At 62.6% G+C, this 43,975-nt stretch carries 37 protein-coding genes and 5 pseudogenes (1 of these 42 running past the window's edge); 25 read left to right on the forward strand and 17 right to left on the reverse strand.

All coding sequences use genetic code 11. The features are described from left to right. The 4 genes from HWN72_RS22630 to HWN72_RS22645 form a co-directional block, all read left to right on the forward strand. A protein-coding gene (locus tag HWN72_RS22630; protein ID WP_211151482.1) for a TonB-dependent receptor crosses the window boundary here: on the forward strand, positions 1-880 show its end. It extends 1,226 nt beyond the left edge of the window; the window shows 880 of its 2,106 coding nt (coding positions 1,227-2,106); its start codon lies off the left edge, out of view; its stop codon occupies positions 878-880. A gap of 130 nt (positions 881-1,010) precedes the next feature. Continuing rightward, a complete protein-coding gene (locus HWN72_RS22635; RefSeq protein WP_211151483.1) occupies positions 1,011-2,816 on the forward strand; it encodes a gamma-glutamyltransferase family protein in 1,806 nt (601 codons plus the stop codon). 66 nt (positions 2,817-2,882) lie between these two features. Next, on the forward strand, positions 2,883-3,437 hold the full coding sequence (locus tag HWN72_RS22640; protein ID WP_211151484.1) for a TetR/AcrR family transcriptional regulator: 555 nt from the start codon (positions 2,883-2,885) through the stop codon (positions 3,435-3,437). A 35-nt stretch (positions 3,438-3,472) separates the two neighbouring features. Beyond that, a complete protein-coding gene (locus HWN72_RS22645) occupies positions 3,473-4,501 on the forward strand; it encodes an NAD-dependent epimerase/dehydratase family protein (RefSeq protein WP_211151485.1) in 1,029 nt (342 codons plus the stop codon). Here HWN72_RS22645 and HWN72_RS22650 read toward each other — a convergent pair. Beyond that, complete coding sequence (locus tag HWN72_RS22650) at positions 4,489-4,884, reverse strand: MerR family transcriptional regulator (RefSeq protein ID WP_211151486.1); 396 nt, start codon at positions 4,882-4,884, stop codon at positions 4,489-4,491. The two genes, HWN72_RS22645 and HWN72_RS22650, sit on opposite strands and share 13 nt — an antisense overlap. A gap of 69 nt (positions 4,885-4,953) precedes the next feature. On the opposite strand from HWN72_RS22650, the gene HWN72_RS22655 reads away from it, so the two are divergent. Both HWN72_RS22655 and HWN72_RS22660 read left to right on the forward strand, forming a co-directional pair. Further along, positions 4,954-5,934, forward strand: coding sequence for an aldo/keto reductase (locus HWN72_RS22655; protein WP_211151487.1), 981 nt, complete (start codon positions 4,954-4,956; stop codon positions 5,932-5,934). 27 nt (positions 5,935-5,961) lie between these two features. Continuing rightward, a complete protein-coding gene (locus HWN72_RS22660; RefSeq protein ID WP_211151488.1) occupies positions 5,962-6,486 on the forward strand; it encodes a GNAT family N-acetyltransferase in 525 nt (174 codons plus the stop codon). Between the two features lie 208 nt (positions 6,487-6,694). Here the strand turns inward: HWN72_RS22660 and HWN72_RS22665 are convergent. Further along, a pseudogene (locus HWN72_RS22665) lies at positions 6,695-7,826 on the reverse strand (IS30 family transposase). A gap of 300 nt (positions 7,827-8,126) precedes the next feature. Between HWN72_RS22665 and HWN72_RS22670 the strand changes: the two are divergent. After that, positions 8,127-8,393 carry a mechanosensitive ion channel domain-containing protein gene (locus tag HWN72_RS22670; RefSeq protein WP_289357133.1) on the forward strand — a complete coding sequence of 89 codons (267 nt, stop codon included), beginning with the start codon at positions 8,127-8,129 and terminating at the stop codon, positions 8,391-8,393. Between the two features lie 674 nt (positions 8,394-9,067). Here the strand turns inward: HWN72_RS22670 and HWN72_RS22675 are convergent. Further along, positions 9,068-10,006 carry a sugar phosphate isomerase/epimerase gene (locus HWN72_RS22675; RefSeq protein WP_211151489.1) on the reverse strand — a complete coding sequence of 313 codons (939 nt, stop codon included), beginning with the start codon at positions 10,004-10,006 and terminating at the stop codon, positions 9,068-9,070. A 162-nt stretch (positions 10,007-10,168) separates the two neighbouring features. On the opposite strand from HWN72_RS22675, the gene HWN72_RS22680 reads away from it, so the two are divergent. Then, positions 10,169-10,819 carry a TetR/AcrR family transcriptional regulator gene (locus HWN72_RS22680; RefSeq protein ID WP_211151490.1) on the forward strand — a complete coding sequence of 217 codons (651 nt, stop codon included), beginning with the start codon at positions 10,169-10,171 and terminating at the stop codon, positions 10,817-10,819. A gap of 321 nt (positions 10,820-11,140) precedes the next feature. On the opposite strand, the gene HWN72_RS22685 is transcribed toward HWN72_RS22680, so the two are convergent. The 8 genes from HWN72_RS22685 to HWN72_RS31745 all read right to left on the reverse strand — a co-directional run bounded on the left by HWN72_RS22685 (position 11,141) and on the right by HWN72_RS31745 (position 20,859). Beyond that, positions 11,141-11,821, reverse strand: coding sequence for a sugar transferase (locus tag HWN72_RS22685; protein ID WP_248006255.1), 681 nt, complete (start codon positions 11,819-11,821; stop codon positions 11,141-11,143). A gap of 473 nt (positions 11,822-12,294) precedes the next feature. Beyond that, positions 12,295-13,647 carry an HlyD family type I secretion periplasmic adaptor subunit gene (locus HWN72_RS22690; RefSeq protein WP_289357132.1) on the reverse strand — a complete coding sequence of 451 codons (1,353 nt, stop codon included), beginning with the start codon at positions 13,645-13,647 and terminating at the stop codon, positions 12,295-12,297. Positions 13,648-13,651: 4 nt separating this feature from the next. After that, positions 13,652-15,382 (reverse strand): type I secretion system permease/ATPase, encoded by a 1,731-nt coding sequence (locus tag HWN72_RS22695; RefSeq protein ID WP_211151492.1) that lies wholly within the window; start codon positions 15,380-15,382, stop codon positions 13,652-13,654. Between the two features lie 76 nt (positions 15,383-15,458). After that, entirely contained in the window at positions 15,459-16,901 is a 1,443-nt protein-coding gene (locus HWN72_RS22700) for a TolC family outer membrane protein (RefSeq protein ID WP_211151493.1), read from the reverse strand. A 153-nt stretch (positions 16,902-17,054) separates the two neighbouring features. Then, complete coding sequence (locus HWN72_RS22705) at positions 17,055-18,041, reverse strand: cell wall hydrolase (protein ID WP_211151494.1); 987 nt, start codon at positions 18,039-18,041, stop codon at positions 17,055-17,057. Positions 18,042-18,325: 284 nt separating this feature from the next. Next, positions 18,326-19,483 (reverse strand): outer membrane beta-barrel protein, encoded by a 1,158-nt coding sequence (locus HWN72_RS22710; RefSeq protein ID WP_211151495.1) that lies wholly within the window; start codon positions 19,481-19,483, stop codon positions 18,326-18,328. 132 nt (positions 19,484-19,615) lie between these two features. Next, the gene (locus HWN72_RS22715; protein WP_248006257.1) at positions 19,616-20,263 is read right to left on the reverse strand and encodes a polysaccharide biosynthesis/export family protein; all 648 of its coding nucleotides are present in this window, start codon (positions 20,261-20,263) and stop codon (positions 19,616-19,618) included. Positions 20,264-20,418: 155 nt separating this feature from the next. Continuing rightward, positions 20,419-20,859: a hypothetical protein gene (locus HWN72_RS31745; protein WP_008827946.1), complete on the reverse strand. Its 441-nt coding sequence runs from the start codon at positions 20,857-20,859 to the stop codon at positions 20,419-20,421. A 501-nt stretch (positions 20,860-21,360) separates the two neighbouring features. Between HWN72_RS31745 and HWN72_RS22725 the strand changes: the two genes are divergently transcribed. After that, positions 21,361-22,380, forward strand: a complete 1,020-nt coding sequence (locus tag HWN72_RS22725; protein WP_211151496.1) for a polysaccharide pyruvyl transferase family protein — start codon at positions 21,361-21,363, stop codon at positions 22,378-22,380. A 34-nt stretch (positions 22,381-22,414) separates the two neighbouring features. Here HWN72_RS22725 and HWN72_RS22730 read toward each other — a convergent pair whose 3' ends face one another. Next, complete coding sequence (locus HWN72_RS22730; RefSeq protein WP_211151497.1) at positions 22,415-22,576, reverse strand: hypothetical protein; 162 nt, start codon at positions 22,574-22,576, stop codon at positions 22,415-22,417. Positions 22,577-22,714: 138 nt separating this feature from the next. Here HWN72_RS22730 and HWN72_RS22735 point away from each other — a divergent pair, with 138 nt between their 5' ends. The 4 genes from HWN72_RS22735 (at position 22,715) to HWN72_RS22750 (ending at position 29,123) form a co-directional block, all read left to right on the forward strand. Beyond that, a complete protein-coding gene (locus HWN72_RS22735; protein ID WP_211151498.1) occupies positions 22,715-23,854 on the forward strand; it encodes an acyltransferase in 1,140 nt (379 codons plus the stop codon). 102 nt (positions 23,855-23,956) lie between these two features. Next, entirely contained in the window at positions 23,957-26,626 is a 2,670-nt protein-coding gene (locus tag HWN72_RS22740) for a family 16 glycosylhydrolase (RefSeq protein ID WP_211151499.1), read from the forward strand. 122 nt (positions 26,627-26,748) lie between these two features. Further along, positions 26,749-27,807, forward strand: a complete 1,059-nt coding sequence (locus HWN72_RS22745; RefSeq protein WP_211151500.1) for an acyltransferase — start codon at positions 26,749-26,751, stop codon at positions 27,805-27,807. Then, on the forward strand, positions 27,804-29,123 hold the full coding sequence (locus HWN72_RS22750) for an O-antigen ligase (RefSeq protein WP_211151501.1): 1,320 nt from the start codon (positions 27,804-27,806) through the stop codon (positions 29,121-29,123). The genes HWN72_RS22745 and HWN72_RS22750 overlap by 4 nt, the downstream gene beginning before the upstream one ends. Here the strand turns inward: HWN72_RS22750 and HWN72_RS22755 are convergent. Continuing rightward, a complete protein-coding gene (locus tag HWN72_RS22755; RefSeq protein ID WP_211151509.1) occupies positions 29,047-30,387 on the reverse strand; it encodes an MFS transporter in 1,341 nt (446 codons plus the stop codon). The two genes, HWN72_RS22750 and HWN72_RS22755, sit on opposite strands and share 77 nt — an antisense overlap. Positions 30,388-30,589: 202 nt before the next feature. Here HWN72_RS22755 and HWN72_RS22760 point away from each other — a divergent pair. From HWN72_RS22760 to HWN72_RS22805, 11 genes and pseudogenes are all read left to right on the forward strand, one after another. Next, positions 30,590-31,691 (forward strand): annotated as a pseudogene (locus tag HWN72_RS22760) (IS5 family transposase). Between the two features lie 124 nt (positions 31,692-31,815). After that, positions 31,816-32,132: pseudogene (locus tag HWN72_RS22765) on the forward strand (transposase); the annotation flags it as partial. Between the two features lie 268 nt (positions 32,133-32,400). Then, positions 32,401-32,901: a sigma-70 family RNA polymerase sigma factor gene (locus tag HWN72_RS22770; RefSeq protein ID WP_236727521.1), complete on the forward strand. Its 501-nt coding sequence runs from the start codon at positions 32,401-32,403 to the stop codon at positions 32,899-32,901. A gap of 102 nt (positions 32,902-33,003) precedes the next feature. Next, on the forward strand, positions 33,004-33,975 hold the full coding sequence (locus tag HWN72_RS22775; protein ID WP_248006258.1) for a FecR domain-containing protein: 972 nt from the start codon (positions 33,004-33,006) through the stop codon (positions 33,973-33,975). A 113-nt stretch (positions 33,976-34,088) separates the two neighbouring features. Continuing rightward, on the forward strand, positions 34,089-34,787 hold the full coding sequence (locus HWN72_RS31290) for an STN domain-containing protein (protein ID WP_248006259.1): 699 nt from the start codon (positions 34,089-34,091) through the stop codon (positions 34,785-34,787). After that, the gene (locus HWN72_RS22780; protein ID WP_248006260.1) at positions 34,670-37,222 is read left to right on the forward strand and encodes a TonB-dependent receptor domain-containing protein; all 2,553 of its coding nucleotides are present in this window, start codon (positions 34,670-34,672) and stop codon (positions 37,220-37,222) included. Before HWN72_RS31290 ends, HWN72_RS22780 begins: the two co-directional genes overlap by 118 nt. Positions 37,223-37,331: 109 nt before the next feature. Then, the gene (locus tag HWN72_RS22785) at positions 37,332-38,111 is read left to right on the forward strand and encodes a Slam-dependent surface lipoprotein (RefSeq protein ID WP_248006261.1); all 780 of its coding nucleotides are present in this window, start codon (positions 37,332-37,334) and stop codon (positions 38,109-38,111) included. Positions 38,112-38,200: 89 nt separating this feature from the next. Continuing rightward, positions 38,201-39,718: a surface lipoprotein assembly modifier gene (locus HWN72_RS22790; RefSeq protein WP_069709340.1), complete on the forward strand. Its 1,518-nt coding sequence runs from the start codon at positions 38,201-38,203 to the stop codon at positions 39,716-39,718. A 183-nt stretch (positions 39,719-39,901) separates the two neighbouring features. Next, on the forward strand, positions 39,902-40,507 hold the full coding sequence (locus HWN72_RS22795) for a biliverdin-producing heme oxygenase (protein WP_211151503.1): 606 nt from the start codon (positions 39,902-39,904) through the stop codon (positions 40,505-40,507). Then, complete coding sequence (locus HWN72_RS22800; protein ID WP_375154539.1) at positions 40,485-40,913, forward strand: YbaN family protein; 429 nt, start codon at positions 40,485-40,487, stop codon at positions 40,911-40,913. Before HWN72_RS22795 ends, HWN72_RS22800 begins: the two co-directional genes overlap by 23 nt. A 191-nt stretch (positions 40,914-41,104) precedes the next feature. Beyond that, positions 41,105-41,794 carry an energy transducer TonB gene (locus HWN72_RS22805; RefSeq protein ID WP_036531032.1) on the forward strand — a complete coding sequence of 230 codons (690 nt, stop codon included), beginning with the start codon at positions 41,105-41,107 and terminating at the stop codon, positions 41,792-41,794. Positions 41,795-41,849: 55 nt separating this feature from the next. On the opposite strand, the gene HWN72_RS31295 is transcribed toward HWN72_RS22805, so the two are convergent. The 4 genes and pseudogenes from HWN72_RS31295 to HWN72_RS22820 form a co-directional block, all read right to left on the reverse strand. Further along, positions 41,850-42,068, reverse strand: coding sequence for a hypothetical protein (locus HWN72_RS31295; RefSeq protein ID WP_375154540.1), 219 nt, complete (start codon positions 42,066-42,068; stop codon positions 41,850-41,852). A 36-nt stretch (positions 42,069-42,104) separates the two neighbouring features. Beyond that, a pseudogene (locus tag HWN72_RS22810) lies at positions 42,105-42,251 on the reverse strand (transposase); the annotation flags it as partial. Between the two features lie 283 nt (positions 42,252-42,534). Continuing rightward, a pseudogene (locus HWN72_RS32055) lies at positions 42,535-42,840 on the reverse strand (transposase); the annotation flags it as partial. Between the two features lie 69 nt (positions 42,841-42,909). Continuing rightward, on the reverse strand, positions 42,910-43,230 hold the full coding sequence (locus HWN72_RS22820) for a LysR family transcriptional regulator (RefSeq protein ID WP_036531034.1): 321 nt from the start codon (positions 43,228-43,230) through the stop codon (positions 42,910-42,912). Positions 43,231-43,650: 420 nt separating this feature from the next. Between HWN72_RS22820 and HWN72_RS22825 the strand changes: the two genes are divergently transcribed. After that, a partial coding sequence (locus HWN72_RS22825) for a nitroreductase family protein (RefSeq protein WP_248006262.1) occupies positions 43,651-43,975 on the forward strand: 325 nt, incomplete at its 3' end.

The raw sequence follows: 43,975 nt of genomic DNA on the forward strand, positions 1-43,975 counted from the left end.
CTACCGTATCGGCGGCCTCCACATCGGCGCGGGTCTGCGTGTCGCCCGCAGCGCCTTCACCGGCCGGGACTACAACGTGCCGCTCTCGGTGAACGTCAATGACACGACCGTACTGCCCAAGATCACGCTGTCCTACGACCTGGCCCCGGATGTCATGGTCTACGCCAACCTGGCGCAGGGCGTCGAGCCGGGCCGCGTCAACGTCACGACCGGAACGGGCGGTGCCTACAAGTCCGAACGCGCCACCAGCTACGAGGCGGGGATCAAGGGATCGGCGCTCGGGCGCAGCCTGACCTTCGAGCTTGCGGGCTACTACATCGATTACAAGCGCCGCCAGTTCGAAACCCAGTTCGTCAACGACGACGGCGCGATCAGCGAGGAAGTCACCAACATCGGCCGCTCGGTCAGCTACGGTCTCGAGGGCGGGCTGTCCTATCGCCCGCTCCCCGGCCTGACCCTGTCCGCATCCGGCGGCTGGCTCCATTCGCGCTGGAAGGATGCCGATGCGCTCTACAGCTTCGTGCCGGTAGACGGGCTGACAGTGCCCAATGCGCCTTCGGTCACCGCGAACGGCAGCATCGACTACCGGATTCCGGTGTCCGACACCCTCGAACTCGGCCTGCGCGGCGATTACAGCCACATGGGCAAGTTCTACTGGAACATCCTGAACACATCGCGCCAGAAGGCTTACGACATCGTCAACCTGCGGGCCTCGCTCGGCGCGCCCGACGGCCGCTGGGAAGTCGCGGTGCGGGGCGAGAACATCTTCAACGCCAAGTACTACAACGAGTTCACCGCCGACGTGTTCACCGTGGGCGAGGGCTTGGGCGCACCGGGCATGCCCGCCCGCGTCATGGCCTCACTTTCGTTCAAGATGTGAACGGAGCGCCCGAGATGGCCCGGAACTGGCGGGATACCGCGTCCTTCACCCTGTTCCTTGCCTGCCTGACGTCGCGCACGGCAGCCTCCCATATCCCTTCGCCTCAAACGACTTGAACAGGAATACAACGATGTCGCATTTCACCGCACGGCCGGAACTTTGCGGGACTTTCGGCGCGGTCGCGTCCACCCACTGGATTGCCAGCGCGGTCGGCATGCGGATGCTGGAGGCAGGCGGAAATGCCTTCGATGCCGCTGCCGCCGCAGGCTTCACGCTGCAGGTCGTGGAGCCGCACCTCAACGGGCCGGGCGGTGACGTGCCGATCCTCGTCGCGCGGGCGGGCGATCCCGCGCCCACCGCGATCTGCGGGCAGGCGCCATCTCCGGCCGCAGCCGACATCGCGGCCTTCACCGCGCTCGGCCTCGACATGATTCCCGGCACGGGGCTGCTCGCGGCCTGCGTGCCGGGCGCTTTCGGCGCCTGGGTCACGATGCTGCGCGATCATGGGACGATGCGCCTGCGCGACGTGCTGGAGCCGGCGATCCATTATGCCCGCGCCGGTCACCCGATCCTCGCAGGTGCCGTCGCAGCCATCGCATCGGTCGCGCCGCTCTTCCGGGAGGAGTGGCAAAGCTCCGCGTCGCTGTTCCTTCCCGGCGGCGATGTGCCCACCGCGGGTACGCTGTTCGCCAATCCGGCGCTCGCGGATTTCTACGAAGGGCTGCTCGCCCATGCCGAAGCGGCGGGGGGCGATCGGGAAGCCCAGATCGAGGCGGCGCTGGCTTATTGGTATGAAGGCCATGTCGCCGAGACGATCGACGCCTACTGCCGCACGTCCGAGGCGATGGACAGCAGCGGGCGTCGCCACGGCGGCTTGCTGCGCGGCGACGACATGGCCGGATGGCGCCCGCCGATCGAAGCACCGCTGTCCATCGAACACGGCGACCACACCCTGTTCAAGTGCGGCAGTTGGAGCCAGGGTCCGGCGATGCTGCAGGCGCTGCAGATCCTCAAGGGCATAGACATCGCCGCGATGCCGCCGGAATCGCCCGAATACGTCCATACGGTGAGCGAGGCCATCAAGCTCGCCATGGCCGATCGCGACGCCTGGTACGGCGAAGGGCTGGGCGGCGATGTGCTGAACGTCCTGCTGAGCGAGGGCTATGCCGCAGAACGCCGCGCGCTGATCGGGCAGGAGGCGAGCGGGGAACTGCGTCCGGGCGCGCCCGGCGGGGTTCTCCCGCAACTGCCTCCGGTGCGCCGCCGGGGCGAAGCGGGCGCGTCGATCGGCGGCGGCGAACCGACGATGGCGGGGGAGCGCGGAACAGCCATCGATCAACACCAGCGCGGCGATACCTGCCATGTCGACGTGGTGGACCGCTGGGGCAACATGGTCTCGGCGACGCCGTCGGGCGGCTGGCTGCAATCGAGCCCGGCGATACCGGGCCTCGGTTTCGCGCTGGGAACGCGCATGCAGATGTTCTGGCTGGCCGAAGGACTGCCCAGTTCGCTCCGCCCGCGCACCCGTCCGCGCACGACGCTGACGCCGTCGATGGCCTATCGCGACGGCCGACCCTACCTTGCCTTCGGCACGCCGGGCGGCGATCAGCAGGAGCAATGGTCGCTGCTGCTCTGGCTCGCGCACGTGGTCCATGGCCGCCCGCTGCAGGCCGCGATCGAGACCCCCGCCTTCCACACCGACCACATGTTGGCGAGTTTCTGGCCGCGCGAGGCGGACCTTGGCACCCTGACCGTGGAGAGCCGCTTTCCCGAGGCTACGCGCGCCGATCTTGTGCGGCGCGGTCACGCGCTTCAGGTCGGCGGTCCGTGGTCCGAAGGGCGGCTTTCGGCCTGTGCCTTCGATGCGAGAGCAGGGGGATTGCTTCGCGCAGCCGCCAACCCGCGCGGTATGCAGGGCTACGCAATCGCCCGCTGAAAGAAGGTTGACGCCGCGCCGCCGTCTGATTTATATCCATCCGGTCAGATAAAAATGGATGGCAGTGTGGGGCGCAAGAAATCTATCGACCGGGACCGGGTTCTCGATGCCGCCGAGGCTGTGGTCGCCGGTGTCGGCGCCGCGCGCCTGACGCTCGAGGGCGTTGCGCGAGAAGCGGGCATCAGCAAGGGCAGCGTGGTCTATGACTACGGGTCGAAGCAGGCGCTGCTCGAAGCGATGGTCCAGCGTGCCGTGGCGCGCGACAATGCCTTTAACGAGGCTGCGGCGGAATCCTGCGATGCTCCCGATAACCGCACGCTTCACGGGCGCATCGCCGCAGCGGCGCAGCCGTTTCCCGATGCGTTCCGCGCGGCAGCGCTGAACATCTGCGCCGCGCTTGCGCAGGATCAGAACTTGCGCGCGGCGATCCAGGAGAACCAGAGCGCGGTCATCGCCCGCATCCGCGCCGAGGCGGATGGCGCACGCGGCCCGATGCTGGCTTATCTGGCGCTGGAGGGGCTCAAGCTGCTCGAATCCCTCGACTATCATCAATGGTCCGAAGCCGAGCGCGATGCGCTGCTCGGCGATATACGGTGGCTGGCCTCTACGCGCGCCGGCTAACGAACTTCCCTTACACAAGAAAGCGACACCCCATCATGACCGACCGCATCGCGGAGGGAGGCAGCCGTGCCTTTCTTCCTTCTTCAGACGCGCCCATCTTCCTGACGGGCGGCAGCGGCTATCTCGGCCGCAATCTCATCCGTCATTTCGTCTCGGCCGGCGCCCCGGTGGCCGCGCTGGTGCGCTCACCGGAGGCCGCGGACGTGGTTCGCAAACTGGGGGCAAGGCCGGTCGAAGGGCGCCTTGACGATCCGCACCTCCCGCAGGCGATGGCGGGATGCGCTGCTCTGGTCCATGCAGCTGCCCATACCGGCCACGGCCCGGAAACGCCGGACCATGAAGCGGTCAATGTCGAGGGCACGCGCGCCGTCTTTGCAGCCGCGCGCAAGGCCGGTGTCAGGCGCGCCGTTCACGTCAGCACCGAATCCGTCCTTCTCGACGGGCGACCGCTGGTGTGCGTCGATGAAAGCCATCCGTTCCCCAAGCGGTTTCCCGGCGCCTATTCGCGCACCAAGACCCAAGCCGAGCGCATTGCACGCGCCGCGGCGGGCGAGGGGCTTGAGGTTGTGGCCGTGCGGCCCCGGTTCGTCTGGGGGCGGGACGACACGACGGCGCTCCCGATCCTGACGGCCGCAGCCCGTTCCGGCCAGATGGCGTGGATCGACGGCGGCCACTACCTGACTTCGGCGACGCATGTGGCCAACGCCTGCCACGGTATCGATCTCGCCCTGCGCAAAGGCCGGAGCGGCGAAGTCTACTTCATCACCGACGGTGAGCCGATGGCATTCCGCAGCCTTGTGACGCGCATTCTGGAAACGCAGGGCATCGCGGCTCCCACCAGGGAAGTGCCGTCATGGGTGGTGCGCAGCGTCGCCCGGATCGGAGAAGGTCTGGCCATGCTCTCGGGCGGGAAGATCAAGCCGCCGGTCACGCGGCAGGATCTCGCGACGATGGCGGTGGAGGTCACGCTGGACATTGCGAAGGCCCGGCGCGAACTGGGATATGCGCCGCAAGTCTCGGTGGAAGCAGGACTTGCCGAATTAGCCGACGCTCAACAGTGGTAGATGCCCGGCTGAGGCGCCGCACCCGGCCGGCCTGCCTCCACCCACTCCACTTTCGCCTCCAGGAATGCCAGCGCGGCATCGAGTTCGGTGCGCCGTTCCTGGAGCCGGGCGATCTGGCTGCGCAGGATTTCGGCCGTGCGCTGCGCCGAGCCAGCGCCGCGGCGGTACTCGTCGCCGAGGGCGCGTATTTCCGCCAGCGAGTATCCGAGCGATTGTTGCAGGCGGATCATCTGCGCCGCAGTCACGTCATCCTGCGTGAATACTTGGTAGGGATTGGCGCCGCCCTTGGCGCTCCTCTCCGGCTTTAGCAGGCCCTTGTTGACGTAGAAACGAACCGTATCGACCGACAGACCGGTGGTTCGGGCGAACTGGGAAATCAGCATGAAAGGCTCTTGACCATGGACTATACTCCACACTTATAGGTCATGCCCGTCAACTTTTGGAGTAAATTCATGACAGGCGAAAATGTGCTTCCCCGGATCATCCTTGGCGACGGCGGCCCCGCTATCGGCATTCAGGGCCTCGGCTGCATGGGCATGAGCGAGTTCTACGGCGAAACCAACGAGGCGGAGGCCTACGCGACCCTCGACCGTGCACTGGAACTGGGCGTGACGATGTTCGATACCGCCGACGTCTACGGCATGGGAGATAACGAGCGATTCCTCGCGCGGTTCGTGAAGGCCAACCGCGACCGGGCCGTGATCGCCACCAAGTTCGGCTATGCCCGCACACCCGAGACGCCCGACGACTGGAGCCTCGACAACCGGCCCGAGTTCATTCGCAAGGCGGCCGATGCCTCGCTCGGGCGGCTCGGGGTCGATGTGATCGACCTCTACTACATGCACCGCCGCAGCGCCGACGTGCCGCTGGCCGAATCCATTGGGGCGATGGCCGAGTTGGTCGAGGCGGGAAAAGTGCGGGCGATCGCCCTGTCAGCGGTCTCGGCGGAGGAACTGCGCGAGGCGCATGCGATCCATCCGATTGCCGCGCTGCAGTCGGAATGGTCGATCTTCACTCGGACGATTGAGGCCGAGGTCGTGCCCGCTGCTGTCGAACTGGGCGTTACGGTGGTTCCCTATTCGCCGCTTGGCCGGGGCATGCTCACGGGACAGGCGTTCGCCAAGGCCATCGGCAGTGAGGATGCCCGCCATCACTTCCCGCGCTTCTCGCCCGAGAACCTTGACGCGAACATGCGCCTCGTCGCGACCATCGACGGTATCGCGGCCGGACTGGGCTTCACCTCGGCGCAAGTGGCGATCGCCTGGCTTTATGCCAAGGCGCGCGAACTGGGCGTGGCGATCGCGCCGATCCCCGGCACCCGCAACCGCACTCGCCTGGAACAGAACGTTGCCGCCGCGTCGGTGGTGCTCGACACATCGGCGCTCGATGCCCTGGAACCGCTGGCGCGCGAAGTCGCCGGCATCGCCGTCTGACCTTTCGGAACCCTCGCGAGTTTGGCTATGCACCGACCCAAGATTACCACCGATCGCCTGACCTTGCGTCCCCATACGATCGACGATCTCGATGCCGTGTTCGAACTCGCGACCGATCCGGCGGTCCTCCGGTTCATTCGGGGTCTGCCCACGTCGCGCGAGGAGGCATGGCATCGCCTTCTGCGCTATGCGGGACACTGGAGCCTGCTGGGGTTCGGCATGTTCGCGGTGTTCGAGCGCTCCAGCGAAGCCTTCATCGGAGAAGTGGGTCTCGCCGATTTCCAGCGCGGACTGGGCCCGGATTTTGACGGAATTCCGGAAGCAGCTTGGCTCTTCACCGGCGCGTCCCATGGCCAAGGATTCGCACTGGAAGCGATGCAGGCGCTGCTGGATTGGTTCGATGGTGAACGCCTGGAATGTCGATGCGTCTGCATCATCGACATTGAGAATAACGGGTCAATCAGGCTCGGATCGAAACTGGGGTTCGAGCAGTATGGCGTTACGCACTATCGCGGCGCGAATGTCGGAAAGTACGAGCGCGTTATGGATTGAGGGGCTTCGCCGCAGATGTGGCCGTCTCGGATAGCTAAATGATGAGTTTCGGCGAGTGTCCGCGTTACCGCTTATATTATTTTTTTAAATAAGAAACAGCGGACGGATATCTCAAAATCGGCCCTTTAGATTGACATTGCCAAACTTTTTGGAGCCGCAGGTCTTGGGAGCGGCATCTGGGCAAAGGAGCGGCCGCAATGTGGTGGGTTCAATGGGTTGCCGCAACACAAGCTTGGAAACGCTCGGCGGGTGTTTGGTATTCGAGCGTTTTCCTTGGTCGTTCGTTGAGTTGTCGGGCGACAGCGCTCAGTTTGGCCTGGCTGTATAGCGACAGATCTGTTCCTCTGGGAAAATACTGTCGCAGCAGGCGATTGGTGTTCTCCTTCGAGCCTCGCTGCTAAGGCGATTGCGGACCGCAGAAATCGACATCGACATCGGTAGCCAGCGTAAGGCGTGGATGATCGGGCAGGTCCTTGGCGCAGCCCGACGTAAGCGACTTGTAGAGTTCGCGCGACAAGCGCTGCGTCTGTCTGATCAGCGCCGACACGAGGCTCCTGGAGTCCTTAGTTGGCGACCTTGACCAGCATTGCGATGTAGCTGTTCTTCGTGCCTCCGATCAGATCGCCTTCCCAGTGGCCGGGAATGGCGCGGTCCTCGACAGAGGCGGGGCGCTCGCTGATCGACGCGGCATCCTTGATCTGGCCCAGGCCGTTGCGCTTGAGGTTGGCGTGCCGGGACCTGCGGATGGTGCGCCGGGCGCGCAGATGCTCCAGCAGTTCCTTTTTCAGAACTCCCCGCGCCTGTATGTACAGGCTTCGGTCGATGGTCTCGTGCGATATCTGCCTATGCGACTCCTCGGGAAAACTGCGCCTGAGCCACCCCGCGATCTGTTCCGGTGATCATTTACGGCGCAGCTTGGCCGATACTGTGCGTGCCAGTGGTGGCGAGCAAGCCAGCTTACAGGACTTGGGCTGCAAGGCACGGTCCCATGCCGCCTGATCGGACGCGGTCGCCCGATACCGCGTAGGGCCGCCGTTACGCCTGACTTCGCGACTGATCGTCGAGAGCGCGCGGCCCAGTCGTCGTGCTATCGCACGCAAGGGTTCGCTGACGCTCAGGCCCCGCGATATCTCCTCCCGCTCGGCAAGGCTCAGCGCACGCCTGCCACGCTTGCGATCGGCGGGCCGGATACCCCCAGTCGGCGAAATCACCGAAAATACCGAAGATGACTCGCGATCAAACCTTCGTCCAATCGAACTCATCGACTCCCCGCGCTGCCAGCGATCCCATATCTCTGCTTGCTGACTGGCCGTGTAATGGATCCGACGACGCTGCTTCATCGCGACACTCCATCTTCTTCGAAAGATTAAAGTGTTGCCGCCACCCGTTGAACCCACCGCCCGAAGCTTGCAACCGAAGGGAAAATAAAATGCTGTAAAGTCATTGTATTGTTGATGAAGTTCGGCGGACGCCCTTGGGTTCTGGTCGTCATTCTACCTTTTCTGGCTCTATGAGATGCGCGAAGCCACCACCCCCCCGAGTGGTATCCAAATTCGAATGTGAGGGTAAATTTGGATACTTTTCGCGGGCCGCCATGAAACCGCGCGGAACACAAGAACTGGTCCTATTCCAGCCGCAACGTGCGCATCCAGTTGCCCGTCGTGGTGCCGTATGCCTCCGACATCGAGCACGCCGAGGCCCTGATGCTGGAGGCGGCAAAGTCGGTGAAGCGCGTGCTCGTCGCTCCGCCGTCGACCGTCTGGCTGGACAGCTTCGCCGAGAACGGCGTCAGCTTCGTCATCCACGTGTGGATCACCGATCCCCAGGAAGGCATCGGCAATGTCAGGTCCAATGTCCTCAAGACCTTGTGGCGGCTGATGCTCGAGCACGGCATCAAGGTGCCGTAGCCGCCGCGCGATCTCAATCTGCGCGACACCGAGGCGATGCGCGATGTGATTGAGGCTCTTCGCGGCCGGACACCGGATAATCCTTGAAGGCCTGATCGCCGCCGGGTGAAGCGCACGAATGCCGCGAGGCAGCCCCGATCACCGTCCGTTTCACCATGAATCGCTGTTGCAAGCGAAAGCAACCCTTGGGAAACGCGGCCTGCGCCGGATTGCTTCGCTTTGCTCGCAAGTCGCGCTCCGGTGTCGTCTGGCATCAGGGTGCAACCGCGCCAGTGAATGTTTCTCGCCGTCTGCGCCTCGTATAGCGCGATGGCTCTACGAAGCCGGGGATCGGAATCGTGCCGGCGCGCACGCCCGGCGTACGGCCTTTGGCCGGAATCGATTGGCGATGGTGCGTGCGGGAAGGCTTTGCACACCGACGTCTCGTAATCGGATGCATCGTTTGGTGACTGTCAGGCGCGCAGGCCCTCGTTCCCGCCGCAGTCGTCGCTTGGCAATGTTGCGGTGACATCCGTGGCGCGCCGAGTCCGGCGGTCTTACCCGACTGCGCGGCGATCGCTCCCCCGAACGGGGTTGCTTCTCGCCCCGGTCGGGCGAAGGCGATGCGCCGTCCGTCCTGGAACCATCCCGCCGGTCGCCTCGATCCATCGTTCCACCGCGCGGCGGGATCGCGATCAGGTGGACAGAAACGCGAAGCTCTTGGCCAGCGAGGTGAAGCGGTCGGTTACGAACGGCGGTTCCTGTTCGACATAGAACTGGCGCACGCCCGCTGCGTAGGCCGCCGGCAGCAGCCTCTCCCAGTCCAGCATTCCGGCCCCCACTTCGGCCGGGTCCTGGCGAAAAGCGAAGTTGGGAACGGTCGAGGCCTTGATGTCCTTGACGTGCACCTGCCTTACGCGCCCGGCATGTTCCGTCACGAAAGCGACAGGGTCCAGTCCCGCCGCTGCGACCCAGCCAAGGTCGATCTCGAAATCGATCAGCTTCGGGTCGATCCGGTCCTTCAGGATCTGCCAACCCGTCGTCCCGTCCACCGGCTCGAATTCGGCATTGTGATTGTGATAGGCCAGCCTGACACCATGCGCCGCCAGCGCGGCACCCCGGGCGTTGAGGAGATCGGCCGTGCGACGCCACAGGTCGCCGCCCTGCAGCCGCGCCGCCCGTTGGAGGTAATCGCCAAAGGGCTCGTCCTTTTCCCGCGCGATGTCGCGCGGGAAGATGAACATGGGCATCACCGCGTCGCGCGTGCCGAGCACGGCCAGATCGGCGGCTATGCGCGCGGCGTCGTCGTCCGTGGTGCCCAACAGGCCGTCGCTCAGATGGATGCTGGCGATCTTCAGGCCGGCCGTATCCGCCGCGCTGCGCAGTTGCTGCGGCGTGTAACCGTGCATTCCGGCAAGTTCGACAGTGCGATAGCCGATCGCCGCAAGCTTGTTCAGCGTGTCCTGCAGATCGCTGCGTACCATCGGATCCACGGCATAGACCTGCACGCCCGCAGGCAAATCGTGCTTCTTGAGGAAACTGCTCGACCTGGCCCGAGCCGCAGCGGGCAAGGCGGCGCCCAGACTGGCAGCAAATGCGGAAGCTATGAAGTTGCGGCGGCGGAGATGGATCATCGGGTGCCTGTCAACAAAGGGAAGCATCGGCGCCGCTGACGGCGTCGTCCCAGACCTAAGCGAGGCGGGATCGCGCGGCAACGTAAATTATATGTCATTAAATATTTGCGTGAAAATGACCGCATGGCGGTACAGTCACGCGGCGTCATGATAAGAGGGCGCATGGTCGAAAGCATGATGCATACGTCGCTTGAGAGGCCGCGCAGCCGCAAATCATCGGGTGCGCGCGGCGCAAGGTACGCCAAGGGCGATGCCCGGCGAGAGGAGATCCTGCGCGGCGTGACCGATCTCATCGTGCGCGAAGGTTATCGCCGCCAGTCCCTGCGTGAGATCGGGGCGGCGCTGTCGATCGAACCGGCGCATATCCTGTACTACTTCGCCAGCCGGGAGGACCTTCTGCAGCGCGTGATCGAATTGTGGGACAGGGATTCGATTGCGAGCTTGTCGAAGGATGCGGATGTGCCGCCAAGTCTGGACTTGTTCGTGGCGGCCGTCAGGCGCAATTGCGAGGCTCCGGGGATCGGCCTGCTGTTCCTGGCCTTCGCGACGGAGGCCGCCGATAGGGCTCATCCGGCCCATGATTTCTTTCGTCGGCGCGTGTCACGTATCCATGCCGATCTGAGCAAGGCGATCAGGAGGGAGCAGGCGCAAGGAGCGATACACACCGCGGTGGATGCCCAATTGACGGCGCGGCAACTGATGGCTCTGGCTGACGGGCTTCAACTTCAAGCCAGTACGGGTGCTCCCATCGACGTGGTCAGCGACCTGAAAATGACCATCGGCGATCTGAGGCGACGTACCCTGCGCGGGTGAGCTGCGAAATTCGCTGCAGGGTAAGCGGAGGGCAAGGCAAGATGGGCCAGGGAACGTATGTTGCAGCGGCGGCGCTTTTCTGAACTCGAAGCCGCCCGTGGGCGTCGCCGCTTACGGCCTCCGTCATCGTCGAAAAGCAGGACCTCGCCGCGACGTGTCGCTCTGGAATCGAAATTTACAAGATCTATGAAAGCAAACTTGAAGGCATTGTTTGCCGTTCTGGAAAATGGTGCATGAAATAATCGAAACCATGGCTACTTGGTGAAAGCAGAGCCGAAACGGGAAGCGCCGACTGTCGCGAATTTATTCCGCGAGTGCGTTTCAATAGACCCCTCGTGAGGCGATGACGGCGGGCACGGTACGAAAGCAGATGGCAAGATCATAGAGCGTCGACTTGCGCAGGGCATAGAGTGCATCGAGGCGCACCCGTGCCTCATAGGATACTTCATTCCGGCCGCTGACTTGCCACAAGCCGGTAAGTCCGGGGCGGACCGAACAATAGGCGCCGAACCGGCTGCCGTACCGCTGAATCTCCGCCTCGATGATCGGCCGTGGTCCCACGATGCTCATGTGTCCGACAAGGATGTTGAAGAGTTGTGGCAGTTCGTCGAGGCTGCTCTTGCGCAGGATCGCGCCGACCGGGGTTATGCGGGGATCGCTGCGCAGTTTCTGGTCGCGCTGCCATTCCGCCCGCGCTTCGGGTGAGGATGCAAGCAAGTCGTTCAGCACTGCCTGCGCATTCACGACCATCGAACGGAACTTGAGGCAGGGGAACAGCTTGCCGTCCCGGCCGACGCGATATTGCACGAACAGGACCGGCCCCGGCGCGGACAGCTTAATCGCCAGCGCGGCGAGGATCAGAAACGGGAGAAAGATGAGGATGGCGGTGAAAGCCACGAGGATATCGAAGATGCGCCCGACGATGGACAGCGCCTTTTCTTCGTTTGAATTGCCCGGCGCTGGCTGGGCGGATCGTGCGACCGACGGGCTATCGCCTATCATTGCCGCCGCGCCCATGCGATGCGCATCCGATCCGACCGGATTGGCATATACGGTGAAAGATGGGGCGCAATTCGCCCGCGCCGTGTCTTCGAAATGATTCGAGAGAGCTTCCATCGATCCACCCTGAAATAGTGAAAGCGGCTTAGAGACTGCCACACATTGGTTGATGGCATGGTAATAGAAGTTAAGGTCGCGTCAATAATACTACGCTGCACTGCGGCATCATCGAATGGTCCGATTGCAATGTATTAATTCTGCTCGGAGTGCGGGGGGGCGCCTAAAGTCGCCAATTCCCGGTTTTTCGACCATCGGGTTTTTACTCCGATGTGGATGCTGCAGAAATTTAATCCTTCAAACCGGATCAGACATTTCCGTCCATTGTATCCGACCGGCCGCCTATTGCCGCGCTACAATCGTTGATTATCCGCTCTCGGCGAATCATAGCGGTCAAATGCTGCGGCAAAGATGCCCGGTCAGCCTTCGCGAAATGCCCGTTCCAGCTGGTCGGCCAATGGTTTCAAGATGTAGCTGAGCATCGTTCGGCGGCCGGTCTGGATGAAAGTTTCCGCCGGCATCCCCGGACGCAGGCGCAACTGTCCGAGCCTGGCGATTTCGCCCTTGTCCAGGGCAACCGTGACGCGGTAGAAAGCGCTGTGTGTCGTCTTGTCATCGGTTCGATCGGCGGAGACGTGCGTGACGATGCCGTTCAATTCGGGCGTCGTGCGGGCTGAAAAGGCGCTGAAGCGCAAGATCGCCTTCTGGCCGACGTGAACCTGGTCGATGTCCACCGGCGAAATCGTTGCCTCAACTATCATGCGGTCGTCGTCGGGGACCAGTTCAAGGATGGTCTGCCCGGCGGGGACCACGCCGCCCACCGTGCGGAACGCCAGCTTGTCGACCGTGCCCGACTGCGGGGCGCGGATGATGGCCCGCGCATAATTGTCGTCGGCGGCTACTTGCGCCCGTCGCAGCTCGCTGATCCGGGCGAGCACGTCCATCAATTCGGCGGCGGCGCTGCTTCGCGCGTCCGCCTGCACCGAGCCCATCTGCAAACGCAGTTCGCCGATCCGGGCGGCCCCGGATATGGCCGCTTCGCGCGCGCCATGCGCTTCGGCGGTGAGCCCCGATGCCGACCGCTCAAGTGCGTTCAGCCGGTCAAGCGTCGTGTAGCGTTTTTCATAGAGCCTGCGCGTAGCATCCAGTTCGTCGTTGATGAGAGTCGCCTGTTCGGCATAGCTTTGCGCCTTGGTACGGGAACTGGCCATATCGGCCGCAGTCTGGTTGATCCGCTGGCCGAGTTGAGCTGTCATGGAGCGGCGGGCATCACGGCGAAGGCTGAACGTCCGGCGCTCCTGTTCCATCAGTGCCGCCACGTTGGGATCGTTCGCGCGGGCCCTGAGTTCGGCCGGGAACGCTACGTCAGCGCCGTTGTCGCGCTCGGCGGTCAGCCGCGCTGCGCGGGCCAGCAGTTGATCGACGTTCTCGCCGGTATAGGTGGCCGCGGCGCCGCTGACCCTGGAATCCAGGCGTATCAGCGGCTGGCCCTTGGAAACATGATCTCCGTCACGCACCATGATGTCGGCGACGACCCCCCCGGCAGGGTGCCCGATTTCCTTGACGTGGCTTGACATGGTGACCTCGCCGGGACCGATGACCGCCCCTGTCATCGGCAGGAATGCCGCGAGCCCGCCAAGCCCGAACACCAGGGCGCCGCACAGCAACAGTCCGGTGCGAACCTCGTTTTGCAGACTGCGTGCAGGTTCATAGCCCGTTGCGCTTGCGGAACGGGAAAGGGCGGGAGGAGGTATGATGATTTCGCTGGACACGGCTCTACTCGACAGGAGGTTCGGGAGTGCGCGAGGGCGCCGGGCTGAAGTTGATGCGTTTGAGCATTTCCGCCCGCTCGCCCATCTGGAGGACCTGACCGTCCGCCATGATCATGATGTGATCGACTTGCGCGAACACCGTGGGTCGGTGCCCGACGATGATGACCAGCGCGCCGCGCTGCTTGGCGGCGGCAATGGCGGTGAGGAGGGCATCTTCGCCCGCCGCGTCGAGATTGGAGTTGGGCTCGTCCAAGACGATCAGGAACGGATCGCCGTAAAGCGCGCGGGCGAGCGCGATGCGTTGCTTCTGCCCTCCTGACAATCCGCCGCCGGTCGGGCCGCCGATGGGATATTCGTAACCGCCAGGCAGGGCCACGATCATGTCGTGCACATCGGCGGCCCGCGCCGCCGCGATGATCGCCTCGGGAGCGGCCTGCGGGTCGAAGCGGGCGATGTTCTGCGCGATGCTGCCTTCGAACAGTTCGATGGCCTGCGGCACGTAGCCGATGTCGCTGCCGATCTGCACCGGGTCCCATTGGTCCAGCGACGCGCCATCGAGGCGCACCGCCCCTCTGAGCAAGGGCCAGGCACCGGTCATGGCACGCATCAGCGAGGATTTCCCCGAACCGCTGTGGCCGATGACGGCCAAAGCCTCGCCCGCGGACAGCCGGAAGGAAACATTGGCTACGGTTATCTTCTGGCGGCCGGGCGGGCCGCAGACCACGCCTTGCACCTCGATGCCGACATGGGGCCTCGGGAGCGGCATCGGAGGTTCAACGGGCGGCACCTGGTCCAGAAGAGCGGAAAGTCGCCGCCAAGCCTGACCCGCTTCCGTCATGGGCTTCCATTGCCCGATGGTCTGTTCGACGGGCATCAGGGCGCGCGCGCTCAGGATCGATCCGGCGATGATGACCCCGCCGGTCGCATCGTTGTCGATGACCAGGAACGCCCCTACGGCCAGGACGAAAGACTGGAGGAACAGGCGGAAGGCCTTGCCTATCACCTGGGTCCGGCCGGAAACCCCGGCCAGTTCGTCATGCGCGGCGATCAGGTTCAGGCTTACCGCGTCCCAACTGGCGCGCCGTCTTGCGCCCATGCCCAGAACGCGCAGGACCTCGCCGTTGCGGCGCACATCCTCGGCCATGGTGAACCGTGCGGCGGCGACGGCGGCGGCCTGCAGGGCGGGCGTGCGCGTGCGGCGATCGCCCAGTACCATCAGGGCGATCATGATCAGCACGCCTGCCAGCGTCGCAAGGCCGAGCGCCCAGTGAAACAGCGTGAGGATCACTAGGAACATGATCACATAAGGCAGGTCCAGCAGGGCAAGCGGTCCCGGCCCGGTGATGTATCCGCGAACGACGTCGAGATCTCTGACCGGCGCTGCGCCCGAAGGCATGGGGCCGACTTCCTGCTCGTAGCGGCTCACGATGTCGTAGAGGCGATCGCAGAGCTTTTGATCGGCTTGCGCACCCGAATGCAGCAGCACGCGTGACCGGATCACATCGACCGCGCCCTGGAACACATAGGCGATCGTCACCATCAGCAGCAGGCCGGCCAGCGTGGCGCCGCTGCGACTGGCGAGCACATCGTCGTAGACCAGCAGCATGAAGAACGAGCCGGACAGGAGCAGCACGTTGAACACGGCGCTGAATATCAGGATCGGCCAGAGTACGGGTAGGATTGCCTGAAGCATTGCGCGCACTTCGCCGAAGACCGTATCGCGATTGGGGTTCATGCGGAGTGTCCTGTGAAGGCGTATCCCGGCAGCTTCGGCCATGGGGTCTGCGAACGTGCCGGTGAGGGTGGCGGGGTCATTGCGCGTCCGGAGCCATGTCGTGGCCGGGCTCGGCATCGCTTTCGACACTGACCGGAGCGGGCGTGAAGCGCTGATCGTAGCCCGCGGCATCGATGGCCTGGATCAGCGGAGCGCTCGGCAGCCCGGTCCATGACGCCGGGCGGTAGACCGATGGATCGAACGGAGGCGTGTCGGTAGCGAAGGCATCGGCGCGCAACTGGCCCATCGCCCCCAGCAACAAGGCATGCTGGACATAGATCTGGGCTTCGGATTGCGCCTGTGCCTGACGGGAAACCAGAAGGTCGCGCGCGGTATCCAGCACGTCCAGCGAGGTGACCTGCCCGGCGAGTTGTTGCTGCCTGGCCCCATCGAGGGCGCCCTGCGCCGCCGTTACGGCGCGATTGTAGGCAGGTAGTGCGCGCCGGGCCGCCGCCAGTTGATCCCAATAGCTCGCGATGTTTTCCCGTACGTCGCGAGAGGTCTGTTCCAGCTGCTGGCTGGCCGCGTCCGCAAGTTGCCGCGCCTCGCGGATACGCGCCGAAAGCAGGCCGGCGGAATAGAGCGGAACGGTCAGGCCGACCTGCACTTGCGCGGTCGCTTCATGCGGATCGTCGCTCTCTATCGTCAGGGGGGAGCGCGCCACACTCGCCTGCAGGCCGATGTACGGGCGCGCGTTGCCACGGGCCTGCGCGATACGGCCCTGAGCGGCGGCGAGGTCGAAACGCGCAGATTCCAGCAGAGGGCTCGACATGGCGCCCAGGGCTTGCGCGTCTTCCACGGTGGGGGGCAATGGCGGGAGTTGGGGGAGCCGCGCCAGCGCGTCCGGATAATGTCCGACGACATTACGAAAGCCGTTGCGGCTGGCCAGTAGGCTGCCTTGCGCCAATTCGAGTTGAGCCTGTCCGCTGAAGATGCGGTTGCGCGTCTGCTGCAGATCCGTTTCCGTGGCGTAGCGTGCGGAATAGCGGGCGTTGATCTGATCGAGCTGCTCGGTAAGCTGGGACAGGTTCGCACGGGCGATCTCGACGAGTTTCTCATCGCGCAGGACGGCGGCATAGGCGATGACGACATTCGCCAGCATGTCCTGCTCGGCAGAGTGCATGTCCGCGATCGATGCGCTGTAACCGGCATCGGCGATCCGTCGCTGTGCGGTCAAGCGGCCGAACGTGAACAGTGGCTGGTCGATCGATGCCGACAGTTGGGGTGTGAAGCCGGCCTGTTTCAATGCGGTGAGCCCGTTCTGGGTTACCCGCCGCCAGCCGTATACGTAGCTTGCGTCGGCGGAGATGCTGGGTCCGAACTGGGCTCTGGCTTGCTGCACTCGCTCCTTCGCGGCACGGGTGCCGGCGCGGCTTGCTTCCACGCCGGGATTGTGCCGGTAGGCATCGGCGATCGCCTCGCCCAGGGTTTCGGCCAAGGCCGGGCGAGCGGCGGCGATCATCGCCGTTATGCTCAGCAAGGCCCAATACTTCCGGCACCGGAAAGGTCGCATGGTCGGTCCGCTCATGTCCAGTGACCCGTCCTGCAACCACATGGTGAATATGGTGCTGCCGCTGCCTTCCGGATTGATCCGTAGTTCCGGCGGTTTGCGATTGGGGCTTGCGCACCCGCTTCACGATGCATGCGAAAAGTCGCCCTTGAAAGTGATCCAGCGGCGGTTTTGCGCCGACAGGCACTGGCTGTCGGATGGCCGATTGAAACGTGTGCAATCCCACAGCACGATTTCCACGCCGGTCCGCTTGTCGCTGACGTAGAGAAAAGCGACGGTGCGAATGATCGGTTTGCTGGGCGATCCGTAAGCCCGCGAATGGCGGTCCCATCCGACGACCTTGCAGTAGGCCTGACCCGCGCATTCGCCCAGGCCTTGCATGGCGAGCCTGGTTCCGTCTCCGCCGCCGTCGACAAGGATGAAATGATCGCCTTCCTGCAACGTCAGCATGGTGCCGCCTGCGGGATCGGGCTGCGTATCGTTCTCAGTTGCCGTCGAAAGCGCGGTGCCCGGCTTGTCGGTCGTCGTCCGGTGAGCGGCGGAAATGAGCGTAAGCTGGCGCTGATACGTCTCCGCGCCGGTATAGACCGCATCGAATGCACGCCTGCGCCCCCAGCCGCCGCGCCAGCGAAAGAACAGGTGGGTATCGACTTGCGCGACCTTGTCGAGCGCCGGGCTCCAGTACGGGCGCACCCAGTCGGTGTGATAATGGGTCGCCATGCCGACGGCCGGATCGGTTTCTCCGGCAAGGAAGGCGGCGGCGGTTTCCCGTGCACGGCGCCACATCGCAGGCGTGGGAATGCGCGCGAGTGCACCATCGCATGTGAAAGTGAACTGGCATCCGCTGGTGCGCTCCGAACCCTGATAGACCACGCCGCATACGGAATGGGGAAAGGCAGGGTGGCGGACCCGGTTCAGGACGACTTGTGCAACGGCGGCCTGCCCTTTTCTGGTATCGCCCGCCTCGTAAAGGAGGGCGCTGGCCAGGCAATCGAGGGCGCGGCCGTAACTTTCGCTCGCCTTGTCGACATGAAAGGCAATCGGGCGGTCAGGCCCGGGAGGGACGAAGGGCGTGACACGGTTCAGGGCCTGGGCGTCCTGATGTGTCACTTGCTCGAAAGTGACCGGTGCGACGGGCGGGGGGACCGTGGCCGGTTCGCGTGCGCTCGGTTGTCGCATTGCAGCCGATGCCCGCTCTTCCGATTTCTTCCGATGCCCATCAGGCACAAGCGACAGGAAAGAGGCGATCACGATCAAGCCAATGCCGGCCATCCGCGCCATGCGCATATGCATCGACGCGACCGTTCCCGACGATCCGGACTCGATGTCGGTTTTCGCATGCCCTGGGCGCGATGCCCCCGCAGGCTTCAGGTGGAGAGGCGACCAGGCCATGCTCATCGGCTTAGTGTCACCGAGATCACGCCATAGAATTGCGTATAAGGTTCGAAGGGCGCTCGGCCGTTCACGAACCTTCGCGCAAAGCCCATATTTGCATCGGCGGACAGCCAGCGATTGAAGCGCAGGCGCGGGCCGCCCGTGGCTTCTACGCGGCGGGCGGAGTAGGACTGCCTGGCGTAATCTTCCAACGAGACCTTCACTGCGCCGAGCCAGGAGAGATTGCGCCGCATCTCGTATTCCGCTTCGACGCGGGCCGTCGTGAGAGTGACGGCGCCGACCAGGTCATAGGGGCTGGTCGTGTTGCTCTGCTCGACAAGTCCGCGGATCGCCAGGGTGCGTGTGGGAAAGTATCGCAAGTGACCGGATACCGCGATTCCCTTGATCGCGCCCAAGGCCTTGTCCTTGAAGTCGTAGCGGCGATAGCCGACGCCGACTTGCGCATAAAGTACGCGGGTCAATTCATACCGGAGGCCGGCGGACAGGCTCTGGCTGGATGCGTCGCGATCGGCAAGGAGCGGGGAATAGGCATAGTCGAACCTGTCATATTCGATGTTCCCGAACAGGGAGGTCCTGCCACTGAACTCGTATGCCGCAAGGGCATGGACACCGTATCGTTTCACGTTGCGAAAACGTTGTTCCACGACGTCTTTCGAGCCGATTTGTACATCTTCATAATACTGATGAACCGCCAGAACTTGCGCATCGATGGAAAGGCGATTGAATTGCTTGCGGCCCGTCAACGAGCCGTGCAGTACCCTGCGCATGAGCGGCTCCCCGCCTGCGAGATCGTTCTCCACGGTTCCCCGCTGTATCGCTTCACGGCGATAGCCGAGATTGGCGGACATGGATTCCGGGCCTGTCGTTCCGTACGTGTAAGTGCCTTCGAGGCGGTATTCCGTCGCATCCTGATCAGTGAGTTTGAGGTAGCTGCTGGTGCGCGCGTCAGCGTCGAACAGGACGTTGCTGAAACGATCCTTCCGCTTGACGCGGATATGGGGCTGCGTGTTGAGCGAGATGTCGGTGCGCTTGACGCTGGTGCGGGTGAAAATATTGTCGTCCGCGCGAGCGCCGAAAGTTACGGACGGCAGCACGTCGAACCCGCCCAGCTCATAGCCGATGGGAGCATATTCGGGGATGATGCGGCGTCCGGGCACGTCCTCCGGCTCTCTAATGATCGGACCGATCGTCTGCGCTCCGGCGAACTGGCACCAGCCTGCGGAAAAGCACAGCGTAGCAAGCCGCGTGCCCATGCGAAGGGCGCGGTGGGCAGTTCGCGTCGTCATCGGTCAAAAGCGCCGCTCAGGCACGCGAATGGTGTCGCCGGGCTGAATCGGCGTCATCCCGTCCAGGCGGTAGAGAATTTCCCCGGCGCCATCCTTGTGGCGGATATAGATGCGCTTGTCGTCCGCGCGATACGTGAAGCCTTCGGCCTTGGCGACGGCACTGTACACGGTCAAGCCTTCGACGAACTGGAATTCCCCTGGCTTGTTGACCTCGCCAAGGATGTAATACGGGCGAAGATTCAATACGTCGATCGAGACGCTGGGGTTGTCGATATAGCCTTTGCTGAGTGCGGCGGTGACGCGGTCTGCCAGCGCCGATGCCGTAAGTCCCTTGGCCTGAACCGCGCCGATGAGGGGGAATGCGATCGCGCCCGCGCCATCGACCGGGTATTCGCCCGTCAGCTTGTCTTCACCGTAGACAGTGATGCGCAATTTGTCCCCCGCGCCGAGAGTGTAATGGGTCTCCGCGCCCGACAGCGTGAGTTCGGGCAAGGTGCCGCCGGCGGCGCAGCCGCTTGCCGCAAGGGACAGAAACAGGATCGTGAAGGGGGTCGTCAGTTTCGGCATGGGTTCTTCCGAAGTCGTGATCTTATTGTTCGCCCGGCAATCTGGCGCAGCGCAGGGCGGAACTTCAAAGGAAGAACCGTTCAATAACGACGCTTCTCCAGTGATTGATCCGGTAGCGATCAGTTTCGCATCGCATTCCGTTCCCACATGCCGCGCATGGGCGCGGACTGTTGCGGGAAAGGGGCAAGCGGACGAAGGGGGGCTCCCTTCGACGCCTCTGGGCTGCCGGGGCGGAACCGTCAGTTGTAGAAGTTGTAATCGCCGAGGACGAGTTGATTGCCATTCATCGAGCCGATGGCGATGACGTAATCCAGGCCGGTGATCGTGCTGTGGATCGAGTAATACTGGGCGTGCACGTCGCCGCCGGGGCTGCTGCTGTTCTGGCCATAGCCGACGAAGGTGATTGTGGAGCCGACGCCGAACCCGTCAAGGTACAGGAAGTCGTTGTTTCCTTCTTCGTATACGCCGGCCCCGTAAAAATCGTAGATGAAGTCCTGTGACCGTCCGGCCAGGGACGATGCCCCGGAAAGTGAGGGATCCATGTCCGAGAGACGGATCACGAAGGCATCGTTGCCTGCCCCGCCGTACAGATAGTCCACCCCCTTGCCACCAGCGAGGGCGTCATTGCCGTCAGTGCCCCCGATATGGTCGCTGCCCGAAGTTCCTAAAAAGAATGGCATGCCTTCCTCCTGAGTGTAAGTAATTATCCTAATAAATATGACGTATAAGTAGGAAGGGTTCCGCAGGCTATGGGAGTTAATTTTTCAAGATGTAAACGGACGGGTTTTTACGGATAGTTAATTATAATTTTAAAATATTTATTTAAACAAGATGACGCTTCGTCCGGATGTGGAATTTTGGGTCCTGTAAAACGTCCGGAATGGAGATTGTTAATATTTTGAAGGCGAGTGAGTTATGGAATTTTAAGTAGAGGAATGCGCCCGCTGACGGGCGCATGAATCCGCGCCGGGCGCAGTCTGGTTCGCGGCATGTGGCAGGATCGGTTCATACCGGATGCGAATGGTTCTCTTCTTGCGGGACACACGCAAAATCGGGCGAATGTCGGCGCCGATTCGAAGATGGGCGGAGCAGGGCGTCGCGAACGGCGCGGGAAGGTTTGGCAGACGGCTGCGCTTCGAACGATTTCGGATCGTCGATGGCAAGGCTCGACCTGCCGCGGCGTGGGCGCCGTGAAGCTGTTGCGCTATCGCACGGCGGCACCGAATTTCGGGGACGATCTCAATGATGAACTCTGGCCCGCGTTGGCTCCCGCGTTGTTCGAGGGTGGCACTCGCGGCCGGGATTCCGGGGCCGCCTTCGTAGGCATAGGGACGATCGTGGGCATCGATCCGCAAGGCAGCCGAACGCTTCACGTGTTTTCGAGCGGCGCGGGCTACACGAGGGTAGATCGGTGGCAGGCGTGCAAGGTCGAGTATCACTGTGTTCGCGGGCCGGTTACGGCACGTGCGCTGGGACTGGGAGCGGACAAGGTGTTGACCGACGGTGCGATCCTCGTTCCGCTGCTCGAGCGATATCGGCCTCAGGTTTCGGACCGGAGCGGCCGGGTGGTTGTCGTGCCGCATTACGAGACCCTGGATTTTCCGGGATGGCATGAGGCGGTGCAATTGGCAGGCTTCGATCTCGTAGATCCGCGCGATACACCGGAAACGGTAATCCGCTCTCTCGCCGGTGCGCGCCTGGTTCTGACCGAATCCCTGCATGGAGCGATTATCGCCGACGCCTTTGGCGTCCCGTGGCGGGGGTTTGCCGTGTCGCGGAATTTTTCGACGGCCAAGTGGGCCGACTGGACCTTCTCGCTGGACCTGCAGGTGGACATATCGCTCGTGCCTCCGCCCGATCCGGTCCAGTTGTTTCGCTTCGGCAAACGATCTGAGCCCTTCGGCGCCCTGCTTTCGCTTGATCAGGAGGCGGCATTCCGGGAGTTCAACGAGCGAACGTCCCGCGATGCACGGGCGCCCTTCCTGAAAGCCCAGGCAAAGCGCATGATCGAGGCGATCCCGGCTGCGCGCCGCGCGATGGGGTACGAAGGCGAACGCACCGCCCGCGCGCTGGACGAACTGGCTCGGCTCGAACCCTATTGCAGCAGGGCAGGCAAGCGGGACGACCTGCGCGATGCGATGCTGGCCCGGCTGGATCGTCTGGTTGCGACATGCACGGTATCATTGATCGCAATGCCGTGAATTGCGGCAGCTGCAGAGAGCGCAGTTAATCCAATCACAGCACTTGTGCGTCTATGCATGGCTGCATGTCCTCTCCGCCCCCAACCCGCCACGCCACGCGTGCCGCCCGATCTTCGGAGCCGATCGGCGCGCGCCCGATCTTGTGGCGCGGATGGCTGGCCGGACTGGCGATCAGCCTGTTGCTTTGGGCCCTCATTGCCGCCCTCGTGGTCGGTTTCTGACGGGAACGGGGCGACCGCTGCTCTGCAGGCGAAAATTGCCTGTATTTCGGATGCACTTCAGATTGAGCGGCACCGCCTGAGATTTCTACGCTCCATCAGCCAATGCCCGGATCGTGCTTTGGCTGATGGAGCATGTCTTGACCCGGAACCTGTCGGTATTTCTCGATCTGCTGCGCCTGCTTGCGGCATTGCTGGTGCTTCTGGGGCATGCCGGCGAAGTCTATGGCATGGGGCTTCCCGCGATGGTCGGGCATAGCGCCAAGGAGGGCGTGGCAGTCTTCTTCGTGCTGTCCGGCTTCGTCATCGCCTTCGTGGCGCAAAGTAGGGAGCGTGACTGGCAGGCATTCGCCAGGGCGCGCGCACTGCGCATGTATTCCGTGGTCCCGCTGGCCATCGTGGTCATGGCCGTGTGTCATGGAGTGGGCTCCTCGCTGCATCCGCAGGCTTATGCGGCAGGCAGTGCCAACCTGAATGCGGGCGCCATGGGCGCACCTCCAGGATGGTGGCCGATCCTGCGCTATCTTACCTTCACGAACGAAATCTGGTTCGACCGCGCGATGATCAGCACCGGGGCACCGTTCTGGTCGTTGGGCTACGAAGCGGCGTATTACGTCGGTTTTGCGTTGATTTTCTACGTCAGGGCCGGTTGGCGGTGGATATTCCCGGTATTGTGGCTGCTCGTGTGCGGGCCGCGCATCGCACTGGCATTTCCGCTCTGGCTGATCGGGGTCGCCACATGGGCGCTGGTGCGCAGAGGCTGCCGGTTGCCTGCCTTGTGGGGCGCCGCAGCGTTACTGGCGATTGCGCTGGCGGCCGCGGCGTTGCGCAAGTGGTGCGCGTTCGCGGCCATGCCGTTGTTCGAATGGGGCGAGCCGGCGGTGCTGGCCGCGAGCATGGGCTATTACCTGGTGCTTGCAATGTTGCTGGCGATGGCGATCGTCGTCTTTGCGGCTTGCGTGCCCTCGCGAACGATATGGCCGCATTGGCTGGAACGATGCGCGCGGTTCTGCGCAGGCGCCAGCTTCACGCTCTACATCATGCATCTGCCCGTCATGGTGCTGATCGCGGTCGCATGGCCCGGTAGCCGTGGATCGCTGGCGGGAGGATTGGTGGCGGCGACGATGACCGTCGCGCTCATGTTCGGCTTGGCCGAACTCGGTGAGCGTCGCAAGGCAGTATATACGAGAATTTTCTCAATGAGTTCAAAATCGATGCGCATAAAGACAAAGAATTATATTAATGTAATCGATTAAAATGCATTTACCACAGTCGTTATGTCAGCATTGTGAATAATTGAAATATCAAATCCCCCGACACGGCGGAGCAATTACGCTTGCGTGACGGGGTTTTAGATAATGGCTTTTTCCTACAAGAACGCATTCGGAGTTCTACTTAACAGTTCTTCGGGTGCCGTAAATACCTTTTTCGGAACTGCCGGTGCCGACACACTCAAGGGAACTGACAAAGGCGACGTCATGCGCGGCTACGGCGGCGGGGACAGCTACTACGGCGGCGCCGGCGATGACACGTATATCGTGTCGTCCATCAAGGACAAAGTCTTCGAGGCACAGGGCGAGGGGATCGATACCGTCCGCTCCTCGGTCTACCACATCCTTGGCGCAAACGTCGAAAACCTGATCCTCGAAGGCAACCAGGCCTGGTACGGCGGCGGCAATGCGCTCGACAACGTCATCATCGGCAACGAATTCGCGCAGCAGATCAACGGCGGCGCGGGCAATGACGTGCTGTTCGGCGGCGGCGGCAAGGACACCTTCATCGTGCTGGCGGGCAACGGCAGCGACGTGATCCTGGACTTCGCTACCGGCGTCGACAAGATCCAGCTCGGCGGCTACGGGATCACCGGCTTTGCGCAGATCCAGTCGATCGCCCAGCAGGTCGGCAACGACACCGTGCTGCATTTCGGCAATGGCGAAGACCTGATCCTGCGCGACGTCAAGGCGACCAGCCTGGCGTCGACCGACTTCACTTACGAACTCAACCGCAGCGGTTTCACCCAGACCTTCGGCGACGAATTCAACGCGCTCAGCCTCTACTCGAAGGGCGGCACCTGGCGCACCGAATTCGGCAAGGGCGGTCCGGGCTCGATTGCCAGCCGCACCCTGCGCACCGAAGCGCAGCTCTATTTCGACGAGGACTGGGGCGGCACCGGCAAGAAGGCGTTGGGCGTCAACCCGTTCTCGATCGACGATGGCGTCCTGACCATCACCGCCGAGCGCGCAAGCAGCGACATTCTGCAGTACATGGACGGTCATACCTGGACGTCCGGCCTGCTGACCTCGAAGTTCACCTTCGCGCAGCAGTACGGCTATTTCGAAATTCGCGCGAAGATGCCGGAGGGCAACGGCTTCTGGCCGGCGTTCTGGCTGCTGCCGACCGACAACACCTGGCCGCCCGAACTCGACATCTTCGAGCAGCACGGCAAGGACCCGAACGTCCTGTACATGACCACGCACGGCACCAGCACGCCGGGCAAGACCATGGAAGCACAGGACCGTGCGGTGGTCGATACCACGCAGTTCCACACGTACGGTGTCGACTGGAACGGCGAGCGCATCTACTACATCGACGGCATGGAAGTCGCGCGTCAGGCCACTCCGGCGGCGATGCAGAAAGAGATGTACATGCTCGTCAACCTCGCGGTCGGCGGCACTGCAAGCTGGAGCGGGCCGAGCGATGCGAGCACGCCGGCCGGCGAGATGAAGATCGACTACATCCGCGCCTATCGGACCGCCGATACCGTCTCGACGACGAGCAACGGCAAGCATGTCGTCTATACGTCCAACGGTTCGACTGTGCCCGTCAGCACGGACCCGGTGGTGACCGCGCCCGTGATCACCCCGACGCCGCCCCCCACGCCGACGACGCCTTCGACCTCGACCGGCACGACGACGGGCAAAGTCTATACCGGCACTTCGGGCAACGACACGTTCCGCGTCAGTTCCAGGCTGGACAAGGTCATCGAGGCCGTAGGCGGCGGGATCGACACCGTGTTCGCCAGCGACACCTACATCCTTGGCGCCAATGTCGAAAACCTGACGCTGACCGGCGACCAGGCGCTCACCGGCACCGGCAATGCACTAGACAACCGCCTGATTGGCAACAGCGCTGCCAACCTGCTGAAAGGTATGGCCGGCAACGACTACCTCGACGGAGCGGGCGGCGCCGACGTTTTGCAGGGCGGCACCGGGGACGACATCTACCGCGTCGACAATGCGGCGGTGAAGATCGTCGAATTCGCCAACGAAGGTTCGGACCTGGTGCTCAGTTCGGTGACCTACACGCTGTCCGCCAACTTGGAGAACCTGCGGCTGGACGGCACCGCCAACATCAACGGCAGCGGAAACGCCGACGCCAACCGCATGATCGGCAACAGCGGCAACAACGTGCTGACGGGGTTTGGCGGCAACGACTATCTCGATGGCGGGGCCGGCAACGATACGCTCATCGGCGGCAAGGGCGATGACATCTACGTCGTCGATGCTGCGGGGGACCGCGTGATCGAACTGGCCAATGAAGGCAACGATACCGTGCTGTCGTCGGTCAGCTACACGCTGCCCGCGAACGTCGAGACTCTGCGTCTTACGGGCACGGCCGCGCTCAACGGCGCCGGCAATGCGCTGTCCAACAAGATCTACGGCAACGAAGCGGCGAACAAGCTGTTCGGCTGGGCCGGCGACGACATGCTCGACGGCGGTGCGGGCAACGACGTTCTGAACGGCGGTGCCGGCAACGATACGCTGACGGGCGGCGCAGGGGCGGACATCTTCGTGTTCGCAGCCGGTTATGGCAAGGACACGGTGACCGACTTCCAGCATGGCATCGACAAGCTGGTCCTGGTCAACGTGAATGCGAGCGCGGTCTCGATCAGCCATACCGCCAACTCGACCGTGGTTTCCATCGGTGCGGACAAGATCACGCTGATGGGCGATGCGCAGTTCGGCCTGTCGGACATCGCGTTCATGAGCAACAGCGAATACAGCAGCACAATCGGCTTGCTCGCGTGATCGCTGCAAGGAAGTAGCTCCAAAATGAAGTAGTCTCTCGGGTGGCGGCGTCGACCGCCAGGCCGGGGGCATGTATCGAAGCCGAGGTACGTTTCGTACTTCGGCTTCGAGGCGTCTGGCGCATGTTTCTCAATATTCAGGCTTTGCGGGCGATAGCGGCGCTGCTCGTCGTTCTCGTGCATCTGGAGGTGCTGGGGGCAGCGCTTGGCCTGCAGCGCAGTCTGTTCGATCTCTTCGCTGTGGGCGTGGACCTGTTCTTCGTCATCAGCGGCTTCATCATGGTCCATACGACTTCGCGCAGGCGCGTATCTCCGGCCGCGTTCATGCTTGGTCGGCTGGCGCGCATTGCGCCGCTCTACTGGACGCTTACCATTGCGGTCTTCGTCGTGGCGCTGGCTTCGCCGTCGCTGCTGGGGGCGACGCAGGGAAATTGGACGGCGCTGCTGCGATCTCTCGCCTTTCTGCCGGGCGAGCGTGCCGACGGGACGGTGCGGCCGATCCTCTTCGTGGGCTGGTCGCTCAATCTGGAGATGGCTTTCTATCTCGTCTTCGCCGGAACCCTGACAGTGAAGGATGTGACCCGGCGAGTCTTTATGGGCGCCGGGTTGCTCGTGCTCGCCGTGGTGCTTGGCATGCTTATGCGCCCCCAACTTGGCCCTGAACTGCGGTTCCTGACGCAGCCGATGCTGGTCGAATTCGCGGCGGGAATGATCCTCGGCTGGCTCCACCCTCATCTTCCGGCATCACGGGCGGCGGCGCGGCTGGCGGCTGCGGCGAGCTTGCCTGCGTTGGCGGCGCTGCTGCTTGCGGCGCGATGGCCGCTGCCGGGCGGCTGGCCGATGTCGCTGCTGCCGGCTTGCGCGGTCGTGCTGGCCGCGCTGATTGCCGAGAAAGGGGGTATCGTCCTGACATGGCAGCCGCTTCAGGTGACGGGTGATGCCAGCTATGCCCTGTACCTGACTCATCCTTTCGTGACGCAGGGGTGGACGATCGCTGCGGAAAGGGCCGGCATCCTGCAGCCGGGCACCGCGCCGCTGCTGATGGCCGCGGCTCTGGGGAGCGCCGTCGCGGCAGGAATCTTCATTCACAGGCATCTGGAGCGTCCGCTTGATCGCCTGCTGCAACCCATGCTCACCGGCACGCTGAAAACGCCGCTCCTGAAGTCCGGAGTCTGGCGATGAGCGCCACCATGGCCGTGATGCTCCCGCCGAGCCGTATATCGCAGTTTCTTTCCGACAGGGCGGTGCAGGACGGCGCCTTCGCGGCGCTCATCGTGCTGGCGCGTATACCCGCCAATCTGGGCACGGCGGGCGCGGCGGCGGGGTTGGCGCTGATGTGCCTGTATGCCGCGCTGAGGATCGATCAATGCCGCGAAGCCCTGCTGCGATGCCGGTGGCAACTGGCCTATCCCATCGTCGCGCTGGTCTCGATCGCATGGGCGGTTCAGCCTCTGGTGACGGGCAGAGCGGCGGTGCAGATGGCGGTGACCGCGTTTGCGGGCCTGCTGCTGTCGCAGGCTGTTCGCCCGAGGGCGGTGCTGGCAGGGCTTTTCTGTGCCTTTGCGGGCTATACCGTGATTTCGTTCCTTGTCGGACATACGCGGCCGGACGGCGTGACCGAGGCTCCGGCACTGTTCGGCCTTGGCGGAGAAGCGAAGAACTACTTTGCCGACAGCGCCGCCACGGGGGCACTTCTGGCGGTGGCCATGCTCGCGGCAAGCCTGGAGAGGCGGGCATTCGGATGGGCGGCCGGTCTTGCAGGCATAGCCGTGGTTTGCATCCTCGCGACCGAGCAGGCGCGGTCTGCCGGTGCCGTGGCCTCGCTGGCATTGGGCGGCGCACTACTGGTGCTGCTTCTGGCATTGCGCATGCGATCGTTGGCTCTCAAGGCGGGTGCCGCCGCCGTGCTGGTTGCAGGCTTGTGCCTGGGCGCCGTCTTCTTCGAGCAGTTGTTGGAAATAGTGCAGCAGTTGTCGTCGAAGGATGCCGGGCTTACCGGGCGGGGTTACCTGTGGTATCGTGCCCAGTTCATCATAGCCGAACGTCCCTGGCTCGGGACCGGCTACTTCGGTTTCTGGACCCCGACGAACCCGGATGCGGTCGGGCTCTGGCGACATTTCGACATTCGCCAGGAAGGAACCGCCTTTTCCTTCCATAACAGTTATATCCAGACCATCGTGGAGACAGGATATCTGGGGCTGGCGGTGCTTGTCGGGACGTGGCTCGCCGGGACGCTTGCGCTGTTGCGGCGGTTCGTGCTGACACGTTCACTGCCGACGTGCTTCTGGCTCGCCTATCTGACGATGGAACTGAGCAAATCTCCCGTCGAGCCCATTCGTCCGGCCGCTCTGGTCGCGCCTACGGTGATGCTCTTTGCGGCGCTGGGCTTCGGCTGGTTTCCCGTCGCCCCGGGGGCCGAAATCAGCCTGAAGTCCCCAGACGGCGCTCGTCCTCGCGGTCGATGGCCAGCAGCGACACGCCCTTGCTTTCGGTCATGACGAGCGCGGAGATCAGGCTGATCGCTCCGGCTCCCGCGACATAGAACGCGATGGGAAGCCAGTCGTCATATTCACGCAGCAGGCTGGTGCCGATCAAGGGAGCCCAGGACCCGGCGAAGATCGCGGTTACCTGATATCCAAGGGAGACGCCGGAATACCGCATCCGGGTCGGGAACATCTCGGCCATGATCGCGGGCTGCGGTGCGTACATCAGCGCATGGATAAACATGCCCAGGAAAATCCCTCCCAGCACGATGGCCGTACTGGCATTGCCGAACATCGGAAATGCGATGAAGGGCCATACCATCGTGAGCGTTGCGCCCAGCAGGTACACCGGCTTGCGCCCGATCCGGTCGGCCATCGCGCCGAACAGCGGGATCAGAACGACATGGAGGATATGGGCGCAGAACAGCAGTGTCAGGATCTTGGTCGTATCGACGCCGATATGCGCCAGATACGTGATCGAGAACGTGACGACCATGTAGTACAGGATGTTCTCGCCTACCCGCAGGCCCATCGCGGTAAAGACGCCGCGCGGGTAGCGCCGGAACACTTCGACCAGCCCGTAACCCTGGTGCGCCCGATCTTCGGCTTCGGCCTTGGCGGCTTCGAAGATCGGGGAATCGGAGACCTGGGTTCGAATGTAATACCCGATCCCGACAATCACGGCCGAGAGCCAGAAGCCGAAGCGCCAGCCCCAAGACAGGAACTGTGCGTCGGACAATGACGCCGACAGCACCAGCAGAACGATCGTTGCCAGCAGGTTGCCCAAGGGCACGCCAGCCTGGGGGAAACTGCCCCAGAAGGCGCGGCTATGATTGGGGCTGTGCTCTGCCACCAGCAGGACCGCGCCGCCCCACTCCCCGCCAAGTGCAAAGCCTTGGACGAAGCGCAGCACGACTAGCAGCACGGGCGCCCAATAACCGATCGCGCCGAACGTGGGGAGGCAACCCATCAGGAATGTTGAGCAGCCGATCAGCATCAGGCTGAACTGAAGCAGCGATTTGCGCCCGATCCTGTCGCCGATGTGACCGAACACGATGCCGCCGAGGGGGCGTGCGATGAAGCCGACCGCATAAGTGGCGAAGGCCGCGATTACGCCGTCCAGATCATTGCCGGTGGCCGGGAAAAACAGCTTGCCGAAAATGAGCGTGGCTGCGGTTCCGTACAGGAAGAATTCGTACCATTCGACCACGGTTCCCGCCATCGAGGCGCCCACGACCTTGCGCAGGTAAGGCAGATCGGCTGTCTCTTCGTGCTGCATCGCTTCCACATCCCATTTCCCGTTACGCGGCCGTGCGTGGGTCAAGCCCGATCGTCACGTCGCGCGGGGATATGTTGCAGCGCATTCAAATTAACTCAAGTCGTTAGAATGGCTAGGGCGAGCCGAAGAGGTGCGTATCGGGAGAGAGCCGGACGCCTCGAAAAACCGCTGGCGCCTAGCGGCTTGAGGTGATTCACTGCCTTTGCACGAGGGTGGAGGCGATGATGGCGGACAGGCGAGTTTCTTCGATCTTTCGGACCGATACGAGGCGTTGAGCGCGGCAGGTGATCGGTTTGAACGGCTTGCGGCTGTCGTCGACTTCGAGGCTTTCCGCGGCCCGTTGGTAGCAGCGCTGCGGCGAAGTGTCCGCGGCAAGGGTGGCAGGCCGCCGTTTGATCCGGTCCTCATGTTCAAGATCCTCGCTGCAGGCGCTCTACTCGCTGTCTGACGAGGCCACCGAGTTCCAGATTAAGGATCGCTTGTCGTTCGAGCGCAACCTAGGGCTCGGGATCGACGGCACGGTGCCGGACGCAACGACGGTGTGGTTGTTCCGCGAGAGGCTGGTCAAGGCCAAGGCGATCGACAGGCTGTTCGCTCGCTTCGATGCCGCGCTCACCGAGCGGGGCTATCTCGCCATGGGTGGGCAGATCATCGACGCCACGGTCGTGCCGGCACCCAAGCAGAGGAACACCGAGGCCGAGAAGATGGCGATAAAGGAGGGCCGAGTGCCCGAGGGCTGGAAACCGGCCAAGATCAGGCAGAAGGATCGCGATGCACGCTGGAGCGTCAAGTACACCAAGGCAAAGGTGACGGAGGGCGCCGATCCCAAGGCGGCGAAGCCAGTCGACCTCGCTATCCCGATGTTCGGTTACAAGAATTATATCGGCATCGACCGAGCTCATGGCCTCATCCGCACCTGGGACGCGAGCGCCGCCAAGGCCCACGACGGCGCGCGGCTGCCCGAGGTGGTCAGCAAGGACAACACCGGCTCGGGCGTGTGGGCCGACACCGCCTACCGGTCCAAGAAGAACGAGGCCTTCCTCGCCAAGGGCATGTTCACCAGCCACATCCATCAGAAGAAGCCGCCACGCCGACCGATGCCCGAGCGCATCGCCAGGGCCAATGCGAAGCGCTCCGCCGTGCGCTCAGCAGTCGAGCACGTGTTCGCCGGCCAGAAACACCGCATGGGGCTTGTCGTGCGCACCATCGGCATCGCCCGAGCCCGCATCAAAATCGGAATGGCGAACCTCGTCTATAATTTCCAACGCCTCGCCTGGCTTGAGGGGCGAACTGCGCCCGCGTGACGCCGAAAACCCGCCTTCAGGCCGTCCAACCCCCGAAAATCAGAAGATCAGGAGGATAAAACAGAGGCCCACCGGACCCTCCCGCGCCGTCACGTCAAAATCATGCCAAATTCAGCCGGTTCTTCGAGGCGTCCAGTTTACATCGCAGGCCTTTACCAGCGTACTGCGCGAGGCCGAGGTTCGCATCAGCATGGATGGTCGGGGGCGTTGGATGGACAACGTCTTCATCGAGCGCCTCTGGCGATCCCTGAAGTACGAGTGTGCCTATCTCCATGCCTTCGAAACCGGATCTGGTCTTACCCGGTGGATTACCTTTTACAACACCTTGAGGCCGCACTCGGGTCTGGCCGGACAAACCCCGGCAGAGGCCTATGGGCGGATCGCGCAATCAGGTGATGGGGGGCATGCCCCCATCATCTCATAACCAAAATGGCGGCATGAACGGCAAATGGGATTAGCTTAACTCAGCCGCCAAACTGTCCAAGAAGGCGGGACCACGTCAGACTTTGAGCGGCAAGGACGGGTCGATGGCAGGATGGCAGCAACGCGCCCCACATGCCGTCGGTCGGGCTTGGCGCCAATTTCGTATGGATCGCTATGAAAGAATCTTCGTACTCATGAACGTTTTTGCGATTGGTTCGCAAATTCCTAAGTGCTACTGAGCATCTCATCATTAGAGTTGGCGGGGGCGCGACATCGGGTGTCTAAAGTGGATACCCTTCAGGTATTTCTCGCGGCAAAGGCGGAGCTTCTTCGTTACGCCACGAGGATAACCGGGGATTCTAGCGAAGCAGAGGATGTGATGCAGGAGGCCTGGTTGCGCTTCCGCGCAGTTGCAGGCGCGCGCCAGCTTGAGGAACCTCATGGTTATCTCGTTCGGATCGTGGGGAACCTCGCTCTCGACAGGCAGCGCCAACAGGGACGGGCGAACCGGCTCTTCATACCCGATGGGGGAGGGCTGGCAGGCTTTGTACCGAGCGATGAGCCATCGCAGCAGGCTGTCTTGGAGGCCAAGGACGAACTGGAACGGCTTCGCTTAGCCATGGAGAGATTGCCGGCACGGACGCGCCGGGCTTTCGAGATGCACCGCTTCGACGGTATGAAGTTGATCGAAATCGCCGTCGAACTAGGCATCTCCAAAAGTGTCGCATCCGAACTGGTGATCGATGCCGTCGAGTTCTGCAAAAAGGCGTTGAAGCGCAGGCACTGACCTCGTTTGCAGAAAGTTCCGGAATTTCAGGAGTGCCGTTCGTTTAATGCGTAAAGCAACGACAAGCATGTGCCGCTCGGCGGCGCACCACAGGACAAGGCGATGAGCGGGAACGAGGAGGTGGAGCCAGAGCGGGGCGATCTCAGCCGCCAGGCCACCGCGTGGCTGGTGAAACTTGAGGACCATCCCGAAGATGATGCGCTGCGCCTGTCTTTCGTAGACTGGCTGTGCTCGAGTCCGGACCATCTCGCTGCGTGGGAAGAGACGACACGGGTTTCCCTCCTGATTACCGCTGCCGGACCATCGCGAAAAAAGCGGGCCTGGATACAGCCATCCTTGGCGCGCGCGACGTTGCGGAGCAGGAAAGCGCTGGCATCCACCGCGATCGCCCTCGCTTTAGGCTGGGCGATCGCGCCTGGTCTCTGGCTTCAGCTTCGCGCGGACGAGACGACCGGGACTGGTCAGGTCCGTCTGGTGACGCTGGAGGATGGAAGCAAAGTCCATCTGGCGCCAGATTCGGCCATTGCCTTCGTCAATGGCGCAAAAGGCCGCAACTTAAGCCTGCTGCGCGGAGAGGCCTGGTTCGAGGTCGCGCGCGACACGGCGCGTCCGTTCAGGATCGAGGCCGGTGCCAGCTCTGTCACCGTTCTGGGCACTGCCTTTTCCGTTCGAAAGACCCAGCGTGGCGCAGATGTGGATGTCGCGCGCGGCAAGGTCGCGGTGACCCTACCAGAAGGCCTAACTCCCGATAGGGTGTTTTTAACAGCGGGACAGTCGCTAACGACTGACGCGGCGGGCAGGGCCGTGCGCGGTGCGATCCGTCCTGACCGAGTGGCCGTCTGGCGCGAGGGCATTGCGATCGTCGACGACCAGTCGATCGCAGACGTGATCGACCGCATCCGTCCTTGGTACAAGGGCTATATCGTCGTTCGGGGAGCGGCGCTCGCCGAGCGCCGCGTAAGCGGCATTTACGATCTAAGTCATCCCGACCAGGCGCTTGAAGCCCTGACACGGGCGCATGACGTGCGAGTCATCAATGCTTCTCCCTGGGTGCGCATTGTCACGACCGACTAAGTTTTTTGCGCGCCCTCCATTTTTTTCCGGAATCCATTTCAGCTGGTACGTTTAAGTAGTGCAATTGCGTCGCAATAGCGATTCAGGTTGAGCGCACGATTTAGACGGAAGGAATGCAAGAGGTGGGTTCGGGGGGTATTTTCCAAGGTTTTGCAAAGCGGCGGCTCTGGATGAGCGCGCTATTGGCTTCAGTGGCTGCCGCAGGGCTGAATACACCGACGCATGCGCAAGTGCAGGAAGCAAATGTGCAGGCGCCTCGCAAGTTCGACATAGCAGCACAATCGCTGGTCGATGCCCTGGCGGACTTTGGGCGCCAGTCCGGGCTTCAGGTCAGTATGGACGCGGATCAGGTGCGCGGGATCTCGGCACCTGCGGTGCGCGGCACGATGAGTGCCTCGCAGGCGCTGAACAGGCTCCTGGCTTCGACGGGCTTTGCAGCGCGCATCGACGGCAGGATCGTGTCCTTGCGCCGCATTGCGGTGTCGGTGGCCGACCAAGGGCAGGGCGAGACGGTTGTCCTGGGTCCCCTACGGGTCGAAGGCACGGGCGATGTTGCCGTCGCCGCACAGGAAACCGGCGCCCAGCGCGACGAGCGACGCAAGGACGAGATTTACGACCGCGATGTTTCCTCCACTTTCGCAAGCCGCGAAGAGGTGGAGCGTTCGGCACCAACACGGCGGACGTGCTCAAGGGCATGGTTAACGTGTTCAGCGGCGACGCGCGCAATGGCGGCGCGCTCGATCCCAGCATTCGCGGGATTCAGGGGCCAGGACGGGTCCCGGTCATCATCGATGGCACCGAGCAGGCGCTGACGGTCTGGAAGGGCTATAACGGCGCGGGGAACCGCAGCTACATCGATCCCAGCCTGATCTCCGGCATCCAGGTTCTCAAGGGGCCGGTGTCCACGCGCGGGGTCAACGGATCAACTGGCGGCGCGGTGGTCGTCAACACGCTCGACGCAGCCGATATCCTGAAGCCCGGCGAAACCTTCGGTATCGAACTGAAGCTGGAAGGCGGCAACAACTCGACCAACCCGCGTTGGCCAACACTGCTGACCGGGCAAAATCATCTCGACGTTCCGGGGTTTCCGACAGGTTTCTCGGCCAGTTTCCCCTACGGCGATCCTTCGCTGCGCGTGAACCTGCGGACCAAAGACGATAACGAAGCGTTCTCGGCCGGCGACCGGGCGATCCGGATCGCGGCGGCGGGGCGCATTGGCGACCTTGAGCTGTTCGGTGCTTATGCGTTCCGAGAGCGCGGCAACTACTTCTCGGGCACGAACAAGGCCGACTATTACCAGCAGGAAGGCCTTGCTCTGGGCGCGACTACCTATGTTCGCGTGCTGGGTCTCCATTACGAGCCCGGCAACGAAGTGCCGAACACATCGAGCGAACTGGAATCGGTGATGCTCAAGGCGAAATGGAACATCGCCGACCACCAGGCGCTGCAAATCGGCTTTCGCGATACTGGGTCGCGGTTCGGGGAGATCATGCCTTCACGGATCATGACGACGGGCGATGGCTATACCTTCGGCAATATCCAGTGGCCCGAAAGCAAGGTGCATGCCCAGGCCTGGAACGCCGAGTATAAATGGCAGCCCGACAGCCGTTTCATCGATTTCAAGGCAACGGCTTGGCTGACGGATACCGTCAGCGATACTTATAGCGCGGGCGGCTTTCCCAATGCGGCCTCGACGGCCAATCCCATCATCGTCAACACGGCGCTAGCCAATTCGCGTAACGATCGCTTCGGCTTCAGTGCGAGCAACCAGTTCAACCTCTCATCGAAACTGAGTTTTGTACTGGATGCCAACTGGCAGCACGAGAAACTGCGATCGAACGACGATTACCTGCTCTACACGGATTTTGGCTCGCGCGCCTATCCGCGCGAAGGGCGCCGCGAGGAGTATCGCATTAATCTGAGCGGCGAATGGAAGCCTGTCAGCTTCCTGAAGCTCAATGCGGGCCTCGCCTATACCGGCTATTGGGCGAAGGACGATTTCCTGCCCAAACTGATCGAAGCCAGTGGCGGCTCGATCCTTCAGTCCTATGCTTTCAAGAGCACGACGAGTTACCAGACGTCGGAATTCGGGGTCGAGGCCTTCGAAGCCTGGCGCAGGGCCGAACTGGCCAGCACCGGTGCCTCGCAGGCGGCAATCGACAGGGCCGTCGCGAGGCAGGTGGCAGCTTATGCGGCCAATCCGTACGCATTCGAGGTAACTCATGCCGGATCGGACTGGCTGCCGGATGCGGAGGGTAAGTATAGCCGCTCCGGCAACATCTGCATCAACGGCTATCTGGACTCGATTACCAATTATGCTGCCGGGACATGTGTGGTCAGCCCGGTAAACGAGTTGATTTCCATCACTGAAACCAAGCGCAAGTCCGGGCATGGCTGGGTGCCAAGCGTATCGGCGACGGTTTACATCAGCGACAGCAGCCGCGGCTATGTCCGCTATGCCGAGGCGCTGCGCTGGCCCAGCATGTTCGAGAGCACGATCGGCTTTTCCGCGTCGATCGATCCCTTCCAGAATTTGAAGCCTGAACGCATGAAATCCTGGGAAGCCGCTTTCATACAGGACCTGCGGCCGCTTTTCGGGCTGCGCGGCGAGGGCCAGCGCGCCGACGTCAAGCTCACTTGGTATCACAACACCACACATGACGTTATCGAACGTACCAGCAACCTGCTGTTCAGCAATCTCGACAGGCAGACCATCGCCGGCTTGGAGTTGCAGGCGCGCTTCGATAATGGGCGCTTCTTCACCGATATCAGTGCCGGTCATATGACCAAGAACCAAGTCTGCGATGAAGACGTGGCAGTGCGAATTGACACTGCTCGCGGCTATCGTGTGCCGAACTGCGTCAAATATGGTTTCGTCAGCAGCTTCCTGCTGACCCAGGCCACGCCGGAGGCCAGCGTGAACTGGAACGTCGGTGGACGCTTCTTCGAGGGACGTCTTGAGGTTGGCGGGCGCCTGACCTGGTATAGCGCCTACAAAAATTCCGACCCGCTGGAGGAATGGACCACTGGCGAGACGTGCGTCAGCGGGTGCGCGCTCAACATCCCCTACACATGGGGCGAGATCATCACGTTCGACGCTTATGCGCGCTTTCGCCTCAACGATCGGTTCAGCGCCGAACTGGCCGGCACGAACCTCAACGACCGCTATTACATGGACCCGCTTTCGCGCTCGATGCTGCCCGCTCCGGGACGGACGGTACGACTGAGCCTGACAGGACGGTTCTGACACGGGATTCAGGGCCGCCACCGCATCTGCCATCTGCAAACGGGATGACGGCGGCGACCCTGGACAAGAGCACCTGATGGTCAGGTGCTTTGATCGCAGGAGAACTAGAATGAAATTCGTTCATCTCAAAGCCGTTGTTGGCGCCATGGCCGTTTCCTTCGCTCTCGCGGGGACCGCACAGGCGCAGATCGTTTCCGATACGAGCGACTCGGCAAAGGTCCAGATCGGCGTCAGCAACGTCCCGTTTGGGCCTCATACGATCGGGAAGGTCGGAATCTCCGTTCCGGCTATCGGGCCCGGCACTTTTTTCGTCGATTTCGAAGGTCTGCAGGGGACGGCTACGCCGACAGCCAACATCGTGACCACGGTAGACAACCCGACCGGCACCACCACCGATCATTCGAAATATGGTCGTTTCGATTTCTCGAAGGTCGATGGTTATGACGTTTACTACGGCGAATGGAGCCAGACCGGCAGCGCATCGGCCGGCGACCACACCGTCTATTTCGGCGGCACCGGCGCCTCGACGAACGCAGCCGTGAATGCGCTCACCGGGACGGCGGTCAACTATAACGTCTACGGTGTGAGCAACTATGCCGGGAATGGTCAGCTGAGCGGGACTTTCACCGCAAACTTTGTCGACGACACGCTGACCGGCTCGATTCAGTCGGCCAACTACAAGGTCGATATCGGCACGGCCGACATCCTGGGCTCGACGATCACCGGCGTTGACGCGCAAGCGTCCAACCTTTCCACCAGTGCCACGGTGCCGGTCGCCAGCAGCGGTATCGTGAGCGGCCAGTTCTTCGGGTCTACGGCCCAGGCGCTGGCTGGCATCGTGGAGTTCAGCAGCAGCCAGTACGATACCGCCTTTGGCGGCAAGCAGTGATCGCGCATCTGTGAACACCGAGGTCAGGGCCGGGCTTTCCCGGCTCTGGCCTCTCTTGCGCGAAATCGCCGCAGAGATCGAAGCCTAACATGCCGATTTTGAATTTTGCCATTGCATCGCGTTGTCGAACGGGTCTGACAACGCTTCTGTGTGCCGCCGCTCCATGCGTTTCGGTCCCTGTTCTGGCACAGAGCACAGCGGAACAGGATACCAGGCTGCGCCTTGATCAGGAGTTGCAGGGGCAGGAGCGCAAGACAGAGTCCCGGCTTCTCGAAGATGCCGACGCGCTGGACGGGCCCCCGACGTCGCTGGAAATCGACGGCAAGACTTACGCGGTCGGCGATAATGTCGATGAGATGGGACAGGCCCTCTATATTGCGATCCGGCGCCGCATATGGAGCGAGGCTCGCCGTTTTCTGACGGCCTATGAGGGATACACAGATCGTGATCCCAAACTCGTGCTTTTCGCCAAGGGCGCGCTTGCGCGCCAGGATCGCAAGCTGGGTGAAGCCGAACGGCATTATCGTGCACTGGTGGAGCTCGACCCCGATCTCATGTCGGGCCAACTAGAACTGGCGCGGGTCTTGTTCGAAAACCGCAAGGACCGTGAAGCGCAGGACGCCTTCCGGCAGGTGCGCGAACGCCTGGTTGTAGATGGCGACAGATCGACGGGGGTGGTCCGTACCGTAGACGCCTTTCTCCTGGCGTTGAGACAGCGGCGGGGCTGGCAAGGCAATATCGCCATAGGCCCCAGCTACAGCACCAATCTCAATCAATCGTCCGAAAGCTACACCTGCCTGCTGGCGACCAGCGACGGCACTTGCCTGTTCGACCGGCAGTTGCCCGATGCGGTAAAGGCCATGGGGATCAGTTTTGAAGGCTCGCTCAACCGCAGCATTCCGATATCGGGCCATCACGGTTTGCGCGCCCGCGCGCTCCTTTTCGGCGATGTGTACCCAAGTGAACATGAGTACTCGCAAGCCAGCCTCATCATGCGGCTTGGCTACCAATATCAGTCTGCGCGTGACACGTTCTCGCTGTCGCCATCCTTTGACATTGGGACGTTAGGTTCATCCGTCCTCTACGATGCCTGGGGCGCAAATGCCGAGTGGCAGCATACCCTGTCCCGTAAAGTACTGCTCCGGCTTGAGGGCAATTATCGCGACTATCGCTACCGGCAGCGCGGTTTCAGTTCCCAGGATGGCCCGCTCATCGATACCAGCCTGACCGCGTGGTATACGCCGGCGCCGGGATGGACGGTGTTTGGCGGCCCGGATCTTGCCGTGAAGGACACTCCGGCGGCCACCAACGCCTACCGGCAATGGGGCGGGCGCTTGGGGATCGGCAGGACGCTAGGCAAAAGCGCCAGCCTTCTTCTTCTCGGTTCCTACCGGCATCGCGATAACCGCGCCTATAGCGCCGTCTTCGCCGCCAAGCGGAGCGATGACCAGTTCAATGCCACGGCGATCGCGCGCTTCCCCGGTTTCGCTTTCGCCGGGCTGACGCCTGAGGTTGTGTTCCAGCACAATCGCGTCGAAAGCAACATCGACTGGCTCTATTCCTACAAGCGCACCACCGCCAGCGTGAGGCTGAGCCGTGCGTTCTAGCTCTCCCGATGCGCCATTCCGAAATCGGGCAGAAGGCCGATGTTCGGGCCCTTCCCGCGCGGAACCATCTTCCCCCCGATCCGAGCTTCACACCCTCATCGGAGACGATCGGAAAGGGGGGCGAAAAGCAGGGCCGCCCCGGTATCCTGCTCATCAGACAATCAACCAGGCAGGGAATTGCCCATGACCGTAGCGACGACCGAACATCCCATTGATGAGCAGAGCCGCGCCAAGCGGCTCAAGGCCTTTACCCGCGGTGTCCATGAGGGTGTGGACCACTCGATCATGTCCGGGTTCTCCTTCGCCACCCTTGAACGTTACAAGCGCTTTCTGGGCATCCAGTACCTGTTCCACCGGGACGTGGCGGCTCTCTACGCGCAACCGCACCTTCAGGTGGCCTTTCCGGACCTCATGAAGCGTTGCCGTCTCCCGCTTGTCGTGGCGGACATGGAGGATCTTGATGTTGCAGCGCCCATATCAGGGGCGCCCAGTTTTGCTGTCGACACGCTGCTTGACCTGGGAACCGCGCTGGGCTGGCTTTACGTCGCCGAAGGTTCGAACATGGGGGCAGCGCTGCTCCGCAAGGAAGCGCAGAAGCTGGGGCTGTCCGACGATCACGGTGCGCGGCATCTCGCGCCCGCAACGGAGGGCCCGGCCGCGCATTGGCGCGCGTTCACCTCCGCCCTTGATGCCGTGATCCTGACCGATGCGCAGGAAGGGGATGTCAATGAAGGCGCGCTGGCGGCTTTCGCGCGGGTACAGGCGCATGTCGATGCCCGTCTTGGCTGAGGCAACGCACCACGAACTCCTCCGGCGCGGACGGGCAGCCCGCGCCGGATGGCTCGTCCTGGCTTTGATGCTCGTTGCCCTTGGCTTCATCGGCATCTTCGTGCCGCTGCTTCCCACGACTGATTTTCTTTTGTTGGCGCTGCCCTGTTTTGCACGCTCGTCCCCTCAGCTGGAAGCCTGGTTGCTCAATCATCCTCGTTTCGGGCCGGGGCTACGCGCATGGCGCAAGGAGCGCGCGGTACCACGCCGCGCCAAGATCGCGGCATGCGCGGGCATGGCGGCAGGGTTCGGATTGTTCTGGTTCCACGTCCGGCCGGGTCCGCCTTTGTCTGGAGCAATCCTGGCATTCCTGTTGTTCTGGGCATCATGGATCGTTCGGCGACCGGAGCTAGGAGAGCGACCATGAGGCCGGGACGCTATCGCAGAGCCCAGCGTGAAACAAACAATGGCGAAACGCCTGTCTCTGAAGGCCATATTGCCTTCCGGCCCTATTATCCCGATCGACCCAGGCAAAGGAGCGACGCGATCGGATCGGCAGCGTCAGGCGTTCGGTTCGAAGAGGTGCCGTGCACTTACGCGCGCTATTGTGAGCAACCGATGGACTGGCGCACGCGTCTCGCCGGTTTCGGGAGCACGGCATCTCTGTTCGCGCTCATGCTAGCCGCAGCCTTGTTCACATGGAAGGCGGTTCGCTCGCCGGTTGTCTCGACGACACGACCGCTCACGGTCATGGAACTGGCTCCGCTGGCCGCGCCGGCAGAGCCTGTCCGGGAAGTCGCCCCTGGTCCGCAGCAGGTCGAGAGCCAAGAGGCGCGACCCGTTGTAAAGCCCGACATCGTGATTCCGACGCCCCTGATCCGGCTCGTCCCGCCACCCCTGTCGGCTACAGAAACGCACGAGCCGCTTGTCGAGGTGATTGATCCTGGTCCACCGGTTCCCGAAACCACCGCTCCCAAGAATATCGTCGCGCCCACACCCGCAAGCCGGGTTTCCAACAACGCGCAGCCCAACTGGGAGGGGCAGATACTGGCGCACCTGGAGCGGTTCCGCCGTTATCCAGCGCGCGCGCGCGCGGCTCGCCACCAAGGGACCGTTCTTGTTCGCTTCGTCATGAACCGGGCCGGCATGGTGCTATCATCCCAGATCGTCCAGAAGTCGGGCTCGCGCGACCTCGATCAAGCCGCGCTGGATACTCTACAGCGGGCACAGCCGCTGCCTGCGATACCCAAGGAAAAACCCGATAGTGTCGAACTGACCGTTCCGGTCGATTTTCAAATAAAGCGATAAGCGAGTCTGGATTGTTGCTCCTGGCTGTCAATCCGCACGCAAACGGTGGGCCAACTCACATTCGGTGCAATTCGGAGCATGCGGGTGCCATAAGCCTGGCCTTGAGCAGGTTGATTTTGGCGCGCCCGTACATTTGCCGCTTGATGGCCTTCAAGCGGTTGATCTCGCCCTCGACCTGACCGTTGGAGCACGGCGTTGAGATCGCCGCGGCAACGGCATCCTTGTCGGCCTCGACGCCGGCGGCGAATGCCGCAAGTTTGGTCTCAACTACCATGGCGATCCACGGATCGAGCCGTGCCTTGTCTTTCGATCGCAGCTTCCCGTTCTCGTCTTCGAGCTGCTTCAATCGGCGCATGTCCGGCGGCAACATGCCGTCGTCCTTCTTCTTCCAGTTGAAGTAGGTCGCCTGGCTGATCCCGGCTCTGCGGCAGATGTCTGCCACGGGAACGCCGTCCATGCCCTGCTTCAGAATGAACGCCTACTGTGCGTCTGAGAATCTGGATGCCTTCATCGTCCTTCGCTCCTCCCAGCCAGGCGAGATTACGGCGAAAAACTCTAACTCCAAGCGATCCAGTTTTCCGGGATCAGATCATTAACCGTGGTCACCTCGCCGCCATCCAACGCCTCTATGACAATACCCAGACCGCACAGGCGGTCACCGAATTCGTGATCCAGTTCCCTTGCAAAGAGAAGGTCGGGTACGACTAGGTCCTGAGAATGCGATCGGCCGTCCTCGGGCGTCAGCGAGACAGTGACTGGTAAACCCGACCCGCGATCGGCCAAGAGCTCGTTGATGAGACCCCGTTGCCGACCGCTGCCGAAACATGGGCGCGAACGGTGGTGCTATCGATGCTGTAGTGACGGCTGTCATGACCTCGGCCAACGTGACCGACACCCCCTCCCAGCCCCCGGCTTCGGCAGCGCCGAAACGGAAGGTAGATCGTATTCCGATTCCCGTATTTGGGCGGAACATCGCGCCACGGCGTTCCGCGGCGGAGCCGCCAAAGTATCCCGTTGATGATCGACCGGTTATCCTCGGGCGACGGCCGCGCCCACGGTTCGCCGCTTCTATCGGCAGTAAGTCTTTAAAAACACGCTATTCCGCATCGCTCAGATCACTCCGGCTCAACCCTGCTTTCAAACGGGGGCCTTGAACCAACCCGCTCCCGGTGGCGAAGGTTCTGTGCCAGTGCGTTGGCGGCTTCGCTTGCAATGGTGACGGCGCGTGCTGCTTCGAGGAAGGTCCGCCCTCGTTGCGTCAGAGCGACATGGCGAGTGGTCCGATCTATGAGCCCAAAGCCAAGCATGGTTTCGAGCTTCTTTATGCGTGCCGAAAGCCAGGGCTGCGCAATGCGAAGGCGTTCGGCCGCTTTTGTGAACGACGCCTCTTCCGCGACAGCGGCGAATTCGATGAGAAGTCGAGGATCAATGCGCATGATGAAGCAACCACATTCCAAAGTGTTTCATTATGTCGATAATCATCTAAATAGTCATCGGATCCGGATTGGCGCAAGGTCGCCGCGGGCACTATTTCCTCGTCACCATCGTCGCTAAAAATCCTCCGGGCATTTGCCAGTCGGGGCGGGCAGCCATTTTCAGGAAACTGCTCTTGCCGTCAGAACCACCCGTCCTCGTCGAACAAAATGGCCGTGTTACCCTCATCCGATCACCCGGGGATCACCTGTTCTTGGGTGGCTCGATGTCGAGAGACACAATACCTACTTCAGATTGGAGCCCTTATGTCTTCGTGCGCCACGCACCGCGAAAATCATAATATGGACCATCGGCAAATCGCAGTGGAGACCGTTGTCGCCAGTCGTCGATCGATCCGCCGGTTCCTGGATACGCCGGTATCGATGGCAGAAGTACGTGATCTGATCATCAAAGCCTCTCGGGCGCCATCAGGCACCAACTTTCAACCTTGGAAGGTTGTCGTTGTCGCTGGAGAGACGAAGAGAAGACTGAGCGCGGCAGTAATCCAGGATGCCGAACGAGGCGAGAAGTCGGAAGAATATGCTTACGCGCCATCGCCTGTTCCAGAACCCTATTTGTCGCGGCGTCGGGCTGTTGGCTACGGTCTATATAATCTTTACGGTATCGCCCGCGATGACTACGTCGCTCGCAAAGCCGCCATGTTGCGGAATTTCGAGTTCTTCGGTGCCCCGGTTGGTCTCTTTTTCG

The sequence above is a fragment of the Novosphingobium sp. HR1a genome (assembly GCF_015594425.1).
GTDB classification, from domain to species: Bacteria; Pseudomonadota; Alphaproteobacteria; order Sphingomonadales; family Sphingomonadaceae; genus Novosphingobium; species Novosphingobium resinovorum_A.

Excerpts from the sequence above, each read along its gene's own strand:
- HWN72_RS22635 (WP_211151483.1), top strand. The coding sequence starts at position 1,011 with ATGTCGCATTTCACCGCACGGCCGGAACTTTGCGGGACTTTCGGCGCG.
- HWN72_RS22645 (WP_211151485.1), top strand. The coding sequence starts at position 3,473 with ATGACCGACCGCATCGCGGAGGGAGGCAGCCGTGCCTTTCTTCCTTCT.
- HWN72_RS22650 (WP_211151486.1), bottom strand. The coding sequence starts at position 4,884 with ATGCTGATTTCCCAGTTCGCCCGAACCACCGGTCTGTCGGTCGATACG.
- HWN72_RS22655 (WP_211151487.1), top strand. The coding sequence starts at position 4,954 with ATGACAGGCGAAAATGTGCTTCCCCGGATCATCCTTGGCGACGGCGGC.
- HWN72_RS22660 (WP_211151488.1), top strand. The coding sequence starts at position 5,962 with ATGCACCGACCCAAGATTACCACCGATCGCCTGACCTTGCGTCCCCAT.
- HWN72_RS22675 (WP_211151489.1), bottom strand. The coding sequence starts at position 10,006 with ATGATCCATCTCCGCCGCCGCAACTTCATAGCTTCCGCATTTGCTGCC.
- HWN72_RS22680 (WP_211151490.1), top strand. The coding sequence starts at position 10,169 with ATGGTCGAAAGCATGATGCATACGTCGCTTGAGAGGCCGCGCAGCCGC.
- HWN72_RS22685 (WP_248006255.1), bottom strand. The coding sequence starts at position 11,821 with ATGATAGGCGATAGCCCGTCGGTCGCACGATCCGCCCAGCCAGCGCCG.
- HWN72_RS22695 (WP_211151492.1), bottom strand. The coding sequence starts at position 15,382 with ATGAACCCCAATCGCGATACGGTCTTCGGCGAAGTGCGCGCAATGCTT.
- HWN72_RS31745 (WP_008827946.1), bottom strand. The coding sequence starts at position 20,859 with ATGCCATTCTTTTTAGGAACTTCGGGCAGCGACCATATCGGGGGCACT.
- HWN72_RS22730 (WP_211151497.1), bottom strand. The coding sequence starts at position 22,576 with ATGAGGGCCCAAAGCAACAGGCTGATCGCCAGTCCGGCCAGCCATCCG.
- HWN72_RS22740 (WP_211151499.1), top strand. The coding sequence starts at position 23,957 with ATGGCTTTTTCCTACAAGAACGCATTCGGAGTTCTACTTAACAGTTCT.
- HWN72_RS22745 (WP_211151500.1), top strand. The coding sequence starts at position 26,749 with ATGTTTCTCAATATTCAGGCTTTGCGGGCGATAGCGGCGCTGCTCGTC.
- HWN72_RS22750 (WP_211151501.1), top strand. The coding sequence starts at position 27,804 with ATGAGCGCCACCATGGCCGTGATGCTCCCGCCGAGCCGTATATCGCAG.
- HWN72_RS22755 (WP_211151509.1), bottom strand. The coding sequence starts at position 30,387 with ATGCAGCACGAAGAGACAGCCGATCTGCCTTACCTGCGCAAGGTCGTG.
- HWN72_RS22775 (WP_248006258.1), top strand. The coding sequence starts at position 33,004 with ATGAGCGGGAACGAGGAGGTGGAGCCAGAGCGGGGCGATCTCAGCCGC.
- HWN72_RS31290 (WP_248006259.1), top strand. The coding sequence starts at position 34,089 with ATGCAAGAGGTGGGTTCGGGGGGTATTTTCCAAGGTTTTGCAAAGCGG.
- HWN72_RS22780 (WP_248006260.1), top strand. The coding sequence starts at position 34,670 with ATGGTTAACGTGTTCAGCGGCGACGCGCGCAATGGCGGCGCGCTCGAT.
- HWN72_RS22785 (WP_248006261.1), top strand. The coding sequence starts at position 37,332 with ATGAAATTCGTTCATCTCAAAGCCGTTGTTGGCGCCATGGCCGTTTCC.
- HWN72_RS22790 (WP_069709340.1), top strand. The coding sequence starts at position 38,201 with ATGCCGATTTTGAATTTTGCCATTGCATCGCGTTGTCGAACGGGTCTG.
- HWN72_RS22795 (WP_211151503.1), top strand. The coding sequence starts at position 39,902 with ATGACCGTAGCGACGACCGAACATCCCATTGATGAGCAGAGCCGCGCC.
- HWN72_RS22800 (WP_375154539.1), top strand. The coding sequence starts at position 40,485 with ATGTCGATGCCCGTCTTGGCTGAGGCAACGCACCACGAACTCCTCCGG.
- HWN72_RS22805 (WP_036531032.1), top strand. The coding sequence starts at position 41,105 with ATGGACTGGCGCACGCGTCTCGCCGGTTTCGGGAGCACGGCATCTCTG.
- HWN72_RS31295 (WP_375154540.1), bottom strand. The coding sequence starts at position 42,068 with ATGGTAGTTGAGACCAAACTTGCGGCATTCGCCGCCGGCGTCGAGGCC.
- HWN72_RS22820 (WP_036531034.1), bottom strand. The coding sequence starts at position 43,230 with ATGCGCATTGATCCTCGACTTCTCATCGAATTCGCCGCTGTCGCGGAA.